Genomic DNA, 57671 nt, shown 5'->3' with positions numbered 1-57671 from the left:
CCGGCGGGGAGCACACTCCGTGACCTGCAGCCTAGCGCCCGCAGTCCGCGATGCGCGGGAGCATGGCGAGGGTGGGGGCGGCGAGGCGTCTGCGGGCGTCGCCGCCCTTGTTGTGGTGTGGGCTCACGTGCGGGGTGCGGGGGCGAGGCTGAGCAGGCCGGCGCCGTAGGACTTGGCTCGTCCGATGCCGGTCAGCACGGCGTGGGTGAGGATTTCGGGGTCAGTGATGGTGGCGGTGCCGTCGTAGCGCACGAGGTGGTGCCGTGCGCTGGCCCGGGAGCGTGTGGGGGCGAGCGGGGTGGCCAGGACGGTTTGCAGGTGCAGCCCGGCTTCGGTGGCACGGCGGGTCCACCATTGGTCGGCTTCCTGGCCGGTGAGCGGGATGCGTGAACCGCGCTGTTCTTTGCGCTCCAGCGGCAGGCGTTCGATTTTGACCGGGTTGACGACGATGCGGTAGCGGACCATTCGGTCCTTGGTCAGGGCGCCGAACATGGGGGTGAGGTCCTTGAGTTCGGTGTGGCCGTAGCCGTCGGGCAGGCGAGTGGGGTCGAGGGTGGCGGCCTGGACGAGGAGTGTGCTGGTGGTGTCGGTTTCGTCGAGGCGGTAGAGGAGCCCGGCTGTTTGGCGGGGGGTGTCGCCGAGGCCGTCGGGGACGAGGCGCATCAGGGTGCGGTGCATCTCGGTGGCGTCGTGCAGGTCGCGTTGGACGGCGCGGTTGTGCGGGTTGAGGCGGATCCGGGCGAGCGCCGCGCTCATGCAGACACCTCTTTCATGGCGTAGTCGATCAGTTGCTGGTTCAGGGTGTGGGGGCTGGCCGCGAGGTGGGCGGGCAGGTGTTCCACGGTGCGGTAGATGTGGCGGCGGTCGTGGCCGCGTCCGTGCGGGGAGAAGTTGCGGGGCATGTCGTACAGGGTGAGGGTGTCGGCGCCAGCGGTCTGGTGCGCTGGTGGGTGCTCCCACAGGAAAGTGACCGGGATGCTGTCCTCGCGGGGTGCGGGTCTGGTGGTGTCCGGGCTGAGCGGCACGTGGTGCATCAGGTCGTCGACCGGGTCGGCTGCCTGGGTGCGCAGGAGCAGTGGTTCGTCGGGGACGCAGGAGCGGCGGCCCAGGTAGGGGGACCAGTGCGGCTGGTGCAGCGCGTCGGCAATGCGGGTGAGGGTGTCGTGGGGGCCGGTGACGGCGATGCCGAAGACGGCGTCGGCCAGGTAGTGGCGGCGGGTGATGACGGCGGCGCCCTTGTTGCTGCCGCCGCTGGTGGCGGCTGTCTTTTCCTTGGGCTGGCCGCCGCCGACGGTGTGGTAGTCGACGAGCCGGGTGCCGGGCCGGTCGACGCGGACGGTGAATTCCAGGGCTCGGTAGTGCTCCAGGGCAGCGGTGTCGTGCCGGTGGATGCCTTCGGCGGCGGCGAACATGCCGGTGAGCGCGGAGCGGGTGGGGAAGGGGGCGGTGTCGCGGTCGGGGGTGAAGGCCGAGCGCTCTCCCCAGGACTGCAGGGGTCCGGCCAGCCGCAGCAGCAGGCCGCTCACGCCGTGCCTCCGGCGGTGGGCAGGGCCGCGTCCAGCGCCGCGTCGATCAGGTCGTAAAAGGAGTCGTGGGCCGCGCCCAGGGGGGTGAGGTCAACGGCGTCGTCGCTCACGGCGGCATGGCCGTGGAAGGGCCGGTTGCGGTTGCCGGTGAGGCGGTTGAGCTGGTGGGCGTGGGTGGCCAGAGCCTGGCGGGAGGCACGGGCGAAGCCGCCATCGCTGTCCTTGACCGGTGTTCGAAGGCGGCAGCCAGGGAGAGGGGGCGCTGGGCGCGTACGGCGAGGTAGGCGAGGTCGGGGACGGTGTGAGGGGCGGTGCTGTTCTTCTTCGCCTGGGGCAGGGAGAGCAGGAAGTGCTCGGCGAAGGAGCCCAGCACAGTACGGGCCGCCTTGTCATCGCCGTCGAGGTTGGCGAGCAGGTCGGTGATGTTGACGGTGGCGTAGCGGTAGAAGACGCCGGCGCTGAACTCGCTGGTGTCCAGGTGGCCACTGCCGGTGTCGGCGTCGCCGAGCCAGTCGTCGACGGCGGTGAAGTAGTCGCGTTGCGGCTCGGCGGCGTGAGTGGTGAAGGCGTGGGCGACCTGGGCGGCCCCGTCGACGTTGGCGCCGGGCAGTTCGGCGAGCATCCGCCCGAGCAGGCTGATGGACGCGGTGCGCCGCTTGAGGATCTCCTCGATGCGCTGCACCGGCAGGATCTGTCCGGGCTTCTTCTTGCCGAGATTCTGTTCCAGGCCCTCGCGGTGCTCGACGCAGACCGCGACCAGTTCTTCCAGGCCGCTTTCGGGCAGGAACAGCAGGACCGACGTGTGGCCCCCCTGCTCGGTGCCGATGCCCTTCTTGCCCGCGCTGGCGGCGACTTGGGTGCCGGCGAACTCGGCCAGATCGGCCGGCCAGCCCTGTTGTTCGAGGGCCTTGCGGACCTTGACCGGGACCAGCCGGGTGCGGGCGGCCTTCTCCCCCAGGTCCTGCTCAACCCCGTGGCGGATCACCCGCTTCCACGACTGGCTGGAGACCCGGATGCGGGAGGTGTGTCCGTAGCGGACGGTCTTGGGTGAGCCGAGATCGTCACGGTTGAGGTTGGCAGCCGGAACGGACTGGAGGGCGCTCAGGTCCAGGTACAGGGCGGTCATGCGGGGGTCTCCTCGTGCAGCTCGGGGGTGTCGGTCAAGGCGGCGGCAGTGCCGGGGGCGTCGGCGGCGTCGGTGTGGAGGGTGCGGAAGTAGCTCTCCAGCCAGCGGGTCGCGATGCGGTCGCGGTCGCGGTCCCACCACGTGAGGTCCTCCAGCAGCACCGCCCAGTCGAGGGCGATGCCGCCGGACAGCAGATGCCGGGTCATGGCGGGCAGCCGCATGTGCAGGGCATCACTGCTCTGGCGGCTGTACAGGTGCAGGTCGCCCTCGGCCGAATCGGCCTTGATGATCTGGGCGTTGACCGCGGCGGCCAGGCTGGCGCCGAGATTGGGCCGCCCGTACCACTCCTGTGGGGTGGCGGTGGCCTCGGCGCGTTCGGTGTCGGCGGTGCGGGCCGAGCGTGGGCGGGCTGCAATCAGTGCGGCGACCGCGTAGTGGGCTCGCTTGCTATCGCGGTGCATCCGTTCCGGCAGGCGTCGTACGAGGTGGCGGTGGAGGTAGTTGCAGCGCTCGACGGGCCGGCCCAGTCCGGTGCGCAGGTCGGACCGGGTCCGCTTGTTCTCGCACAGCGCCAGGACGTGGGCGACGAACGCTTCGGAAGGCCGCTGCGCGGCGGCCCGCGGTGGCGGCACCGCGGGTGTGGGTGTGGCAGTCACAACTCAGTCCCTGAAGAGGAGGGTGGGTGGGGGCGGTTACGCGGCCTTGCGTAGGAGGGCGCGTACGGCCGAGCGGGCGCGGGTGCGGGCGCGGGCCACCCGGATGTCGGCCCGGTTGGCCGGGCCGATGGCGTCGTCCAGAGCCGTCAGGGCCGCGTTCACCAGGGGTGGCAGCGGCGGGGTGTCGCACCGGTCGGGGACGGCCATCTGCCAGAACTCGCGCTCGGACGCGGGCCAGTAACGTCCCAGGGCCGCCTCGGCCCACGGGCCGGGCTTCTTCCGGTCGAGTTTGACGGTGGGGGCCGAAGCGGAGCCGGCGTCGGTGGCGAGTCTCCAGGCCAGGCGGGCGGCGTAGTCCAGGCGGGAGCCGACCTCTTCCGCGGCCTGGTGGCATCGGGCCAGATGGCGGGCCATGCGCGGATCGGCCTCCTCCTGCCATTGCAGGACGGGCGGGGTGGTGGCCTCGAACCAGGTCGTGTCCTTTTGCTGGCCGTCCTGATGGAATCCATAGGCCCGTACCGAGAGCCGGGAGCGCAGGTGCGGCGGCAGGTCGTTCAGGCCGGAGGGCCTGAGTACCTGGTGGCCGCTGTCCTTGAGCAGCAGGGCGTCCAGGTCCCGCCACAGGGCCCGGGCCCCGTCCGCCTCACGGACGTTGAGTTGCCCCTCCTTGCCGCGGTCGAGGATGGTGTACGGGTCGCGGGCGACGAGCCGGGGCGCGTGGGTGGACCAGGTGATGTAGGCGTCGCTCACCTGTGTGCGGTCCGCGGACGGCACCAGCAGCACCGCGTGCCGGAAGCGCCCGGTCAGCAGCCGTCCCGGCCAGGTCGGCTCCGCGGCCTCGGCAAGGGGGTCCGGCAGCTCGGCCGACTCCCAGGGGCATGCATCGTGCGCGTCTGACTCCAGGCCCTGATCCGGCACCGGCACCGCCAGGACCAGGCTGGTGAACAGATCCGCAGCCCACGCGTGGTAGGAGACCGCTTTGCGCAACGGGCCGGCGTCGCCGTTGCCGGGCTTGACGGTGGTGATGCGGCGGGGGGTGCACTGCCCGGACGGCCCGTAGTACAGCTGGGCGATCAGGTGCCAGGCCGCTTCGGCCGCTGGCACCGCGCGCGGCTCACCGTCCGTGAAGTGCCCGAACAGCACCGCCCCGTTGACCCCGGTGGGCCTGCCGAAGACGAGCTTGTTCACCCCCGAGGGGTTGGGATGCCCATTCGCGTCGACGCACTGCTGGGCCAGGCGCGCATCCTGCAGGAACGGCCGTATCGGATCGAACAGATCGAGGTGTCCCGCGGGCACCTCCTCGTCGAGATAGGCATCCACCGCCTGGGCGTCGAACCGGCCGTCGGCCATAACCTGGTCGCGCACCTCGAGCCACATACCGATGTCGTCCGCCGCGTCCTCGTCGTCCAGGCGTACGCCGTCGTGGTCGCGGGCGATGCGTGCGGTCATCGCCGCGAGGATGCGCAGCAGCCCGGACGCGGCCGGCGGTACGGGCAGCTCTAAGTCCGCGATCTCGTGGGCCCGGTGGAACAGTTCGCGCAGTCCGCACCGCGTGGATGAGCCGGTCGCCCATCGGACCGGAATCCACGCCTCGTCGCACAGGTCGAACCCGTCGGCCATGCTCCCCTCCCTCGTTGTTGTTCGCCCTCTCCTCAGGGCATGCCAAGGCCCCGTGCCTCACACGTGTTGTGATGAGCGAAGCCGTGAGCACAGTGAAGCAGGCAGCACTGACAACGCCGCCCACACATGCAATGTGTCGAACTCACATACAAGGAAAGGGAGTTGGGGCTGCTGGGCCTTCACGTCGCGGCTTGCGTCCAGCGGGTTGGCGAGGGGCGTAATCGGGACGTCATTGCCGCACGAGCCCCAAGTCGGGGTCCAGATACAGGGTTTTGCCGCCTACCGGCACCGGCTTCACCCGGCCGCCGGCGACCGGTTGCCGCAGGACGACGAGATCGCCGAGCAACGGGTGCTCCGCCCACCCGTCCGGGACCCGGTGGGCGTCCAGCTCGCCTTTGAACCAGTCGGCGTTGACCGGGATGGTGCGCGCCATCACTGCCCGCACCTCCGCCGCCGTCAGGTTGCCGTTCAGGCCCGGCAGCCGCCAACTGCCCTCCGCGTCCAGGGTGGTGACGTTCTCGGTGTGTGCGTAGAGGCACAGCAGACGTACTGCGTCGGCGCCGAGCCGGGTCGCCGCTTCCCAGTCCTCCTCCGCACCATGCAGATGGTGCAGCATGTGCAGTCCCCGCACGCTGCGCGGGCGGGGGATGACGAGGACGTCTCCGACACTGCGCTCGGCGATCTCCTTGCCCCGGTAGGCGGTGTAGGCCGCCGACTTCGCCGGCTCGTCCCAAGCGAAGCGGTCCGCGCGGTCGCCGTGCACCTCTTCCACCAGTCCCTGTACGTCCTGCGGAATCGCCAGTGGCTGCGTGCCCCGCCGGGCCAGCACCTCGGAGGTCGTATGCAGGAGGAATTCCGCATACACCTCGCCCCACTGGACCGGCACGCCGCGGCCCGCGGCCAGCGGATCCAGCACGATCAACTGGGGCTGCGCCGCCCAGGCAGGCCGCTCGCGGCCCTGCGGCCGGCCGTGTTTCGCCCACCAGGTCTCGTGCCGCCAGCAGCGGCCCGCCCGTTGCAGCAACAGGGCCAGCGGGGCCAGGTCACTGATGACCACATCCGCGTCGAGGTCGAGCGACTGCTCGACGACCTGGGTGGCGACCACGATCCGCCGGGATGGCCGCGGCCCGTGCCGCCCCAGCCCGGCAGTGACCGCGTGAGTGCGTCGTTCGCGATCATCTCCGGGGAACCGGGCGTGCAGCAACTGCACCCCGCCGTGCTCGTGTGAAGGCAGTAGCTCGGCCAGACTCAGGTAGGTCTGCTGGGCCTCCGCGACGGTGTTGCAGACCACCAGTGCGCAGCCGCCCGCCCCGTTGATCACCGGCTCCAGCAGCCGCCGGATGACCGCCAGCCGGCTCCGCTTTCCCCCGCCGTCTGCGTGCACTACCGGCTCGACCCGTACCGCGAGCTTCATGGGCCGCTCGGCGGCTTGCTCCTGTTGCCGCCCCGACGACATCCGGGTGCAGGCGCCGTCGGCCGCGTCCACGTACAGCCATCCCGGATACGGGGCGTTGAACGTGCGGTCCTTCAGCTGTGACCTGTTGTGTCCCGTCCCTCTCAGGTACTCCTTGATCAGCCGGTCGCTGACCGAGGCGGGCAGCGTGGCTGACAGCAGGATTACCGGCACCCCGTAAGCGCCCAGCCAGTTCAGCAGTCTGCCCAACAGCACTTGCATGTAGGGGTCGTAGGCGTGTGCCTCATCCAGGATGAACGTCTTGCCGGACAGCGCCAGCAGGCGCAGCGCATTGTGCCGCACCGGCAGCACGCCCAGCAGCGCCTGGTCCACCGTGCCGACCGCGAACTGGGCCAGCAGCGCGCGCTTGGCACCGCGCAGCCAGCGCCGCGGCCGCATGTCCGCCTCGCGCCGCAACGGCCCGTCCGCGCCGTCCTCCTCCTCGTCCCCCTCGCACGTCAGAACCCTCAGCCCGCCCGCCTCGTCCTCCGCGTAGGCGCTGTTCAGCCAGGCCATGCTGTGGGTCAGCGTGAGCCCGGCCTCCGGCCCCGCCTGCCGGGCCACCACGCCGGTCACCCGCCCGTACATCTGGTCACTGGTCGCCATGGTCGGCAACAGAAACGCGAACCCGCGCGTGCCGAACCGCCCGGACAGTACCCGTTCCGCCTCCAGCGCGGCCTCGCTCTTGCCATCCCCCGGCGCCGCCGTCACCAGCAAAATGCCGCCCCGCCGCCTCCCGGCCGGGTCATCCGGCGCGCTCAGGGCGGTGGCGAGTTCCTCCGCCACCGACCGCTGCAGCGGATTCGGCTCTCCCGTGATGCCGTACGCCTCGGCGAAGCCCTTCCGCTCCAACTCCATGGGCAGCAACCCCGCCTCGCGCACCAGACCCTCGGCGTCCGCACACGATCGATGAAAATGCGCCGCCAGGGACACACCCGACTCCCGCTGCCGACCGCGCAAATAGGTCTCCTGGCTGACCAGCCAGTCCGCCAGGATCACGACACCGGTCACCAGGACCGCCGCCGGCGCCTCCACCCGCTCGGGCGGCACCGGGCGACCCAGCACCTCGAACACGGCGCCGGCATGAGCGGCCCGCTGCCTCGCCCATGCCGGACCCCCCAGCAGATCCATGTTCGCCGGGTGCAGTCCCACGCACTCATGGAAGCGGCCATGGTGTCCCCCGATGATCTCCCCGACCCGCCGCAGGACCCCGTTCACCGAAGTGTCGCCCTCCCGGAGCCCGAGAGCAGCCAGGACCTCAGCGGCGGCGTGCATCCCGGCGACTTCGTGCCGGATGCGCTCGACCCCGATACGGCCCCGATTGTTGGAGAGAGCGTCACTCAGCTGTTCACGGGCCCGGGCATCGCACAGTTGAAAGCCCGACAGTTTTCCCACGTCGTGCAGCCCGGCGCACATAGCGGTCCACAGTCGCGCGCGGCCAGGGTCACCCGGCATCCCCAACCCGGCCGCAATACAACGCCGTTGGCCATCGGACAGGTAGCGGTCCCACAGGAACAGCGCCACGGCCGCGGCATCCAGCAGATGCCGCACCAACGGGTACGGGCCGAACGCCGGATCCAGACCCCGTGCCTTCCCCCACGCCGACTCATCCACCTCTACAGACGGACCGATCACCGTGACTCCTTCCCCCGCGCCAACCGCATCTCCGCCCTCTGACACAACCACACGCCACTGACACCCCCGCGGCAGACCAGAAGGTGGGTTCGTCCTTGGCCCTCGGCGCTGGGCCGACCGGCACCGTCGCGCGGCCCTGTCCCGGCCACACTCAAGGTGCCTGGTGAACGCCCGGCCGGGCATCAACCGCAAGAGCGCACGGGCCGACCGCAAGCCCATTCCAGCCGCCGTGTCTCATTCCAGCCTGCGCGACACCCGGAGGCTGCGCCGTCCATTGCGATTCTTCGCCGTCCCGGGAAACCGGGTGTCCCGGCAAGACGACCATGCAGTGACGGCAGTCGTCGGCGCCTCGGCGCGTCGGCTCCGAGCAACACTGGTCATTCACACGGAACCCGTGGCAGAGCGATCATCCGCCGAGCGGCGGGTATCCGACACCGGCGGCCGCTTGGATCACGACAGCCGACTCGCGCGCCATGCCCGCATCAGGCGCCGACGGTGCGCAGGCGCCCCGCAGCAGACGGCCATTCCCGCCACCACCGTTTCGGGCAAGTGGGCGCGGCAATATAGCGGCGGATCCCCGGTTTGCGAAACCGGGGATCCGCCGCATCCTTGTAGATCCACCGCCAATCCCCATCCGCCGGCCGAAGGGCACCACCACGACGACAGCCCACAACTTCAACCGCGCTTCCTGGCCACCCACGACCGGGACCACCGCCCTCTACGCCGCGGCGTAGCTGAGGCGAAACAGGTCCTGCGCCCGCTCCAGGTCCCGCTCCGTACGCAGCTGCACCTCCAGGTCACCCGTGCCGTGGTGACCAAGCCCCGTCACGTCCCGGGTGAACCCGGGCATGAGGTCGACCTCCTTCGGGTCAGCCTTGAGGTAGACGAGAAGCTTGGTCTGCTGCGGCGGGCAGACGCAGGCGAAGTTCCGCAGCCGCTGGTACGCCGCGTACTGCTTGCGCTGGACCCGGGTGACGCCGTCCCCGAGACCAAGCAGGACATCGTCGACCGCCTCGGCCAGCTCCGCCAGCGCACCGCTCTGCCGGCGGGCAGCCGACAGCCCGGCCGTGCGCCGGCGGACCCGCTTGGCCGCGGCCGAGTGCCCGGTGACGGATGCCACCGTCTCAAGGCCGATGTGGTCGTTGCCGAAGAACCGGTAGCGGACCAGGTCGATACTGCGCCGGTGCTCGCGTACGGCGTGCGCGTCGTAGCGGGTGAAGTCGCCAGCGACACAGATCAGCCGGGGTGCGCTCCAGAGGATCTGGGACGCGGCCGATGCCCCGAATCGGTCGCGGACCAGGTTCCGGAAGGCGTCCTTGTGTGCCATGAGCCACGCCATGTAGTACAAGCCCTGGTTGATCACGCCGGCATCCGTGCCGCGCTTGTATTCGACGACCACGGGTGCCAAATTCTCGTCGACTCCCAGTGAGTCGATCCGCCCGCCATCGACGCAGTCGATGACGTACTCGCTCGCCAGGAACCGCACCCCCAGCATCGTCTCCATGTGCGCCTCGATGAGGTCCTGCACGTCCGCCTCGACCTCGGCAAGACGCGGCGCGACCTCCGTCACTCCGCTACTCGTCGTGTGGAACAGCTTCAGGCCCGACACCTTCCCCTCCTCGGCTCAGAGATCATCAACGCCGGGGAGGTGCAGGTTTGTTTCCACAAGGGGCTTCGGAGGCGTGAAGCTAGCGTGAGACGCTACGTACGACCCGGCCGGAGAACGCACGCGTCCCCCAGTTGCCGAGACTCTACGGTTCCCCCATGTGTCCCCCGCGCCCCGAGGGACAGCGCGAGGAAGCTGCGTTTTCACAGGTCAGCCCCCGTAGCTCAGTGGATAGAGCAGGCGCCTTCTAATACTCCAGCTGTAGATCGCGATCTTGTTGGTCGGGTGCCTGGTCCCGTACCGGACTGATCCCCGCCTCGATTGGTCCGGTCCGATGCGCTTGCTGTCTCAGCTGGACTGGTCATTGGAGGGGCTGGTGGCGCTGTCCATGCCGTAGAAGTGGCCTTGGTCGCACAGGGCGTCGATCTCGGCGTTGTCTTCCTCGCTCAGTTGTGCATCCAGCGCGGCGCTGATGACGCGTCGGGCGCGGGCCAGTCGCCGAGCGACATCCCAGTCGGCGATGAATGTGCCCACGGTGTGCTCGTCGGCGGTTCCGGATGCCTGGCGGGATCCGAGTCGGTCGAGTGAAACGACGAACTCGTTCAGGTCCTGCAGTACTGCGACGACCTCGCTGAGGGGCATGCGGATCTCTCGGGAGGACATGTCCATCAGCCGATTCAACTCCAGAGCTGGTGCTCGGACCAGATCCTGACCTTGCTCGTCGGTGCTGGTCCGGGAACGGGTGCGGCCACCGCTGATCATCGGTGTGTGAAGACAGAAGATCAGGCGGTGGCCGCATGCCAAAGCATAGATCCTGCCCGCTGGCACAAAGCGTTCGAGGTCCTGATGGGCCGTATCGCGGGACGGTTCGTCCGGGTGGAACCCCGCCGCCGGGCACGGGCGTTCGTGCTCGGACTGTTGTCGGACCTGCCGCGCAAGAACTGCTGGACACTCGCCGAGCAGGCCGGCGACGCGAACCCGTACGGACTGCAACACCTGCTGTCGAGGGCCAAGTGGGATGCAGACGCGGTACGCGATGACATCCGCGGCTACGTCGTCGAGCACCTGCACCACGAGGACGCTGTGCTGGTCGTGGATGAGACCGGCGACCTGAAGAAGGGCACCGGCACGGTGGGGGTGCAGCGGCAATACACCGGCACTGCCGGGCGCATCGAGAACTCCCAGGTCGCCGTCTACCTTGCCTACTCGACTCCGCTCGGACACGCGGCGATAGACCGGGAGTTGTATGTCCCGCGTTCGTGGACCGAGGACACGGCCCGCTGCCGGGCCGCCGGGATACCCGACAACGTCGCCTTCGCCACCAAGCCCGCCCTCGCAGTCCGTATGATCACGCGCGCGCTGGACGTCGGTGTCCCTGCATCCTGGGTGGCCGGCGACGAGGTCTACGGAGCCAACCCGCACCTGCGCACCGCCCTGGAGAAACGGCAGGTCGGCTACGTACTCGCCGTCGCCCGTGACCACCAGATCACCACCCACGCGGGCACGTTCCGCGCCGACGCCCTGATCAAGAAGCTGCCGCGGAGAGCCTGGCAGAAACTCTCCGCCGGCGCCGGAGCCAAGGGGCACCGCTTCTACGACTGGGCCCTGGTCGACCTCGCTGACGACCGGCCTGGCCACCACCAGTTGCTCGTCCGCCGCAACCGGCGCACCGGCGAACTCGCCTTCTACCGCTGCTACTCAGCCGCACAAGCGCCGCTGTCCACCCTGGTGCGCGTCGCCGGCCGAAGATGGACCGTCGAGGAGACCTTCCAGTCCGGCAAGGGCCTGACCGGACTCGACCAACACCAGGTCAGACGTTGGACGTCCTGGCACCGCTGGGTCACCCTCGCGATGCTCGCCCACGCCTTCCTCACCGTCGTCCGCGCCGACGAACACGCCCGCCACCCGAAGCCGGACGGACTGATACCCCTCAGCTGCAACGAGATCCAGCGCCTGTTCATCGCGCTCGTCGTCCGGCCCGTCCACGGCACGGCCCACCGGCTCGACTGGTCCCACCGGCGACGCCGTCACCAGGCTCGATCCCAGGCCAGCCACTATCAGCGACAAGCCACCCAGACATGAAGATCGCGATCTACAGCTGGAGTACTAGCTGGCCGCGCGACAGCGCACACGCGCAAGGCTCGTGACGCACGTCCTGTGGGCGAGCACACTGCGACCAAGTCGCCTCGGAGGGAGCGGGCATGGGTGCGGACTGGTGGGCTCGGGGGATAGCCATAGGTGCTGCCCTTGCCGCTGCTTCCAACGTCGGCTACACAGCGGCTACTTATCGGAGAAACCGTCCACGCGTGGCGGTCGAGGCGACCTACGCCGAGCTAGGCACGGATATCAACCTCCATGTAAAGCTTCTCAACAAGGGGTCTGTGGCACTTCCCCTGGATCAAGTTGGGCTGATTTGGCTCGAAATATCGACGTTCCCGCCGCGTAAGACCTGGTATGGCAAACCGGTGACCAAGCATCCGATGCCTCGGACCGACATGCCCCTAGAGGTAGAGGAGCGGCATGTGAAACTGCTCCCCGCCTTCAGTGCTGTCGAGTGGAGTTTCGCCATTCCCCTAGATCACGAGACCTACGACTGGCTCCGGGAGCTCGACGAAAACGGAGAGCAGGCATACATGCGCGTTCGTGTTCCGCTGCCGCACCTTCCCTTCACCGAAGCGCTTGCTAGCAATGTGATGAAGGGCCCGGCCATGTGGCTACTGATCCGCCCTCATCCGGAAGTCGATATTGAAGACGAGGCTGAGCCTGAGCCAGCGTTCGAGCCGGAGCTATGGGATCAGGAAGCGGATGAGCGTGGGGAGAGCCCGCAGTAGCCTCCGCACGGCCGCTAAAGCCGTGAAAGGGCCTAAGGCTCTCCTACGAGTGCGGAGCGTGTGAGTGAGGGCTCAATCGCGCGGCTTTCACGGCTCCTTCGCAGGTCAGAACGACGGTCAAGCATGTCATGAGCATGCTCTCTGGAGCCGTGCGCATACCGGCTACGCACCAGACGCACGCACACCAGGACGACATTCTCGGACGACGAACACATTGTGGCCTCGTGGCTCCACGATCAGCCCTGCTACCGGAGGACCGGATGAAAGAGAATTCGTTGCCGCTGCAACAGCGTTGACGAACTCCACGAAGGTGCGGGTTTCCTGTTGCGTCTGCTGAGCTCTGTGGATTTTGCCTAACTTCCGAGCGAGGACCACCGCACCGACCGGGTAGTACAGCACGCTGGCGGCTGTACTCCACTTGCTGCGCAAGACGCGTATGTCACTGGAGCCGGCCACCATGTGGTCAACGGCTTCTCGGGCACAGCGATAGCTTTCGGTCAGCCAGTGCGCCGCATCCTCTCGCCTGTTCAGCAACAGACTTACTTGGCCAAGATACATCTGCACAACAGCCCGGCTCTGAGGTGAGTCTGCTAATCCGTACGCATCGAAAGAGCGCTCCCACGCCTGTTGGAGTATCGCCGCGTATCGAGGATCAGCAGGACCGGTACGTTGGGCCTCGCGCAGTAGCAGCTGAGCAGTTCGCAGCGGACCGTCAAGAAGGCGCGTGGCCTTTTCGTCGATGGACTTCAGCATGGTCGACTGTACTTCCTCGACATCGACCAAAGCCGTAATCAATTTCATAATTGCATCGCCAGGCAACCCGGCCGTACTAAGTCCCAGTACGACAGTGGCGCTGCCAATTGCTATCCACCTATTCAGATCACTTTCCGCGCTCGAATCGTTCGCGTCGCCGGAAGACAATTCACTGGCACGTTGCTGGTACCAGCGAACGAAGCCTACAAGTCGGGCATCAACCGCCTCCCCGCCTCGACTCAGTTGCTCGTCGACGCTGTCCCAGATACGACGATCAGCCGGATCATTCTGAGCCATAGCGAACACCCCCGATGACCGAGAAGCGTAGCCCTCTTCGCTAGATCTGTGTGCGGAATGGCAAGATTTAATCTGCCTCTAGCTGCGCTATACGGGAGACCTTAGAGGTCCCAGACATCTAAAGATGACGCTCCCTTCCAGAAGCGCCTCCCACGCCTCGTTCTTTTCTTTACGTCAAGGCCTCTGTGACAAGTAGCGTTCGGTTGGTTGGCTGTGGCTAAGCGAGAACAGTCCGGTCGACATCAACGAGATCAACGTCCGGGAGCCGCCCGGTCCGGAAGCTGTAGCCACCTCGACACGCCCACGCCGGATGATCCTCCCGGACCCTGACATGAGAGTTGCCGGTCGAGCCGAGGCCGGTGCGGCCGCAGCGGTCCAGGAGGAGGCCAACCGGAAGGGCTCCCTCCGACAAATGCGTGGCTAAGCTAGGCGTCCAGGGCAGACAGCGTCGGCGAACACGCAGGTCAGCGGGCTACATGATCGAGAGCGCCCACCTCTCTTCTAAACGCCTGCTCTATCCAGACGCCACGAGGAAGAACTCTGGCCACCTGAAGGCGACGGTGCCCCGTCATGCATCGGCAACGCGTACGGGATGGGAGGCTTCTCGACCCTGGCGAGCTGAACCATCCATGCCCTGGAAGGCCGCAGCGTCAGGCGCGGGCGGTACACAACCTGCAAACGGGCAGAGTGCGATGCATATGGGGTGCGCGGGCGAAGGAGCGGCTGAACCGCCCGAAGCCCGTGAAGTATCCGGCGAGCACTCGCCCAGCGGCCGTACATCGTGTCGCGGAACGGTCGCCTGTGCCCTACGTCTCAAGAAGGCCGTTTACCTCTGTGGCGGTGGCAACCCTAACGCCATCCCCCTCGGCCCGATCCACGAAGAACTGCGCCGCTTACGGAAGGGGTTTCGAGGAGAGCTCGGCCATCAGTGCCACCATGCCAGTGGTCGCCCAAGTCGGTCTCAATACTGGGCAGCCGGAAATGCTCAGCTCCAGCATAGGAGTGCCGCACTTCACGGACCTAACAACGGCTAACACAATGAGCCGAGTTGTCGGTGGGTGATGAGGCAGCAGGCGAGTTTGAGGAATGCTTCGTGCATGTCGGCTCTCCTTTCCCACCGGATCCGCAGACGTCGGAAGCCGTGCAGCCACGCGAAACTCCTCTCCACGACCCACCGGTAGGTGCCCAGTCCGGTGCCATGAAGGGTGCCGCGTCGGGCGATGGCGGGCACGATGCCGCGGGCGCGGACCTGGTCGCGGTAGATGTCGTGGTCGTAGCCCCGGTCGGCGAACAGCGAATCCGGCTTGCGGCGGGGTCGGCCGACCCGGCCGCGGACGGGCGGGATCGCGTCGAGCAGCGGTAAGAGTTGGGTGACGTCGTTGCGGTTGCCCCCGGTCAGCAGGACTGCGAGCGGGGTGCCGCGCCCGTCGGTGATCAGGTGGTGTTTCGAGCCGGCCCGACCGCGGTCGACCGGTGACGGGCCCGTGTGCTGCCCCCTTTTAACGCCCTGACGTGGGAGGAGTCGACCACGCACCGGGACCAGTCGAGCCGCGAGGCCGCGTTCAACTCGGCCAGCAGGACCTCGCGCAGCCGCTGCCACACGCCAGCCTCGTTCCAGTCCCGCAACCGACGCCAACACGTCATGCCCGACCCGAACCCCAACTCCTGCGGCAGGTACTCCCACTGGATCCCGGTGTGCAGCACGTACAAGATCCCGCACAGCACGTCTCGGTCCGGCAATGCCTTACGACCGGGATACCGGAACCTGCGCTCACGCTGCGGCAGCAACGGCTCCAGACGGTCCCACAACTCGTCCGACACGATCCACGGCGACGTCCCCACACCAGACTGAACGCTCAACTCCCGCCCCAGACACGGCAGCCAGGACCGATCCACCTCTTTGTGTTAGCCGCTATAAGCGGTTCGAGCCTCTTTATGAGCTCAATGACGACACGATTGCACAGATCTCTATAAGCAGAAAAATGATGCTCTCTCCATCTCCCTGTTAAAGGAGTCTCGCGCCAACTCGGCGCGAGACTCCCACGTGTTCAAGCATTCGGAGGGAATTCTTGGATGCGGCTGGCGCTCTCGCGAGCGATTGGAGTGCACCCATCCACCTGACAAAACATTCCCTCAGCCCAGACAGAAGAACAGCGCTATGAGCTCATAACACGATCTTGTTGAGGTGTCCTGGTTGGGCGTGACCGATGTGACGATTCGGCCGTTCGGGAGGGTGTGAGTGCTCGGCCGTGGATCGTGGATGACGACTTGTGGATGCTGATCGAGCCGCTGTTGCCCCCGTGGCCGGAGAAGTCGCCGGGGCCGCAGCCGGTGGCGGACCGGCTGTGTCTGCAGGGCATCCTGTACGTGCTCCACAACGACATAGCCTGGCAACTCCTGCCGCTGGAGCTGGGGTTCGGCTCCGGGCAGACCTGCTGGCGACGCCTGGAGCGGTGGCAGCAGGCCGGAGTCTTCGACCAGCTGCACCGCATCCTGATCGCCGAACTCAACGCGGCCGGCGAACTCGACTGGTCCCGCGCATGCGTGGACGGCTCCCACATCCGCGCGAAAAAGGGGGAACCGACACTGGTCCGTCGCCGGTCGACCGGCGGAAGACGGGCAGCAAACACCACCTGATCTGCGACGGACGTGGCACCCCGCTCAAGGTCATCACCACCGCGGCCAACGTCAACGACGTCACCCAGACCCTGGCCCTCGTCGACGGCATCCCGCCCGTGGCCGGACGGCCCGGCCGACCGCGGCGCCGCCCCGACTCGCTGCTCGGCGACAAGGGCTACGACTCCAACCCCAACCGGCGTGAAATGCGCAAACGCCGGATCCTGCCGGTCATCTCCCGCAAGGGCACCCCGAACATCAAGGGCCTCGGCAAACTCCGCTACGTCGTCGAGCAGACCTTCGCCCTGCTCCACCAGTTCAGGCGTCTCGCCGTCCGCTGGGAACGCCGAACCGAACTCCACGACGCCTTCGTCTCGTTGGCCTGCAGCCTCATCTGCTGGAGACGCCTCAAGAAGCACCGATCATGATCGCGTCACGGGGACTACAACTCACGCCATTCGCCCAGAGGCCCGGCCGCCCGCGTCTGCGTGAAGTCGTGCACCAGCTCCCACGCCCGATCGATATCCAGGACAAAGTCGCCGGTGAACACGGCGAGGTCGTCCATAATCGGGACTTCGACCTCGGCACCCGAGGGCACGGTGCCGTCCCCTACGAGCAGAGACATCCGCTCGGTGTCACTCATCAAGTGGACGACCGCGTGTTTGTCTCGGAAGGCCAGGATCAGCACGGGGAACTCCCTGTTCGGCGACCGAACCTCAAGGTACCCCTGGCCGCAGGAACGCAGGTCGTTGAAGCGATCTGACAGATCCTTCACCTCTGAACGACGCTCAACCGGATGGAACAGTCCCGATTCCAGCGACGTCGCCGCCCACACCACGCTCATCCAGCCCCTCTTCCCCACACAGGCCGCCCCCACGATTCAGGGCCACGCTCCCACGCTCCACCACGACAGGGCTACTGGCACTGGACCGCATGATCGTGTTACGAGCTCTATGCGGAAAGGTCCCAAACAGTCACGGTGAGCTTCATGGAATGCCCGCCAGGTGCAGCTGATGTGATCCGAACAAAGGCGGTGCGGCCCTCGGTGGTCTGAACGCAGAACCGTGCATGCTGCGGCGGGTTCTGCAGCATGGGATCGCCGTTGCGGCGCAGCGCCTCGGCGCACTCCGCCTCGGTCGGATCAGCGCCGTTTCCGGAGAGCAGCGCAATCGTCGCCGCCAACTGAGGCCCCCCGTGGAAATTTGTGGAGCCGGCCGTCCCGCCTCCGTCAGCGATGGCCGTCAGGTCGCCGCCTCGGAGATCGTCGCCAACCAGTGGCTTGCTGGAGTCAAGGTCGATGTCGACACCGTAGGAGCTGGTCTGGAACTGGACGGCGCCAGGCCCGAACAGTACGCGGGACTTGGGCTTCTTCGGACCAGGACTGTCGGCCTGATCTGACGAATCGGACGCGCCAGGAGAGGCCGACGGTGCCCCCGCCACGGCAGGCGGCTTCTCATCGGCAGCAGATCCGTGCCGGTTGCCGACGAACAGCGTTGCGGCGATACCGGCGAGCGGAACGATGATGCCCACGACCCACCAGGCCCAACGAGGTTGCACCGCCGGGCTCGCGCCTGGCCCCGTCCCCGTTCCTGGAGCGGTTGAACCACTGCCGCTGCTGTTCGTCACAACTCCCCCACTGCATCACTGAGATCACACGTCCGAGCACACTATGACGGACTCTGTCGCTGCGTGATCAGTTCCAGACCTGAGCCAGTCAAACTTACGAGTCGATCATCCCTGTCGACACACTGCCCCGTTCCGCAGCGCGGGCAGCGCCGGCTGCGAGCGCCGCCGAACCGTGCAGGTGCTCCTCCAGCGAATGCCGACTGCCCGACACGGCACTGCGGCTGTGCGCGTACAACTGGTCTGCGGCCACAGACACGCCCCCACGACGAAGCTCATTGCCTACTCGAACCTTGCGGATCGGAAACATATAGGCGGCCACTGACATCAGCTGGCGACGATCACGCAGAAGTCCTAGCCGACGCCAGGCACGGCCAGCGAGCCCCTACTGACCCCGCTTCTGGCCACGGCCGACGCGAACAGAAGGAGCTCTGACGTGAATTTCCTCCCGCCCGACTACCCAGCCTCCCCGCGCATCGACCACTCCAGGCCGGCCGATAACAGCAAAGCATCCGCCCGGATTCTGCACTATTCCTCACCATCCAGTCATCAACCGAGCCTCGGGACCGATCGACTCCGGGATGAGGCACGCCCGGTCTCAACACCGGCGGGCGCCAAGGCCCCGCCCACCTCAACGCGGCGATAAACCAAGCGCCTTTGAGCCATGGGTTTTGCGCCAGTCGCAGGCATTCGTGCCCGTACGCCGCCATAGCGGCCATGCCGAGTGGGAACGGTCATCCGGGAGAGCGACACGCCTGCCATCGACGGATCGGCTCTTGCCGCATCCAGGAATAGCGCAAAAGTTCGAATTCCGGGTGAATGTCAGTGCCGCGTCCTAGCTTGAAGTCACAACGCCAGACAGGGAATTGGGGGAAGACCTGGTGATCTTTGAAGAGCCATCCGCAGTCTACGAAAGCATCACGTCGCGGATGCGGGCCCTGGCTGTGATCCATCCGCTGCTGGTCCTGGACACCAGCAAGGCCAAGAAGGAGCGCGGGTGGGATCGGTACTTCATGGCCGAGTTGGCCTTGGCCGCGATCGATGTCGTGACACTGCGCACGGACATGCGGACGGCTGTGCGGCAGGAGGCGGTCGTGGAGCACGTAGCCGAGTTCGCCGCATTGCAGCTGCCGGGGCGGACGGGCGAGGAGTACCGGGCGGTCGCGCGCTGGGTGACCGAGAGGCTGATCAATACCGAGGAACGCGACCGCGCGTTTCGTCACGAGATCGGCTACGTGACGGACACGGGTTTCGAGACGCGCGAGGCGTCCTTCCAGATCCTCAAGGAAGTCCCCGATCAGGTGGGGCAGGCCGCTCTCATCGCCACGGACGCGGCAATCACGGTGCTGGTGCACGCGATCGATGTCGATATCGCCTCGGAACAGATCGCCGCCGAAGCCAAGTTGGAGGCTCTTCTCAAACGCGCCCGTATCAGCGAGGCGTGGCAGATTGCGCACAGCGCACGGATCCAGAGCATCCGGTACGCCAAGGACATCCATGGGCGCATCGAAGCAATGAAACGCAATGTACGGGCTGTGGACTGGGACGCGGAGGTCAAAGACACGGTCGACGAGGCGTTGGAACATGTTCGCAGCAGGTCCGCGGCTGAGACACAGCTCAAGGAACGCGTCAACCAGCTCCTGGAAGCCACCGACGACGAACGCAAACGCAGGCAGCTGGAGGACCTTGGGGCACTCATTCACGGGTGCTGGCAACGTCATTCCGTGCTGATCGACATGCTGATGAAGGTCGGCCCCGAGTTCCGGCGCCAGCAAGACCGCCAGGTGTTCGTGGCACCAGCGATCCACACCCGTGTGCACCTGCATGAGCAGCTTCTTCAACCGGCCCTGGAACTCTCACTCGACGCCTGCCTGGGGCCATTGGAGGCATTCACCCGCGCCGTCTTGGGCCCGGTGCGGCCTCGTGTGATGTATCTGCCCGACTTCTTCGAGGGGCTGGCCAAGGTCACCGAACACAACGGCGAGGAGCTGGTTCCGGTTCAGAGCGAGCACGACTGGTCCGAGATCGAGGACTCGTCCGCGTTCAGCGACGAGCAACACCGTGCCGTGGACACATTGTTGGAGGCCGTCACAGATCAGGGCGTCCGGCTCTCCACCCTGCTGGAGACGACACGTCATCCCGGCATGGCGACCGGCACGGATTTCCGCACCGATGAGCTGCTCGCCAGCCGCGTGCAGCAGCTGTTCCGACTGATTCCGGTGCGTCAACTCGCCGGTGGGGAAGCCGCCGTGGTGGCTGTGGACGACGGCACCGCTTTGGACGACGAACGCTTCGGCGGCAGCGACTTTCTCCTGATCCGCACCAGCGGGACCGCTATGACGGCACAACCGCAGACAAGCTCGCCCCCGCCCACTGTTCCCGCGCCTCGCCGCCCGGAAGGCCCGGGTGCCCGTCCACTTGATCAGGAGAGCGCATGAACCATCACGAGGATGCTGCCGAGGCCGCCAGGATGGTCGCCTTTGCCATGGCCCGCGGCAAGGCGCCCGCCCGCTCGGGCGACTACGCCCGGCTCGTCCAACGCTTCGATACCGAACCGGAGTTTGCCCAGCTCGTTCGGAAGGTCGCTCAGGGCTTCGACTTGACGGTGCTGGAAGTCCATCACATGCCGGGCCTGGTCCTGGGCACCACGCCCGAGACCGACTTCGCGGTGTCCGTCTCCGAACTCGTCCCGCAGACCTCCGATCGCCCGCTGTACCTGCTGGCCCAGCTCACCATCGCCGCCCTGGCCTTCCCCCGTCCCGAGGACCTCGACGATGACGAGTACATCGGCCGGATCTCGGTCAAGCAGGTCGATGAAGAGGTCCGGGCCGTGGCCGCCACCATCGAACGACGCCTGGCGCAGACCGACGGTGACGTTGATCCGCCCTCCGATCAGCCCGGACTGGAGGGCCTCTGGCGGGCCTACCTGCGCCGCAACGCCACGGGCAAGACACAGACGGACAAGACCCCCCGGGCTACAACCCGAGCCCTGGTGCGCAAGGCATTCACGCACCTGACCGAGCACGGCTTCGTACGCAAGGTCAGCGACGAGGACGCCGGCACCTACGTCACCAACGTCAAATACCGGCTGCAGATCCGCGACCAGGCCGCCGGCGACATGCTGCAGGAACTAGCAGCACTGGGCATCGCCGTCCTCCCCACCGGCGGCACGACGGCCCCCGACCGGCCAACCTCAGGCACCGACCTGCCACCGGCCGATGCCATGCCGGTGACCGACCTGTTCAGCTGACCGCTTTCTCCAAGGACGTCATTCATGTACGAGCTCAACCGCATTCTGCTGCGCAATTTCGGGCCCCGCGATGCCCGCTACGAGGACGTTCCCCTGGACTTCTCCGGCGCCGGCGCCGAGGTGGAGACGGCCTCGCTGATCCCCGACGCCGGTCACGTCAACCAGCGCCCCGCACCTGCCAGCCTGGTCATGCTGCAAAACGGCGGCGGCAAGGGCGTGCTGCTGACCGGTATCACCTGCACCACCATCCCGTACCGCCACAGCGATCTGGAGACGCTGCGCAACTTCGTCGTCTCTATGGCGCAGCCGTCCCACGTGATCCTCGAATGGGCCGACGCGCGCACCGGACGGCTGCTGGTCACCGCCCAGGTCCTGGCCCTCGATCACGACGGCAAGCTGCGCCGCTGCTTCTACAGCTTCCATCCGTCCGCAGCCCTGGATGCCGACCGGCTCCCCTTCCACCGCGACGGGCACTGGGTGCCGTTCGAGGACTACTGCACCGAACTGCGCGACTGGGAAAAGCGAGTCGAAGCCCTGGAGCTGCGCATCGTCGAGGGCCAGGAGAAGTGGGAGAAGCATCAGCGCGGCCTCGGGTTGCAACCCGATCTCTTCGACGTGCAGCGCAGGATGAACGCCAAGGAGAGCGACGCCGCCGCGGCCTTCACCACGAACAGCGCCGACGCCTTCGTCGAGTGGCTGCTGCGCAAAGCCACCGACGATGACCAATACACCGAACTCGGTACGGCCTTCCAGGGCTATGCCGCCGCGCACGACGCGCGCGCCCTATGGGAAAGGGAACGGGAGTTCGCGGTCGAGATGCGGCAGGCGTGCGAGGACGTCGCCGGACTTCATCACGCCCTGGAAGTGCATGCCGGTGCGGCTGACGCCGCTGAAAAGGATCTGGCCCGCCTCGCCGCCGCGCTCCAAAGTCGCCATACCCTGCTGACCGCAGCGGCAGCCGAAGACAACTCCACCGTCAAGAGCACGCACCGCACCTTCGAAGGCGCCAAGCTAGCCCGCGAACTCGCCCAGTCGCGCCTGCAGCACGTGCAGGCCCACTCACATGCCCTCGAACTGGACGAGATCGTCCGTCAACAGGGCGAAGCCCGGAAGGACAAGCAGGAGGCCGAGGACCAGAGCGCGGCATGGCAGACCGTGCCGATCGCGCTACGTCACACTCAGGCGCTGGACAATCACAACCGGGCCCAGCAGGCCCTCACCGAAGCCGAGCGCAACGCCGCACCCTATGTACAAGCCCTCGACGCCGCGGCAGCAGCGCTACGCGCGGGTTACACCCGCGCCGAGAAAGACGTCCGCGACACGATCCGCACCCGCGAGGATGCCACCGCCAAGACGAAGCGCCTGGTCGAGCAGTGGCGTACCCGCAGCAACGCGCTACTCACCGAGGCGGGCGCCGCTCAGGAGGAAACCCGCACTCTGCAGGCGGTGACCCGCGCCTTCGCAGCACGTCTGAGCGCTGCCCGGGACCAGGAGCTGGTCGCCCCGCAGGAGAGCGCCGCCGATGCCGCAGCGCGCACGCAGGGGCACGCGCGCCACAGCGAGCAGCTGGTGCGGGAGGCCAAGCAAGGCCGCGACAGTATCCGCACCGAGCGCGATCAGGCCCACAACCTCCTGGCAGCGAAGGAGAAGCTGGCGTGGTCCGCGCGTGCCGCCGCGACGGCCGCTGATGAAGAGATCAGCCGTCTGCGGACTCGAGCCGAGTCCGTTCGCGACCATCCGCTGTGCGCCGAGCTGCTGGAGTTGGACACTGGGAAGCTGTGCACTGGGGACGCGTTGCGCTGGCTCCACGACCATGCCGTTGGCCTGCATCAGCTCGCCGAGCGACGCGTCGGTGGCCTCGAAGCCACTCTGACGCGCAAGCGCATGGACCTGCAGTACGACCAGGACCTGCTCGCCCTCCTCGACACGAGTGAGGGGCTGCTGCCTGCGGCCGAGGAAGTCCGGGACCTGTGTGGGCAGTTGTCGGACCACGGGATCCACGCCGTGCCCGGGTGGCAGTGGATGCGCGACAACGTCCCGACCACGGAGCGCCAGCAGGTCATCAGCGCCCATCCGGACCTGGTCGGCGGTATCATCGTGGGCGGGCCCGACGGCCTAGAGGCCGCCAGGAGCCTTGTGGAGCGCCTGCGGCCATTGCCGTCCGCCGCCGTCACGGTGGGTACCGGGGAACGGATGCTGAGCTCCCGCGCGGCGTCCGATGACGGCCGGTTCGTGGTCGAGCCCTCTCCCGCTCTCCACGACGAGGGGGCCGCCGCGGTGGAGCGCGCCGCGGTCGACGCCCGCATCACCGCCGTCACCGGCGAGTTGGACGCGCTCGGCCAACGCCTCACCGCTGTACGGGATCTAGCCCGCCAGATCGCGAACTGGCGCGATGCCTGCGGTGAGCTGCCGGTGCCCAACCGGCTTGAGCAGCTGGGCGAACTGCAGGACGCAGCGGAAGCGGCTGAGGTCGAGCTGGAAGGCGCCCGTACGGCAGCCGGCGAGCAAGAGGCTGCGCTGGAAGGCGCCGACGGCGAATGTGATCGCCTCACCGAGGAGGCGCTGGCCGCGCAGCGCGCCGCTGACGGCCTGGCCCATCTGGCACAGGAAGAGTCTGCTGCCGACCAGGCGCAGACCCGGATCGCGGTGCTTGCCACCGAAAGTGCTGCTCGCACCGATGAACTCGAGTCCCTGGGGAGCCAGATCCGCAAGGCTGAGGACGAGATCTTGCGTCACGCCCGCGCGATCGAAGCGGCCGAGCAGGAAGCACACGGCTACGCCCGGGCGCGGGATGCGATCACCACCACCTCTCAAGCACAGCAAGCCCAGGGTGCGGTCGATGCCCCTCTGGCGCCCCTCCCCGTTCTCCAGCATCGTTATCACCAGGCGCAGGACGAGCTGAAGAGCGTCGAGGTCGGCGAGGACCAGCAGCAGCGGGCCGACGTCGCGCAGCAGGCCCTGCTCGATAGTCAGGAGGAGTGGAATAAGGTTCCCGACCGCGTACAGGACCTGGCCATGCAGTACAGCCACGATCCGCGGGCCGGCAACGACGTACAGCGCGATGCCATCCTGCGCGCCCTCGAAACCCGCTCCCGCACCTGCGACGAAACCCTTCAAAGGCTACGGGACCAGGCGAGTCGCCTCAAGGAACGTGCCACGCGCCTGGCCCCGGCCGCGCCGCTGAGCGAGGAGGACGCCGCCGCGTGGACACCGGCCGACCTCGCCGAGTCCCGCAGCCTGATGGCCTTGGCCACAGGCGAGCACAACACGGCTCAGGAAGCTGAACGCGTTGCAGCCGACGCGTTCAACGCTGCCCGCCGCGATCAGACCGACTCCAGTCGGGAGTTGGCGGCATTCGATCGTGTGCTGCCGCTGCTGGAGTCCGCTGTCCGCGACATGGTGATTCCTACAGACCAGGCTCCTTACGACGGCAGTGCGGAAGCTGCCGAGCGCACCGCACGCCGGGTAACAGCCGCGCACAGCAGCTCCCGTGAGAAAGCCCGCCAGACCGAGCGGAAGCTGGAAGGGGGCGTCAGCCGACTCAAAGAAGTACCTGGCGATGTCCGCTTCGAGCGGCTCGACATCCCGCTGCGGACCCAGATCTCCGCCCTGGACAGCCGCCACATCCCTGCCATGGCCGCCACCTGGACCGCCGCGCTCAGCTCGCGCATCGCAGCCCTGAACTCCGATCTGGAAGGCATGGCCAAGGCCCGCGAGGCTCTCGCCTCGCAGCTCGGCGGCCACGTCACCGACCTCCTGCAGCGTCTCGACCAGGCCAGCCGCTTTTCCGCCTTCCCCGACGGGGACACCGCCTGGTCCGGACAGAAGTTCCTCACCATTCGTTACAAGAAGCCGGAACTGGCGGCTCTCGCCGCCCAGATGCACGAAACCGTCGATGACCTGGCCGGCAATCTGCGTACCCGCAAGCTCAAGGGCACCGATGTCGTCATGCGCTGCCTCAAAGCCGCTGTCCCCCGCGGGTTCAGCGCCGAGGTCATGAAGCCCAACGCCGCCCAACGAGTGGACCGCGTTCCGGTCGAGGAGATGAGCCGGGTCTTCTCCGGGGGCCAGGAACTGACCGGGGCCATCCTCCTGTACTGCGCTCTCGCCGCTCTGCGCATCTCTCCGGGACCGCGCAGCCGCACACGCAACGGCGGACTGCTCCTGCTCGACAATCCCATCGGCCGAGCCAATGCCGGATACCTCGTCGACATCCAGATGGAGATGGCCGCCGCCCTCGGAATCCAGCTGATCTACACCACCGGACTGAGCGACGAGGATGTCACCTCACGCTTCCCCATGCGCATTCAGCTCCGCAACGACGCCGAGGCCCGAAGTGGCCTCTCCCTCATCCGACTTGAAGACCACGTACGCAACGCTCTCATCCCCGCGCCCCGCGTCACCCCCGACCAAGACGCCCCCGAACCCGCCGGCTTGCTCACCTCAGCCCGGCTGTACAGGAAACAGGACGACACCCGATGACCTCACCCCCGGACCAGGGCCGCGCGCTGCTCTCCCCTGCGGCGGCACAACTCAGCGCCGCGCTCCATGCTCGCGCCGAACGCGTCACCGTCGGCCGGGCCATCCTCGTCGAGGCATTCCGCGAGGCTCTGCCGGGCCCTGCCAGCGGCGAGCACTCACGCAGCGCCCTCGCCACCTTGCTGTACGAAATCGCCGAACACGGCATCATCCACCTCCCCACCGCTCGCACGAAATGGGATGCCGGCCGCCCAGCCCTTCCCGAGCAGGTCCGGATCCCCACCGCCGCACCCGTGAAATCCTCCACTCCACGCAGACATGTCTCATGGAGACCGGAACTCGACTGGGCCTACAGCACCCGGCTGACCGCATCACAGACCGAGGACCTCCTCGCCTGCAACCGATGGTTCCGAGACACCCACAACCACCCCGACCGACGCTCTCCGCTCCCCCTACGTGAGCGCTCGTACGAGATCTTCCGCCACGAAAAGCGCCTCGACACCCTCATCACCGGAGCGCTCTTCGCCCCGGGCAGGCTGACCCTCGAACAACTCGCCACCTACCGCGAACCGCCGCCACTGGCCTACCGTGGGCTCGGTGACGGCGACACCCTGCTCGTCGTGGAAAACAGCGACACCTACGCCACCCTGCACGACCTGCTCAAACCCGCCCCCGGCTGCATCGGATACATCGCCTTCGGCTCCGGAAGGGCCTTCGAAGCATCCGTCGAAAACATCACCGAACTCTCCGACATCCACCGCATCGTCTACTACGGCGACCTCGACGCCGAAGGCATCGCCATCCCGGCCAGAGCCTCGATCACCGGCATCCAGCACGGACTGCCACCCATCGAACCGGCGACTGGCCTGTATCGCCTGCTGCTCGCCCACGAACCCAACGCCGGCGACGTCATCGCCAACGACCGGGCCCACAGCCTGACGGCATGGCTCCCCGAGGAACTCCGGCAGGCAGCGCACGCCTTGTTAACCAAAGGGCAACGCATTGCTCAGGAGGCGACCAACCGGAACGAACTCAGCGTCGATCGAGACTGGCGATGGTGTGCCTCCCCCCTCGGCAATAGTTCGCCGTGAATTGAACGCAGAGAGGCCCCGGACGTTAGAAGCGTCCGGGGCCTTTCATGATTGCACAGGAGAGAGCGCCCGACAATCAGTCTGTCGGGCGCCTTCTCCTTGTGATTTCATACGTGTACCACGGATACCGAAGGTAGGAATTAGAGATGGCTCAGAAGACGATCGTCCTCCTCACCGACGACCTCACGGGCGGTGACGCTGATGAGACTTTGACGTTCGGGCTGGACGGCAGGACGTTCGAGATCGATCTGAACGACAAGAACGCGAAGAAGTTGCGTACTGCCCTGGCCCCCTACATCGAGAAGGGCCGTAAGACGGGCGGGCGTTCGAGCGTCGGCACTCGGGGGCGTGGTTCTGCGGCAAGGGGTTCCAGCGAAGACACGGCAGCGATCCGCTCGTGGGCCAAGGAGCACGGTTACGAGGTCAACGACAGGGGCCGTGTTCCCGCGAGCATCCGTGAGGCGTACGCGAAGGCCAACGGCTGAACCATGGGCAGTTGACGAGTCCTGAAACTTGCTGCTCCGCAACCGGGGAGGGCGCGGGGCACTAGAACAAGGGGGGTGCGAGATGGGGAATCTCGGCGCGTACCAGGTCATTACGACTGCGGCAAAGGAAGCGGGTGGCGTTGACAAACTCATCAGCGCTATCAAGAAGGCTGCATTCGCGAGGGGTGCCGCTGCGGGGGCTGTAGGCGGCGGGTTGGTGGTTGGTGGAGCTGTCGCCGTGGCTAGCCGTGTCCGAGGCGCGCAGAAGGCTCGTGAAGCGAGAGCCGAAGAGGCGGAACAGCAACTGAAGGCCCAAGTTCAGGAACCCACGGATATGAAGGATTCCTAAAACAATGAATTGCCACTCCCGGCCGATGCCGGGAGTGGCAATTCTTTACCTACTTCTCTCAACGCGAGGTAGACTCCTCTACCTCAGCTCTTGGGCTGTCAGGCCGTAACGGGCAGCTGGACAGCGGGGGCCAGCTCAGCAGGTGCCGGCTCGGCGGACGCCGCTTCAGCGGCAGCAACTTTCTCCGCCTGAAGCTTCTCGATCTCTGCAAGCGCGAGCTGGCCCGCTTCGGCCAGCGCCCACGTGGCCGCCGCCACGGCTGAGCCCAGACCCACAACGGCAGAGCCCCACCCGCCGGTTCGAAGGAAACGCCCGCCTTCTTGTCGTTCTCGACCCTGACGACGAAGGCGTCCGCACCATCCAAGCCCGTCCTCCGCGAAAACGACTTCTCCCGCTGCCGCCCCCGCCTACCACCCGGCTCCCGATACCGCACCGTCCACCCATGCCGACACCGCGGACGACAGCACCTACACGCTCACCACCCTGGATCACACCAAGCGGACCTTCAACAGCGGCGGTCAGCTCACCTCGATCACCCTGGGTACAACTGGTTGCGGCGTTGGCCAACGAACACCTTGAGGAGGGCATCAGATAGTCCGTCAGCCGGGCACGTTCACGCGTACCGGGCATCGTGCCACCCGTGCGCCGGCGCCAATGCTGCCTCGACGTCAGTCTTCGGCTGGACCCGACTGGTTCTCTTCAGGGAGACGAGATCACCGCCTACGCCTGGCAATCTCTTCAGACACTGTCCGACGTCCCCCTTCGGGAGCGCGCCCTGGCGTCACTTCAGTGACTGGCTCGCTGCACCAACAGACCACCCTCGCACCAGCCCCTGCCCAGCTGGGGACGGTTCGCATGTCTTCGCACAGCTGACACACGATCAGTGACCGAAAACCTGCTTCAGTTGACCAGATCTTCCCCGTACGGCCTTCGACTTGGCACGACTCGCACAAACGTTTGAAGACTCCTACGGGCAAGGACGCGAATCATCGTGCAAAGATCCAGACACTGGTGGTCCCGTGCGACTGTCGGTGCGGTACTGCTGACCCTTTCCGGTGTCATACCGGCATCCGCCGATCCGGCCACGACCAGGCCGAATCCTGCGATCGACGCACCGCCGTCGGCGACGCCGGCCGCGGGGCCCGAACTGCACGGCAACGCCCTCGCGGCTGCCGGGGTGGAGGGCGGCCCGCCTCGGGCAAGAACCCGGAGGCCGGCCCGACATGGAAAAAGGTCGGGGGAAAATGGCAAGTCGACCGTACGACGGTCACGCTACGCAACACGGTGACCGACCCGGACGGCGACAAGAGCGACCTGACGTTCGACGTGTGGAGAGTGAACGCAGACGGCTCGCCGAAGGAACACGTCGACACCGACAAGAACCAGTACGGCATGCCCGTCTCCGGCTATGTCGCGTCGGGTGAGAAAGCCTCCGTCACCATCGACTACGGCTACCTCCATCCCGGCTGGACGTACGCCTTCCGCACCTCCGCCTACGACGGCAGCCTGTACGAACAGACCTGGTCGCCGTGGGCCACCTTCACCATCCGGAACCACTCCGTCGACATCACGCTTCCCGAACCGGACAAGAATGCGCCCGATGTCGACCTGGGCAAGTACCAGGAACCCCTGGTCACGAACGACCACGTCAACTCTGGGCCGGGCAACCCGACACCGCTGACGAAAGATGCGTTGCCGGCGCCCCTCGGCAAGGGCTGCGAAGAGACAGAGAGCAGGATCTACTGCGCCACCGTCGGCAAGCCTGCCGACATGACCTCCGCTGAGCGCAAGCAGGTGGCCCAGGGACTACGCGCCGTCGGCACGTCCAGCCTCGTCTCCTGGTGCGACGGCGCCGCTGTCGGCAAGGACTACATCAAGCGCACCGAAGGCTGCGTGAAAAAGGCAAACGAAATCACCAACACGGTCTACAGCAAGCTGCCGAACGGTGAGATCTGGCCGGTCGGGCGCGCTATTTTCGCATCGAAGATCGAAATAAAGACGGACGTCGCGTCCAACGCTTTCACCCAGCAATGGACCCTGACGCCCCTGTCGTTCCGCGACGCAGCCGGCGAGCAGTCGGAATGGGGCCCGATCACCATGCGGCCCAAATTCACGTGCCCCCCCAGTGCACGACCGGCGCGCCGACATGGTCAACGCCGCCCACCTGGTCGACCACCGGCGCGGACTACCATGCCGCGACGGCCACGATCACACAGACGGTCGACAGCATGCAGCCGGGTGACATCATTCCCGTTCAGCTCATCTGGAAATGGGATTACACGGTCCCCAACCAGGTACCGGACGCATTCCCCGACGGTGACATCGGCAACTCTGTTCCTGACCTGGACATCCGCTGCGACGCGGTGGCCACGGCCACGCCGGGATGTGTTTTCTCCGTGTACAAGCCGACATGGGTCATGAACTTCAAGAAGTTCCCTGCCGCTGTGGCGCACGCATGGCTGACACAGTCCAAGCTGCCCAACCACCCCGGCAGCCAGAAAGCCGACAAACCACTCGTCTACCTGCCCGCCAACGGCGGCAGCACCGGCCGCACACCGACGAAGAACCGCGCGGTCATCTGCCCGTCGGGATGGGCCGCGAAGTCAGGCAACCCCGACGCCACGACGCTGCCTGGCAATACGCCCAGCGGAAGGGATCCTCTTTCCTGCGACGAGTTCGCCTACGCCGCCACCTACAACAGCGGCGGCATGCCTGCCCCAGACGGACTGAACCCCGTCTCCTCCGGCGACGCATGCGTGCAGACCTACTCCCAGCGCACCCAGACTGACGTGTGGCACTTCTACGACGACACGCGCCAGGCCGCACCGACGTGGAAGGAGGTCTGCGGGCGTTCCGCCATGTCGAACTGGATGAACACGCAGTCCATGCAACCGTTCCCGAGCAGCTTCAGTCAGCCGAACCGGCTGCTCGACAAGGACGAGTACTGGTCCTACGCCCCCGAATTCGCAGGGTGCGACGCCAGCGCGACGACCGTGACGTGCACCCCGAAGTGATCTGACCGAGGTACAGGGCGGTGTCCATCAGCTACGGTGGCGCCGCCCTGGCCCCTTCCCGACAGGAGACAAGACGATGTCCGACGGCATTACCTGGGTCGCCGAAGAAGACGAACTGCTGCCGGGCGGATATTGCGTGATCCTCGCCCGCAACCTCACCCCCGAGGACCTCGTACGACGCCTCGTTCCGGACACACAGCCGCGCCTGGTGGGCCCGCGTACCCAGGAGGCGTTCGAGGGCGAACTACGGGAGCTGTTGCGTACTACCGGCCGGCACTACCCCATGGCGGGTGTCCGGTACGGGTCGGTGGGCGATCTCGCTTTCGCCGTAGGCTGCGGACAGTGGGAACTCGCGCTGGGCCGGCATGACACACCGGTCATCTGGTACGGCAATGTCCACACGTACGAGCTGTACTACTTCGCCGAGCACCCGAACGTCCCGGAGCCGCATTTCCGCTACAGCCACAACGGCAGCGTGCAGCTGAGTTTCGATATCGACACCGACGAGGCCCCCTACCTCTTCGACGGCGACGGCGACGATGCCGCCCTGGTCGCCGACATGGAGAGGGCCGCCGAAGTCACTGCCGCCCTTGAACTACTCGAAGAACGCTTCGGACTCACCCTGCCGAAAGGGCTGGTCCTGACCGGTGAACTGCCAGCCGCAGTCATCAAGAGCCCCCAACAGATCGAGGAAACACGCTCGTGAGGATGGCATCACCTGGGTCACCCCCGTCCGGAATGGTGCGCATGGCCAAGGTGGCGGAGCAATGGGAACCGAGAGCCGGACCATTCCCGGGCCAACGGCTCTGACGAGCTACCGCTATCCGCCATGTGCGCAGGACAGCAATGCATGGCCGCTGTACCACCAGCAGACGAAGAAGAACCTGCTGGCAGAGTTCTGCCCTGCCTGCGCCAGTCACTCACAGTGCCTACGGAGGCGCTTGAGATCGACTGGCCTCCCCGTCGCCGCTGCCCCACAGCACAGCCAACTCTGGGGAGAATCTGGGGAGTATGGACCCTGCTGGGGAGCGCTTGGGAGATTCGAATGCATATCGCGGCACGAACGTGAAAGGCGCTGAAACAAGCATCGACGCAGGTCAGAGACACCGATGGCCGCATTGACGCAGGTCAGCGCCACCCGGTAGACAACTTCTCGTTGAACTCCTCGTCAGGGACACTGCGAGGCACCCGCTTGGGCACTCTCGGCCGATAGAGCCCCGTGCGTGCGTTGCGGGCCGGGTCCATCGGGTTGTGGTGGGCATGGGCCCGCCGGCCACGACGTGCTCGGTCCAGCGGAAACGGGTTGAGTACCGGTCCGGTACTGATGTCGCGATGGAAGTCGTAGAAACTCCGCAGCACTGTCTCACTGTGTGCTCGCACCGACGCCGCGTATGGCTTGCCACCTACAGCCCACCGGCCCGCCTCGCTCGGGCGTCGCCAGTGCGGGCGCCTCGGCTGGCCGGCGACTTGAAGCCAGCGAGAGAAGTCCCGTGCCTCGAGCCGGCTCGCTCGGTCCCACGGCACCTCGACAGCCCAGAGGAAACGGAACCAGCGCAGCAGGTCCATCCCGTAGGAACGGGCCGTCGCCGCCGAACGACCGGCTCCTTGCAGGTCCCGCAGGAATGCGCGCGCTCCTTCAACCGGCTCCCCAGCGGGGTCGATGAGCAGGTAGGGATCCCACGGATCATCCATGGCCACCAATTCCCCGACCAGAGGGACAGACAGGGCCGCCAGGTCTCGCGATGCCTCCATGGCCGACTCAACGACGCTCCTGCCACAAGGTCACTGACCTGCGGAAACTCCTCTACTAGTTCAGTCAACAGGTCGGCGTCCGTGCCGCGCTTGTACTCCACGATCACGGGCGCACCGTTCTCGTCGAGCCCCAGCGAGTCGATACGCCCGCCGTCGACGCAGTCGATCACGTACTCGCTCGCGAGGAACGTGACGCCCAGCATCGCCTCCATGTGTGCCTCGACGAGATCCTGCACATCCGCTTCGACGGCAGCAAGACGCGGCGTGACCTCAGTCACGCCGCTATGCGTCGCTTGGAACAGCTTCAGGCCCGACACCTTCCCCTCCTCGGCTAGGAGATCGACAACGCCAGGCGGGGGCAGATTTGTTTCCACAGGGGGCCACGTAGCCGTGAAGAAGCGTGTAGGTGAAGCCCGTACCCACCCACCCCGCGCACCGGGCAGATCACTGTCCGAAACCCAGCGCGGACGTTCTCATCCCATCCCAGCGCCATCCCAGCACGGTAGGGATGAGCAGGGGTGATGACAGGTGACGAGGGGTCAGCTATCCCAGCACCATCCCAGCACGGGAAAAAACAAAGGGCCCGACCCCGAAGAGTCGGACCCTCTCTGACCTGCATGTTTGCCAGATCAGCGACGTGGTGGCAAGTCACCCACTACACACTGAAGCGGAATTCACTCACACTCCCCACCAGCCCCGCACGACATATTCCTCGGCTGCCACGCGAGCCGTCCCGCCAGTGAGATACCCCCTCCGGCACGGTGGCTCGCAGAGGTCGAGCCGACGGTTGGCCACGCGACCAACGCGTGACCAACAGCGGCCAGGAGCAGGCAGAAACACCAACATGAGAGCCGATCCAGGAAGTAAACGAGGACCCGCGCTAGGACGACAAAGTGCCTGGCCAGAGGCACTTCATGCGTCAGTCGCGCCAGGGGTGGCAGCCCAGACCGTTGCTCCCCTTATAGGGCTCTGATCTGTGGCTGTGCACGGAATCCGTGACCAACGCGCCCAACGCGTGACCAACGGGCCAGCCACTTGATGATCACCAACTGCTTCGCCTCGGCGCAGCGGGCCGGGGCGGACGTCCACGACTTCGGCAGGTCTTTCGCGACGTGTGCGACAGGTCGTCCGATGGTCCAGGCTTCGCCGATACCCCTCGATCGCCCTGCGGGCCCCCAACACTCCAGTCCGGACCTGACGCGGGAGCGGGCAAGTCGCAGCGGTTCACTGCGGACGACCGCTACTACGTCAAGCACGGCAAACGTCCCCGGCGGTTGCAGGCCGAGAAACGACGCCTGGACGGCGATGCCGCCCAAGCGCGGAAGAAGAAGAAGAAGAAGAACTGACTGCGCGGCCATGTCGTGAAGCGGGCAGAATCAGCGGGTCAGCGATCCAGCACATCTTCGGTGCGCGCCCGGGTGCGTGGTAAATGCCGTGGTGTGAGCCGCAGTTGATGCAGGCGTACCGCAAGATAACGCAGAGCGCATAGGCTGCAGTGCGGCCTTGTCCCCGGTCAGATGGGGGCTGTTGCGGTTCGTCAGCTCTTCGGGGGGTCGGAGCCGAATACCCGTCGCTCGACATCGAGGGCCCACATAGCGCGGTCCCCCCGGATCTTCCAGAGCATGATGCCGAGCTCTTGACGGGTCTGCTGGGTCATCGGGTGGTCCGGTCCGAGCACCCGCTGCTGGTCGGCAAGCAGTTCGTCAAGCTCAGCCGCGGCGTCGGCCACGCTTCCCCACGAGCCTCGCGTCAATGCGAGTCTGCGTCGGATTGTCAAGGTGTCGGGGTGGTCTGGGCCGAGGTGTTCCCGTGCCGTTTGCAGGAGGCGGGAGAAATAGGTGACGTTCTCGTCGAATGCGTAGGGGCTCGTGACTCGAAGGAGTACCGGGTGAACGCCGGGACTCCACAGGGCGCCGCCTCCATACCGGGACACGCACTCGGCGTTTGCGCGCAGGACAGGGACCAGGGCGTCGTCGAACTCGGTGTGTGGCGGCCAGGCGGCTTCGAGGGCGTCGGCGGCGGTGCGGGCGAGTTGCTCCTGGTCGGTGGTGGTGAGGGTTTCGCGGGTGGTGCGCTGGACCAGCTGGTGGACGCGGACCGTTGCGTTCGGGTGCCCGGGGTCGTGATCAATGAGGCTGAGCCGGTGCAGCGTGCGCAGCGCCGCCAGGGCGTCCTCCTCATCGACTGCCCCCGGCGCGAGTGCGGAGGAACTGGAGGGCGCGGGTGCCGGCGACGCAGCAGTTGTGAGTGGCGGGGTGCGGTGGACGGTGAGGTGATGCAGGGCGGGGGCGCTGGTCAGGACCTGCTGGGGGATGCCGTTGGGGTCGAGCATCGCGGCCAGCTGCAGCATGGGCCGGGCCAGTCCCTGCGGGTGCAGCCGAGCGGCGCGTTCCAGGGACAGGGACCAGGCTGCGGCGACGGTGGCCGCCTGCCCGTCGGGCAGCGTGTCCCCGTCGTGGGTTTCACCCGGCTGTCCGTGGCCGGAGCGGGGCAGTAGCTGACTCAAGGTGCGGTCGGCCAGCCGGGTCCGGTAGGAAGCCAGGTCCAGGGCCCCGTCGGCGATGTAGGCGGCTGCCTGGGACAGCGCCAGCGGCAGGAACCCCAGCTCCTGGGCCAGACCCTGGATCTGCTCGGACGGTTGGGTGGGGTGGTCACGGTCGGCCAGTGCCTGGCGCAGTACGGCGGCGGCCTCGGTGGGTGTGAACACGCCGACATCCACGCGGCGGCGGCCGGGACCGGTCAGGGCGGCGTCACGGCGTCGGGTGGTGACCACGGTGCGCCCGTGTGGGCAGGCCGGCGGCCACATCCCTGTCACGTCCGCGGGGTCGGCAAGATCGTCGAGGACCACCAGCCACCGGCACACCGGCCGGGAGGCGGAGGGCTGCAGCCAAGCCACAAACCGCTGGGCGGCGTGTTCGTCGGGCTCGACAGCCAGCAGTTCCACGGCTGCGCGGGCGTAGCCGTCGACGATCGCCTGACGGGTGACGGCCGTAATCCACACCAGCACGTCCAGCCGCCCGGCCTCGAAAGCCGTGCGGGCATACTCGGCGGCGATCTGGGTCTTGCCCACCCCTCCCAGCCCGGACAGCACCTGGCCCACCACGGCCGTGCCCTCGGCTTCCAGCACCTGACGCAGCCGGGAGGATTCCGCCCGCTCCTGGAAGCCGAGCGCCCGCCCGGGCGGGCTGCCGACGATGTGCGGCCACCGGGCCGGCCGCCGCGGGGCCTCCTGCCGCACCGACCGGTCGATCCACAGGCCCGTGTTCGCGAAGCCGCCGCCGATGGTGATGGCGGCGCCTGTGTTCTTTGCGACCGCCCGCAGAGCGTCCTCGTCCCCGTCGACGGCCTCCGGCCCGCCAGCCGGGGCCACAGGCGCGCCGCGGTGCCGTTCCTTGCGCCTGAATCTCCAGCGCACCGTCAGTCCACTTCTTCGACGCCGCTGTTGGCGTGGCTGTCCGGACCGCGCGCGATCGCAGGTCCCGTGTGCTCGGCACGCAATGGGCCGCCCGCGCCCCGACGTCGGCGCACGCCGCTGTTCGCATCACCGGCGTCGTTGGCCTGTGCCCGCCCGGTGTCCTCCGCGACCGCACTCCCGCCAGTTTCGCCGTCCCGCTCCGGACTGTCGTTGCGAGAGGGCCACAACGGGACGGCCAGCGCGGCAACCGCCGTGGCCGTGATGATCGACGCGCTCACCGCGTCTGCCACCCCTGGTGAACCCAGCGTGAACGCCAGCGGCGACGCCACTGCCAACGCTGTCGTGCCACCGACGAGGACCATCTTGCGCCTTCGCAGCACCACCCTGCACCGCCCTTCCCAGCGTGATGACCCGACGACGCCGAGCGCAGGAATCCACGCCGTCCCACGCGGCGACAAGGACATCCCCACCACATGACCGCAACGACGAAGCCAGGGGTAGGTCAGCCAACTGCCGTCTTGCCCGCACCGGTTGGCAATTACGCCTCAGAGGGTGCGAAACAGGTCTAAGGGCTCGCAGAGAATCAACATGCTGATTTGATCTCCCTGGGGCTGCTGCTCGCGAGGAACGCCGTGACGTCAGCGGGCGTGCGGAACCTGGCTGTCGAGGGCGGAATCGTGTAGCCGTGCTCGGCTAGTAGGGGCTGAACTTGGTGGACGGCCCTGGTGAGCGTGCTGCCCTTGACGCCGAAGAGCTGGGCGAGCAGGTCCCGGGTGCCGAGTTTGCGCAGGTAGAGCACGGTGGCCAGGACTGTGTCGGAGGTGGTCAGCATGTCCTTGGCGCCTGCACCGCGAGCACGGATGCGTTCGCCTCCTCGCTGCTGGAGCCGTCCTTGCTCACGTAACTCGTCCAGATCAAGAGCCAGTTGGTTGATGAGTTCGTCCAGCGCCGGTTCGGGCATGCCGGTCAGTTCCGGGTCGCGCAGACCCCTTGTGCAGGGCTGCGGGGACGGGCCGTCGGCTGAGGCTTCGTGTGAGCGAGCGTCGTGACGATGGGCACAAGCACGGTTTGATCTGGATCAAGGACCTCGCACCAACCGGATGATCACGACTCGGCCCGATGATCAGTCCGCGGAAGGCCGCTCGTGCTCGGGTTGTTGGCCGGGCTGCTGGGCACGCATGCTCTGGCTCCCTGCGGTGCCCTCCACGCTCACGAACACCCTGAGACGCGGCACACGACGGCAGCGGCGGTGGCACCCATGACGACTGTCCCGGAGACGGCGACCGTGGGCGGAGACCGGCGTCCACCGCCTATGTCAGCCACATCCTCGACCCCTGCCGATTCCCGGCCCGCATGATCCGCTGCACTCGAGCCCTCGATCGTCGCCGAACTCGCCGAACTGGCCCCGCTCATCGACGAACTCGTCGCCGCAGGGGTGAACATGACCGAACCGGGCGCCACTCCCCCCTCGGCCGCCGCCACGACCGGGGACACGGACGCCGACGCGGAGGCCACAGCGACGGGCGGGCCGCTGGCCGGCATGACGGTCGTGGTCACCGGCGCGATGACCGGCGTGCTGGAGAAGCTCAGCCGCAACCAGATGAACGAGCTCATCGACCGCGCCGGCGGCCGCTCCTCCTCCAGCGTCTCCAAGAAGACCACCCTGGTCGTCGCCGGAGACGGCGCCAGATCCAAGCGGGCCAAGGCCGAGGACCTCGGTATCCGCCTGGCCACCCCGGACGAATTCGCCGCTCTGGTGGCCGAGTTCGTCGACTGAGCCCTGTGCCGGGTGTGCCACAGCTCACCACGGTACAGGCGACGGGCCGGGAACACCCCGGGATGGTTGACCGTTCATCTGTATGTGGCTGCGGAGGGGACAGTGTCCCCGGGCCTCACCTATAGCCCATGGGGACGATCGTCCGGCTGAAGCCCCATGGAGCCTTCCGCCGAGAGGCGACCGCCCTCCGCACGTCACCGCGTTACGGCCCCGGCTGGTCTCCCCCGTCCAGCCGGGGCTTTCGCGTGCCGACGGCTGACGATGCCCGGTCAAGAACACCCGGGTCGTTGGCCGCGGCCCTTCAACACCTGCTCGCCTCAGCCGAGGTGGAGGGTGGTCAGGGCGGTGGTCCAGTCGGTAACGATCGCCTTCTGTGCGGCTGCGAGCGTGATTTGGCCCTTGCAGACCGCGGTGTGCAGCTTCGTCTCCACCGGGTCCTTCTTGTTGTTCACCCCGGAACCCTTGTGGTCGGGGTCGGCGGGCTCCACCCACAAGTTCCGGTAGTCGTTGGGGTCGCCGCCAAGCTGCAAGCTGATCAAGTGTTATCCGGCGTCGCGACGGCACGTGGAAGCTTATGCCCTCGTCAGAACCTCAGCGGTATGCCGCTGAGGTGGCCCATGGACGTCATGTCGTGACATCCGCGCTGTTCGGTGAAGCGTCTTCCTCAGCGTGCCGCTTCCGGGCGCCTCGCCCACCCGGACGGCTCATCTCGCGCCATTCCGGGCGCAGTCCAGTCAGGTTCGTGGTGAGGAAGTACGCGGTTCCAGAGGCGAGCAGCACTGGCACAAGTCCGGCAGAGGCCACCGCCGTCCCAGCGATCAGTCCGCCGAGAGGGATGCCGGCCCAGGCCAGCGAGTCACCGAGGGCGTTGACGCGGCCCAGCATCCGACGTGGGACCCGCTCGAAGAGGATGGCTCCCAGGACCGGGTTGAGGAAGCCCGATCCGAATCCACTGATGGCGAAGACGGTCAGTACCGCCCCCAACGGCGCGTGGGAGGCGAGGATCAGGAATCTCGGTGCTCCGGCCAACAGGAACCCCGTGAAGAACACCGCTCTGCGCGGCAGCCTGTGGGCGGCCACCGCAGCGATCAGGCTTCCACCGACCGCGGTGGCTCCCATCATGCTGCCGGTCAGGCCGATCGCAGTCGGCCCGTTGCCGGATTCTCTGGCCCAGACCGGCATGAGCACGGTGGTGAACGCTGCGTCCAGCAGGTTGGTGATCCCCACCATGACGATGACGGTGAGCAGCAACGGCTCGCCGCGCAGGAACGTGAAGCCCTCGCCAAACCGCCGCCAGTAGCCTGGCTTCGTCTCGCCGCTCTGCGATGAGCCTTCCTCCACTGCCTGCCCCATGCCGCGAGGTAGCGCCAGTGCGATGATCACCGATCCGAGAGCAAAGCAGCCCCCGTTGACCACGAGCCCGGTCAGGGGACCGAGCAGTGCCACCAGCGAGCCGCCGGCCGCCGGGCCAACGGTGGAGGCTAGCCGCTCGGTCACGCCGGACAGACCGGTTGCCCGCTCCAGCGGCACCCGACCGCGCTCAGCGGCTTCCGGGACCATGACCTCCTTGGCCAGGTCGCCGGGGCCGCGGACGGCGCCGATCAGCGCGACCAGGGCCAGTAGGAGCGGGAAGGACAGCAGGTCCAGGGCGTGGAACAGGGGAACCGCAGCGGCGGCCGTTGCGCTGGCCAGATCCGTGGTCCAGGACACGGCCCGCGGCCCGATCCGGTCCACCAGTGGCCCGGTGAACGCCTTGACCACCACGTAGGGCGCCATCTCGCAGAAGGCCACCAGTCCGGTCTGGGTGGCGCTGCCCGTCGTGACGAGAACGAACCAGGGAAGTGCGACGGCCGATATCCGCGTACCGGTTAGCGACACGGCCATGGCCGCCAGCACCCCGCCCAGCGGGCGTAAGGACCGCTTGCTGGGTATGCCGTCGGCGTCCGGGACACCCTCCGTCATGACGTCTCCGATCCTGTTGCCTCCCGAGGAGCGGAAGGTGTGGCCGACCTGGCGGGCGCATCCAGCTCAGGCAGGAGATGAGTGACCACGCCGACCCGCTCGGCTCCCTCAGGGGCACTCGCCGCCGCCTCCGCCGTATCTCTCCGGTAACGGGCGATGACGTCCCTCAACTCCTGCCGCAAGGCGACGGCCTCTTCAGGTGTGAGCCGCAGGGCCCAGTCGCTCATGTCGAAGGTGTCCCGCCACGCACGCGGCATCGTCTGCAGCTCATTCAGAGTCTGCTGAGTGCGGAGGGTGTAGGTGGCGGCGACGGACTGCAGGTAGGCCAGTGTGGCCTCGGGCTCTCGATCAGCCAGGTCCCGATCGTTGAGCTCCGTCATCTGATGCACCGAACGCCACCAGCGCTCCCGTGCGTTGCCGCGCTCCGCGTCCTCCTCGACGAAACCGGCCGCGCCGAGCTGGCGCAGGTGATAGCTGGCCGTGCCGGAATTGACGCCCAGCCGCTCCGCAAGGCGGGTAGCTGTCGACGGGCCGTACTTCCGCAGCAACCCGACCAACTGCACACGGACCGGGTGCGCCAGTGCGCGAAGCCCCTTGGCATCCAGAACAACCGCGTCCGCTTCGATGTGCGGGCCATCCGGTCCCGCGCTCATGTCAGTCATGTCGAGCACTCTAGACCGCAAAGGGTTCTTCGCAAAGCTTTCTTCGCGAAGAACCCTTTGCGGTTTCGGCACGCTGCTGCAGACATCCAGATGGCATTCAGGGGTGGCGTCGAGCGCAGCAGGGGCTTTGGCACGCGCTATCGCCGACACGTCGGTCTCCTCGAGCTGCGTCATCCAGCTTCCGTCGCAGAGTGAGGAGTTCGCCGTGGGCGACTTCCAGTGCTTTGCGGAGTTCGGTCACCTCTTGGTGGTGTGTGCGGCGGGCGTCGGCGAGTTGTTGGCTCAGTCGACGGACCAGGGTGCTGGAGGCCGCTTCGACGTCGGTGGCGTTGGACTGTGCGGATGGTGCGGCCCTGCGGGTTCGGCGGAGTGCCTCGACCTGGGCCCGGAGGGCGGGGTGTCGGTAGATGAAGTCGGTGGAGACACCGGCTGCGGCGGCCAGGCCGGTCACGGTGATGGGCGTGTTGTCCTTGCGGGCTTGTCGGAGAGCCTTCTGCACGGCTTGCTCCGCTGCGGTGCTGCGCTGCCGGGCGGCGTCGGTGAGGGCTTGAACGCTGCGGTTGCGGCTCATGGGGCATGCTCCGGGGTGTCGCCTGGTAAGTGGTCCTGGCGCTGCTGGGGTGCGCCGGCTCCGCGGAGGGGGACGATCGTGCCGTCGTCGCATCGGACGGAGTCGATGGCGTGCAGGATGGCGGTGAGGGCGGTGAGTTCTTCGGTGCGGCCCTTGAGCCAGACGTTGTCGTCGGTCATGGCTTCGCCGAATCGCCCCTGGTGGGCGGTCTGGCGGCGCTGGACGAGGTCCCGGGTTTCGTCGCGCTGCCGCAGCAGGGCATCGGTGAAGGTGGCGTCGGTGACGAATTTCGTGCAGGACAGGCATGCGTTGCCCTTGTCGCAGGCCTGCCGGGGCGGGAGGGTGCAGTAGCCGTTGGGCAGAACGCGGTCGGTGCGTCGGTCGAGGGCCAGGGCCTCGAAAATCTCGGCCGGGTCGCGCTGGTACTCGCGCCCGTCGGCGGTCACCTTCTTGTAGCGCAGGAACTCCTGCTCGGCGACGGTCGAGAGGGTCTGGGCGTAGTGGAGGAACATCGTCGGGGTTTTGTGGCCCATGTAGCGCATCGCGACGTGCAGCGGGACGCCGGCGTTGAGCAGGTTGGTCGCACGGGTGTGGCGGAAGGTGTGGGTCCGGGAGATCCTGACGCGCTTGCCCTGCTCGTCGCGCAGGTCGATCCGCTGGGCGAACTCGGCGAACTTCAGGTGGACCGTGGACTCAGGGAAGTTCCGGTCGCCGTTGCGGTTGTGCCTCCTGGCGAGGAAGAGGTACTTCGGGGCCACGTCGGGCCTGCCGTGGTCGGTCATGAACGTCTTGGCGTAGTCCTGCTGCTGGCGGATGAGGTCGACGACCTCCTGGTCGACGAGGATGGTGTTGTCATCGGTGATGATCTTCGTCTGCTGGTAGCGCAGACGGGCGACGTGGCCGCCTGGGTCGGGGAACGGGATGGCGATGAGGGGATCGAAGTCGAGCATGATGACTTCGTTGATGCGACGGCCGGTCCTGATCAGCAGGCCCAGGATCCGCACGAGTTGTTCCTCGCCGAACCCGCCTTCGTCCTTCGGCAGCGCGAACAGCTCGCTGTGCTGAGCGATCGTGCTGATCACCGCGTCGGAGAGGATGATGTCCGCAGGCGGCGGTTTGACCCCGGTGGGTTTGTCGCCGAAGCGGAACAAGGCGGCGTGCTGCGGTCCCAGGCGCAGCCAGCGGGGCTCCTTCAGTTCGGTGGCCGCCGACTGGCGCTCTTCGAACAGGAAGCGGTAGAGGCCCTCCGGAGCGGTCATGGCCGCCCGTCGATGGGTGGGGGCCAGCGGCTGGCCCTTGGTGGGGCCCTGGGCGCACTTCTGCCGCCCGAGCCACTGCCGGAGATCCTGGACCCATTGGCCGAGCTGACGCTCGTCATCTGTCAGGTGCGGCCCGTCGCAGCCGACGCGATCGAGGTACCGCTGGAACCAGACCAGGTTGTGCTGGCGGGTGTGGACCGTGGTCCAGACGAACACCTCACGCTCCAGTTGCCGGGCGAGCCACCATTTGGCGGCCTCCCGCAGCCAGGGGGTGGTCAGGTGGCTGAAGTAGACGAGGTTTTGTCGTCGTGGTTCGTGCGGACGTAGGGGGATCCGGGTGTCCAATACCGGGTTCCAGACGTTGAGTTCCCACCAGTCGCCCCGGTGGTAGGCATGGACGAGGACGTCCAGGAAGCGGCCGAGCGAGGAACACAGCCGGTTCAGCTGATTCGGGGCCAGAGGGTCGCCCCTGCGTATCCGGATCTTGCGGATCTCGTGGATCCACTCGTCGCGGGAAAGATCGAGGAGACTTGTCAGGCCACCGTGGCGTTGGCCGGTAGCGACCAAAGCGATCTGCTGGGCGAGCTTCGCCGTGGCCTCGGCGTCGATGTTCATGCCCAGTTGCACCTGCCGCTCGATCGCCCAGGCGAACTCGGTGGCCATGGCCGGCGGAAGGCTCTGGAAGTCCATCGCCACGCTCTTGTCGCGCCTGCGGTAGCTCTCGCCGTTCTGCAGGATCGCCTCCAGCCAGTGCGCCGGCATCGTCGCCCGGGTGAAGTGCAAGGTCGCCCGCACCTCCGGCGGAAGTTCCGCCGCCAGCCCCTGGTTGATCTCCGCGCTGAACAGGGCCTGCCGGCCCAACGCCGGATCCGACTTGGCCGTGCGCCGGGCCGTGAAGAGCTCACTCTCGCTCATGCTGTTGCTCCCCATCGGGCCACCAGCGTCTTCCAGTCGGCGGCGGCCCGCATCGCGGCGTCCTCGGTGACATGGGCGTAGGTAGTCATCAGCGTGTGGATGTCCCGGTGCCCCAGGCGCCGCTGGACCACGTGTTCCGGCACCCCGGCCAGAAGCAGCGCGGTCGCGTGCGTGTGCCGGAACCAGTGGGGAGTCCATCCCGGCGGCAGCAGCGGATGCCGCCGCTTGAAGCACTCGATCCAGTCGTAGATCGTCTCCGGCCTCAGGGGCCTGCCGAACTCGCCTCGGTAGAGGTTCACGAAGACCGGCAGGTCGTCCTGGACGTCGACGCCGAGCTCGACGAGGAGGAACAGGTATTCGCCGTAGAGGTCATCGAGCTCGTCGCTGATGTACACGCGGCGGTGCTGCTGGTTCTTCGCCCGCAACCGGCGACGCCCGTCCTCCAGCGGCTGCACCTCCACGAACGCGGTCGTTCCCGTGCCGGGCTGCCAGTCGCGGTGCCGCAGCAGCAATGCCTCAGCCAGACGCAGACCCGTCTCCTCCAGCAGCGTCCAGAACAACCGAAGCCGCAGATCACCGCACCAGCCCGTGCCGCGTTCAAGCCGCCCCGCGTCATCCTTGATCACTTTGATCTGCTGGGGCGTGAGGAACGGAGGCGGACCCTTCGGCCCACGACGCCGACCGATCACCCGGCGATCCTGCCCGCCACCGAGATGCCCGAGAAACGACGCGTACCGGCTGCGGGCCTCCATGGACCCGCCCCTGACGTGCTCGTAGAACTGCCGAGCGGCTGGCACCCCCGTCACGATGGCGTGGTAGCGGTAGAAGCCCAGCACCGAACTCAAGCCCACATCGACCGTGCTGCTGGCCGCGGTCTCCTCCGGCCCCAGCGTGATCACGGTGGAGTCCCTGCCCCGGTCACGCAGCCATCGCTTGAACCGGGCGAGATCGTCCACCCTCACACGGCTCCAATCCAGACAGGCGTCCTCGAGCATCGACCACCAGGACGCAAGGCCCTGCGCGTAGAGGCGCACGGTGTTGGGGGAGTAGTGCTCCTGCCGCAGGTACTCCAAGTACGCCTCGACCGGCTCCACGACCCGCCATTGCCGGTCGAGAACGACGTAGGTCACCTCATCGCCGATCACGACGCGTTGCCGAACTGCCATAGCGGCGACCGTAGAAACCAACTTCCGCCCGGGGGACGGGATCGTCAGCGACGTCACCGTCACGAGCGAATTACCCCGGATAAACACCTCTGAGGGCCACGAAAGTGGCTATGGGCCGATCATTGACGTCGTCAGCGGCACCCAGAACCAACACCGGACAACAGATGATCGTACTCGGCAGACCTCATGGGGCCGGTGTAGCCGTAGGAGGCGGCGTTGAGCTTCTTCTCCTTGCCGGTCACGTACGCGGGCGGGCGCACCCCGGAGGTATATCCGCCCGTGCGGCAGATCGTCGACTTCAGGTTCGCCTGGGTGACCGCCGGGGAGATCGCGCCCGGTGTGCACTCCGGGTCCTCGAGCGGCTCCCCCTTGACGTACCTGTAGTGGCAGGAGCCGGCGGCAGGCTGCTGCTGCACCGTGTAATGCTTCTGCGGCCCCGCCCCCACTGCGATCGGGCCGGACGACCCACCGGCCGGCGCAGTCGTGCCCGATGCACCCGCTCCCGGGTTCCGGCCTTCAGACGACGTCGACGTGCCGAGCGAGCCGGACTTACAGCCCGCCAGCAGCAGGCAGGCGAGCACCACGGTGGCGGATGCGGCGCGGCGGGTGGAACGCATGATGACCCCTCACGGGCAGGCGACGGCTGAACAGATGCTGCCCTACCGGCCCGGGACGACACCGCGCGGGGTCCCGCGTACAGGCGCACGGCCGCGCGCCTCCGGCAGCCGATCAGGGAAACGCCGCGAGCCTCATCCCGGTGACGGCGGGATGAGGCTCGCGGATGTGACTATGCCGTGACGAACGGTTCTTGATCTCGCCTTCGGCAAGGCGCCCCGAGGGGTCAGGCCCGACGAGCGGGCCCGCGGCGGCGACGAAGCCCCAGTAATCCGCCAGTTCCCGTACCAGTCGCTGTACGGCACCATCACGTCCTCGTACGTCATCGCCTTCAGCCAGGCGCGGTATCCGGGTCGAAAGGTTTCCCTCTCGTCCCACCGCGGCCCTGACAACTGTCAGGGTCCGCCCCGTCCCCGGGGCCCCTACAGTTCTGAGCATCGGCCACACCGTTCAGGGGGAACTCGCCATGACCACTCACATCTTCGCCAGGGCCGCGCTCGTCGGCGCCGGAGTGCTCGCTCTGCTCGGCCCGCTCACCGCGGGGACCGCTGTTGCGTCCTCCGCAGGCGAGCAGGGTGCCGCCCGCGTCATGGCCGCGCCGTATGCAGTCGTGCCGTACGAGACCGTCAACGTCCGCTCGGGGCCGGCCCGTGCGTTCCCCACGGTTGGTACCGTGCCGGGGGTGAGGCGCGCGGCGCCTACTGCTGGGAGTTCGGTGAGCCTGTCAGCGACTACGGCTTCACCAACAGGGTCTGGGTGAAACTCGCCGAGGGCTACGTCAGCGCCGTCTACCTCAAGGGCAACGAGTACGGCGACCTGCCCGCCTCGGCGAGTTGCTGACCCATGCCACGACACCGATCAGCCGCACCACCGATGAGTAGGCCGCGGTAGTCGGTCCAGGCGAAACTGCGTCTGCCGCGACGCTGGCGGTCGACGTGTCGTCTCGGCCGGTAGATCAGTAGGTGTCTTTCTTCCTGGCGCTTGGGGTAGCTGCGGTCCGGCCGTCGACGCCACCGTGCGGTCGGCGAGACCAATGCGGCACTGGGGTTCTCACTTGAGACCAACACGACTCCGGCGCGCCCCCGCATGAGCCACAACTCCCGTACAGCCAGGCCCTTGTTTTGCGCATCTGAATCGGTGACCGCTTCAGAGGCACCAGATTCTGGTGATGAGGAGGAGAAAGTGCGTAAAGCCGTCATCGGCTTGTTCGTGGCACTGGCGGCTGTGCTCGCGGTAGCCCCGCTTGCCGGCGCCGACCAGCCCCAGACCGTCGCCTGCTGCGGCGGCACGGGGGGCTTCTAACTAGAAGGGACCTCGTCAGCGGAAGCGCTGGTGCAGGTTCCCTTTAACAAAGGAGATGTGATGCGTAAAGCCGTCATCGGCTTGTTCGTGGCACTGGCGGCTGTGCTCGCGGTAGCCCCGTTCGCTGGCGCCGACCAGCCCCAGACCGTCGCCTGCTGCGGAGGCGGGCCCGGCCACCCGTAGAGGGCACTCGCCGTTAGTTCGATGCTGTTCGAGGGTCCGTCAGTTCTCTGGCGGGTCCTCCGCGTCGTTCGGAACGGTGTCCAAATGGAGGCGCGCCTTCCGTGACAAGCTTCGGTTCCGGAGTCTAATTCCCGGAACGCCACTCGTGCGTCCGGTTGCCGTTTGGGTCTCTCCCTCTCGGTCGAGAAGAGGGGCCCTTCTCGTTCTCCGTCCAGGCCCCCGGAGCCATGCCCGGGGGCTTCCCCTTGCTGTCCGGGCCAGCTGCCCACCACTGCATGTCGAGCCCGACCGGATCCGGTTCGCGGCCGGGTCCTCCGGGGAGCTTCGTGATCCTTCGGTAGCTTGGCCGCTAGGCGTCTTGGACGAACTTGTAGGTGAGGAAGGCCAGGCCGTCACCGATGGTCCTGGTGTCGACCAAGCGCATCGTCTTCTTGCCGCTGGCCTCGCCGAAGAACCGTTCGCCGGTCCCGAGCACGACCGGGAAGACGACCAGCCGCACCTCGTCGACGAGGTCGTGCTCGATCAGCGTACGCCCGAGCCGATAGCTGGCAGGGACGATGATTTCTCCGTCCAGCTCCTGCTTCAGCTTCGAAACCTCGGTCACGACGTCGCCCTTCAGAACCGTCGTGTTGTTCCAGTCGGGTTCCTCGAGGGTCGAGGACACGACGTACTTGGGCATGCTGTTCAACCGGTCCGCCAGCTCGCCGCTTCGGGGCTGCCACCGCACCCCGAAGAACTCGTAGCTTTTGCGACCCAGCAGCCATGCCTGGGCGCGTAGCGCCTCCTCGAGCGCGACCTTGTTCCATTCTTCGAGATCCTTGCCCCCGAACTGGACGAACCAGCCGCCCAGCTCGAAGCCCTCCTGGCCATCCGGGTCCTGGACCACTCCATCGAGCGAGACGTTCTGCGGTCCGCTCATCACGATCTTTCCCATTCCGCTCCCTCCTTCGCGCCGGCGTTGTCGTCGGCCACGTAGGTAGAGGCGCCGCTGCGCTGGGAAACTGGGCGCCCGCCGACCGCCCAGTTCGCCCCTCGGCCGGCGCCTATACAGGAGGGAAGTGCGGCAGGATACGGGAAGAAGGTGACGGTGAGGATGGCGGCAGCCGATCTGATCGCAAGGGCGCGGGCCGGGGACGGGCAGGCGTTCCGGGAGCTGACCGAGCCCTACCTTCGAGAGCTGCAGGTGCACTGCTATCGCATGCTCGGATCCTTCGAGGACGCCGAGGACGCCCTCCAGAACACGCTGCTGACCGCCTGGCAGAGCCTCGGCGGGTTCGAGGGACGCGCCTCGCTGCGCACTTGGCTGTACCGGATCGCCACCAATCGGTGTCTCGACGCGCGCCGCGCGGCCAGTCGGCGCCCGGCCAAGGAGTGGGACGTGCCAGGGGTCGAACCGCCCGAGCCGACCCGGCTCGGCGAGGTCGTATGGCTGCAGCCGTTTCCCGGTGCCCTCCTGGAGGGTGCGGTCGAGGTGCCGCTCGGCCCGGAGGCCCGCTACGAGCAGACCGAATCCGTCTCGCTGGCCTTCATCACCGCCCTTCAGATCCTGCCGCCCCGCCAGCTCGCCGTCCTCGTCCTGCGCGATGTCCTGGGATTCCAGGCGAGCGAGGTGGCCGGGATGTTGGACTCGACCGTCGAATCGGTCAACAGCGCCCTCAAACGAGCGCGCGCCGGCCTGCAGCGCCACCGACAGTCGACCGCCGACCACCAGCCGCCCCCCGCCGTCGGCTCGCCTGCCGAGGACGCGATCGTGACGAAGTTCGTCCATGCGTGGGAGTCGGCCGATATGGGTGCGCTGGTGGCCCTCCTGACCGACGACGTCTTCATGTCGATGCCACCGATGCCCTTCGAATACCAGGGCCGGGACGTCGTGGCCCGCTTCTGCGCCAGCCTGTTCGGCGCCGGCCGCAGGTTCGACCTCGTCCCATCGCGAGCCAACGGCCAGCCGGCATTCGGGGCCTACCTGCGTAACCCCAACGGCATCAGCCACGGGGTCGGCCTCTACGTCCTCACTCTCACCGGCGATCGGATCTGCGCCATGACCCGATTCGACAACAGCGTGCTCCCATGGTTCGGGCTGCCCCGATCACTCCCGAGCCGATAGCCAGATCATCGACCCTCCACGAGGGAGGACCACTGCACGACCCCGATCCCGCGGTCCGGCACAAGGCCGCCAGGCGCTGGTGCGACTGGGAGGACAGCCACATCGCCGTCCGCTCCGACCACCAGCCGGACCCGCGGTATGCCGACGAGGCATTCCGCATGCGCTTCGCACGCCTGGTCACCCACTCCACGCTGACCGTGCGCTGCCGGGACAGGGCTCACTCCTGGCGGCCTATCAGCAGATGTTGCGGTAGGGGAGTTCCGGGAGGTACTCCTTCCACTCGGCGTGCGTCAGCCCGCCTCTGGTACGGCGACAGGTCCGTTCCGCGATTGAGGTCAGGGTGGTGGGATAGCTGTGCAGCGGCACATAGCGTCCCGACGTTCGAAGCGTTCTTCCGTCTGTATCGAAACCCACGGCGAGGAGGGGCTCGTTGGCAGTCGGCAGCGCCGAGCCCAGCCGTTGGCCGGAAGAGACGTCCCATAGTTGGAGCGTGCCGTCGCCCCCTCCTACGGCAAGGGTGTGACTGTCGGGAGAGAAAGCCAGGGCCCGGACGGATGCCCCGGAGTCCAGCTTCGCGTCGGTAAAGGTGCCGGCCATCGCTGCGAGGCGGTGGGTGGCCCGATTGTCCCAGAGAGTCACCCGCCCGGATTGGTCGCCGGCGGCCAGGTAGCGGCCGTCCGGGCTGAAGGCCAGCGCCGTCGTAAGGGATTGCGTCAGGCGGCGGCTGACGATGTGTTGCGAGCCAAGATCGACTAAATGTCCGTCCGAGGTGGCAAGGGACTTGCCACCAGGTTGGAAGGCCAACACATCGCCGCCGACTGGCAGTGTCCCTGTCCTCCTGCCGCGTGCGATGTCCCAGATTTCGGTGCGGTAAGCGTCCATCATCCGGGAGACCAGCAGAGTTCGGCCGTCCGGGCTGAGAGCGAGGGCATGGATGATGCCCCCGGCGTTGACAGGCAGGCCGAGATTCAGAGTGGCACGGACACGGTGGCTCCGGATGTCCCACACTGTGGCTTGCAGCATGGCGTGTGAGCCCTCGCCGACCCTGGCCGCGTATGCAAATGTCTTGGCGTCAGAGCTGAAGGCAATCAGATCTCCACAGCCTGGCGCGCTGTTTCCCGGGTCAGCAGGGTCTCTTGGGCAGGAGCTCACGCCGGTAAAATCGGCCGAGCCACGGCCGGTTCTGGCGTCCATCAGACGGAAGTGGCTCGCATGCCCGCTATGCAGCATCGTTGCAAGCATCCGGCCGTCCGAGCTGATCTGGGTCTCCTCTACCGGTTTGTCGACCCAACCGGAGGTAGTCTCATCGCGCGCTGACACCGCGCGCATCAGCCTTCCCGTGGCCGAATCATTCTCCCCTGTCTGCGTGAGGTAGCGAACAGTACGGCCATCCGGATCCAGGCCGAACTGCGTGATACCGACGAGGCCGGAAACAACGGACGGCAGCGGGTAGCGGAAAACCGGCCCGGATGCGCCGGCCGACAACCTCCACAACCGGACCTGGTGATCGCTGGCAGTCGCCACGAATCGACCGTCCTCGCTGAATGCCATGTCCGTGATCTCGGAAGAGTCCTCCGCGTCGTCGTCACCGAAGCGGCTGGGGACGGCATAGCTCTTGGCAGCGGAGCCTCCAGGCGCCAGGTTCCACAGACGAAGCCCTCCGTCGGGCATGACAGCCACGATCTGGTGGCTGTCCGGACTGAAGAGGGCAGTGACGCATCCGCCATCGCCGGGGGCCGTGGGGGCGCCGGGGATAGGGAGTGTGCGGTGCTGGGCCATATCCCATACCTGCAGCGGCTGGCCTGTCTCGCACACAGCGGCCAGGCGGTCGTCGGGACTGACGATAGCGCCCTGGACGCGCGGCCCCTGTCGCTCGAACAACAGCCGGTGCCGTCGCCAGTCCCACACTTGGACACGAGGCATGTCACCGGCGATGTCAGCGACGTCGAGTGTGCGCCCGCTGGGGCTGAACTCCGCGGATCCGCCGGTGTGGAGCTCTCCGGATCCGCTGCTGTGGAGGGGGATGGCGGCCCCGACGTACCGGCCTGCGGCAATGTCCCACACCTCCGCGCTGTCCGACACCATCAGCAGGTGCCGTCCATCGGAGCTGACGCCGCTCGCAGCCACGGTGCCATCATCTCCCGGGCCACGGAAGGTGCCCGTCTCACGGTGCGTCCTGACGTCCCAGCGCACGACTCGGGCGCTTTCAACGACAAAAAGGGTGCGGGTGTCCTCGCTAAGAAAGTACTGGCTGTCCTCAGTGCCCGAGGGGGCGAACGTGTCCTCTTCCTTTTGTGCCAGGGCTCCGATGAGGGCGGAACGGGTCTCGATCGTGTCGGCGATCCTCTCGGCTGCGACGCTGAGCCGCATGGCCGTGGCCGGGTCGGTGTAACGCAGGCTCTCCGCGAGGGCGGCGATCCTGCGGGCAGTGGCCTGGGTGTGCTGCACGGTGTTCGTCTGGTTCTGCTGCCAGGCGATCAGCCCGGCTGTCAGGGCCAGTGCGACCAGGACGGACAGGACGGCGGCCAGGATGCGCGGGCGGGCGCGTTCGCGGCGCCGCGCTTCGAGGCTGGTGGAGAGGAACGCTGCCTCCAGGGCTGTCAGTGTCTGTTCCCGATCGTGGACGGGGACCGCCTCTTCCATGGTGGCCAGAAGCGTGCCCCGGAACAGGGCTCCGGAGTCGCGGTCCAGCGCGTCCCAGGCGGCGGCCGCCTCTGTCAGCCGGCGATGGGCACGCAGCCGTTCGCGGTCGGTGTCGATCCAGCTCCTGAGACGAGGCCAGGCGCTGATGAGCGCCTCGTGAGCAAGGTCGACCTGTTCGTCGTCGAGGGTGAGCAGCCGGGCACGGACCAGTTGCTCGATGACCGTCGCGGTGTCGGTGGCCTCGCCGAAGTCGAACTCCTCGCGATGGGCGGGTCTGCGGGTGTCGGGAGCGCCGTCCCCCGGGGTGACCAGGCGCAGCAGGATCCGGCGGGCGAGTTCGGCCTGGGCCGGGGTGAGCCGGGCGTTGACGTCTTCGGCGGTGCGGGCGATGGCACCGTGCAGGCCACCGGCCGCCTCATATGCCTCCAGGGTGAGGGCGCGGCCCTTGCGGCGCCGCCAGGTTTCCAGCAGCGCGTGGGACATCAGGGGCAGGGCGCCGGGCTGCCCTTCGACCTCGTCGAGGATGTGGGCGGTCAGGCCGCGTTCCACGATCATTCCTGCGGCCTGGGCGGGTTTGGTGATGGCCTCGCGTAACTCGTCGCGGCTCATGGGACCGGCCAGCACGGTCGCGTCCTGTAACGCGGCGGTCAGGGCGGGGTGTTCGGCGCAGCGGCCGAGGAAGTCGGCCCTCACGGCGATGACGACGCGCAGACGACTCGCGGCATCGGTGGCGGCCAGGAGCCGGTCGATGAACTGGTTGCGTTCGGACGGGTCGGTGCAGAGCGTGTAGAGCTCCTCGAACTGGTCGACGATCAACCATGTCTCGCCATCGGCGTCCTTGGGTATCAGCTGCGGCTCGTGGACGCGCAGGGGATGCTCACCAGGCGTGAGGACGCGCACGGCGGCCGGCCGCGGACCGGAAGCCTCCGGGCTGCGCAGGCGCGGGATGAGACCCGCGCGCAGCAGAGAGGACTTGCCGCTGCCCGACGGGCCGAACACCGCGGTGAACCGGCGGGACCAGGTCAGCGCGACCACGCGGTCGGTGAGCCCGTGACGGCCGAAGAACAGATCGGCATCGCCCGGCTCGAAACGAGCCAGCCCCCGGTACGGGGGCACCGCGTTCTCGTCCTCGGTGCGCGGCTCTGCCGCGGCCTGGGCTGCCGACTCACGCCAACGAGCCTCCCACTCCTCCGGATCGCCGCCGCAGGCACGGACGTAGGCGAGGACGACCGGCAGGGTGGGCAGCCGCTCACCGCTGGCTGCCTGCGACAGGGTGCTCACCCCCTGCCCGGTGCGCTGCGCCATCACCCGGTAGGTCGGACTCCCGGCCTCCGCCCGGAGTTTGCGTAACTCGGCTGCGAAGCGCGCCACCGGCCCGGTGCTGGGATCGAGTGGACTCTCCGGACGCCCCGCCATCAACAACTCACCCCTCTGGCCGTCCGCTTCCCCCGTGGACGCGGCGTTGAGGCCGGACAACGTACGCAACCTTCCGGCAATGGGGCAACCCGAAGCTACCTCCTTTGGCCAACGCCCCAAGGCCATGCCCATGGCCTGCAGCGCGGCCATTGTTCAGGATGGCAAAACCGGCTGCCCATTCAATTCCCGGCCCGCTGAACTCGATGACGTGATGGCAACGAGCACTGGCCGCGCTCTCATCCGAGGCTCGTCCGGTGACTCTCGCACGGCATCGAGAAAGGAGACGAAGTGCGCGCACTCAAGTCCATCGGGGTGGCCGCTCTTGCGTTGGCGGCGGGCACGGCCTTGGTCGTCACGGGCCCCGCCGACGCGGCCGGCCGCCAGTGGGACGGCAAGGATCCCATCTACAGCGGTTGCGCGGGTACCGGACGCATCGTCCACAAGAAGACCGACAAGTACTACAGCTCGCGCTACCACCTGCACGTGTCGGTCACCGCGTCGCTGTGGTACAGCCGCGGCTGCCGCACCGTGTGGGCCATGGTCGACGCCAATGTCCCAACGGACAAATGGAATGGCGAGGGGTGCAACATCTGGCGCAACAGTGACATGAAGCACTACGGCTGCAAGCACCGAACCGGCACCGTCGAGATGCTCTCGCCGATGCTCAACGACAAGAACACCACCGGCTTCGCCACCGCCTGGTCCTACGTCGGCAACGATCCCCACGAAATGTTCGCCCGCACGGGCTCGTACTGACGCTGAGATCCGGAGGGGCCGACCGACGCCGGACCGTCCGGCAGCGCCACGGTCGCCGACGAACTGCGCCGCCGCGACTGCCGCGGCCGGGCAGAGGCTCGGCGGGGCAAGCCTGATTCTTGCGCGGGGGTCGGCGCAAATCCGACCGCCGGCTACCACCTCGCTCGCCGGCGAACCCGGGGCAGACAACCGCTCGTGGCCCAGAACGGATCTGGGCTTTCTGTAAGCGATGAGCCCCACAACTGCAGGGCTGGTCAGCCCCGTTGAACTACTCCGCCAGGGCACGTCCTGCCAGGCAGTCCAGATCAGAGAAGAAGGGAATCAGCTCATGCAGGTACACAAGCGGCTAGCAATCGCCGCGACGGCGATCACCATGGCTGGCGGCCTGGCTGCGGCCGTCCCCGCTCAGGCAGACCCGCCTGCCCCCGCAGCAGCAGCGCAGGGAGCCAAGGCGGCTGAGAACGCATTGCGTTTTCCCGGCACCTACCGGTGGCTTCCGGAGCACTTCAGCGGCCCGTGCATCACCGCCCACGGAGGCGTGCGCAAGGGAGCGAAGGTCGACCAGTACCGCTGCGTCGGGGCGCAGAACCAGAAGTGGTACGTCGAAGCGCTCGACATCTACAACGCGTACCGGATCCACCCGGCGCAGAACATGGGCCTCTGCGTGGACATCCCCGGCAACTACCGCAAGGGCACACAGCCCATTCTGTGGAACTGCAACGGCCGCACGAACCAGAGCTTCCTGTTCCACTGCGCCTCAGGGCAGCGCCACTGTCAGATCTGGCCGTATTCCGGCGACCACCACGACAAGTGCCTGGCTGTGAAGGGCGGAAAGACGGCCAACAACACCCCTCTGATCCTGTGGCGGTGCAACGGAGCCCGGGACCAGAAGTTCACTTTCCGCTGACCGGCGTTTTCTTGGCCTGGGGAACTGGCCGGCGCGAGGGGACCGGCCAGCGCCTCAGACCATGAACGACTGTCGGGCAAGGGACGCAAGGCGACTCACGTCTGGACATCGCGCAGGCGGTGAGCAACGAATCCGCCGGGCGGGCGGTCACAGGCCGACCCGCCCGGTATCGCCCAAAGGCCACACGCGCAAACAGCGGGCCCGACTACCCACACACAGATACGAAAGGATCGTGCCACGTGTATCCGAGCAAGCACCCTGACGCGGTACTGGAATTCGAGGAGTACGTCCGTATCCGGCAGGACGGTCTGCTGCGCAGCGCCCGGCGCTTGGTCGGCGACCCGCTCGACGCCCAGGACCTCCTGCAGATCGCGCTCTTACGCACGTACCGCCAGTGGGAGCACATCGCCGACAAACGGCTCGCCGACGCCTACCTGCGCCGCGTCATGATCAATACACGCACCGAGTGGTGGCGGGCACGGAAGCTGGAAGAAGTTCCGACCGCACACATACCCGAGTCGTCCGTCAAGGACTCCAGTGACCAACACGCCGACAGGGCCCTGCTGACGGAAGTCCTGCAGAGTCTGGCCCCCAAACAGCGCAGCGTCGTCGTGCTCCGGCACTGCGAACAGATGACCACGGACGAGACCGCTGCCACTCTCGGCATGGCGGCTGGCACGGTCAAGAGCACGCTGCACCGGGCACTCGCCCGGCTCCGTCAGGAGCTAGAGCGCAGCTACCCATAGAGGCAGGTAGTGGCGCACGGGGTGATTTGCACAGCTGGTCGTGGGAGGACATCCGCAAGCAGCTCCTCGGCACCACCGGGTCCTGGCTGCCAATCGCGGTGGACGGGGTGAAACTGATCAACCCGGCACGGACGCCCACGATCACGCGATACCGCTACAGGGGCGACACAATTCCCACCCCAGGACGATCGCCTGACGAACAACTCACGGCAGGAGCTGTGGGGAGCCCGGTACTCGGAGGCGGGTACACCGGGCCCGGCGAGGCGTCCCACTAGTACTCGCGGCAGCGGACAGCCAGGTCATCGCCCGTACCGATCAGCACGCCGCCCGCCTCCAGCACCGCGCCACCGTGCTGGACCAGCGGGCAGCCCACGTCCCCGGCCCGCTCGGCGAGCGGCTGCGCGGCAACGCCGACGCCCACCACCGCACCCGCGTCACCCTCCAGGAGGGAACCGCATGAGCCCCGCACCCGACGAACGCGACCGCATCCGCGCGGCCATCGACCCCATCCTGCAAGGAACGCCGCAGCACTCCAACGGTGCCTTGACGGTCGTCGCCCTGGCCCAAGAAGCCGGCGTACCCAGCAACGCCAGCCTTCACGGCCTTGGTGAACGGACCGACTTCACGGACAAGGCGGAACAGGAAGAAGCCGCCGACCACTACCTCGAGGAGCACTTCGCCTCGCTGCTCTCCGCCCCGTTCCAAGCTCCTGCGGCGAACTGGGCCGAGCTGATCGAGGCGACGACGGCAGCCCACGACACTCATGTCTCGGCCCAGGAGGCCGCAGAGGCATGGATCACCACGCACCAGCCCGCCATCGACGAGGCGAATGTCCGAGGCACGCTGGCGGAGTACGCACAACTGCTGCAGGCCGGGGTGTGGGCAGCGCGAATCACGACCTCATTCTTCGAAGTTGCCCAACGGCTGCACGCCATCAGCTCCTCCCCGATCGGCGACGGAGAGGACTTCTGGAGCCGGCAGCCGCCACGTGACCTGATGCCGTTCGTGCCCGAACAGGCTGCCGGGAACCTGATGGCGCTTCAATGGCAGCCCAATCCCGGTGGTGACAGCGGATCGTTCAGCATCCTGTGGCTGCGCGGGGTCGGCCGCTGGCTGCTCTACCACCTCCATGATCTCCTGACAGCCGACGGCCAGCCCCATGCACGTCACACGCGCTAGCCGGATGGGTCACGGTTGACCCCGCTAGAAGCGACGATGTCGCTGTGGTCGGTAGGGCGCGGATGCTCTGATTGTCCTGTCGATTCGACGAGCATCGAACTGCTTGCTTGCTGCCGTGCCGTATCTGAGGCTGGCGCGGTCAAGGTCAACGAGTCTGGCTCAGAGGGAGTCAATAACCGTTGTGTCCTGGCCGGGGTCCGCTGGTCGAGTGAGTCGGCGTACCTCGGCGGAGAGGTTCCTCGTGGCAGCACGCACACTTCTGACAGTCAAACCTGTTCGACGGCTCATGGTGGCGCTGGTTTCAGCGGCACTTGCCCTAGCAGCAACTATCAGCGCCGCTCACGCTGACGCCAAGAACGTGCATTCGAATCCCTATGCCGCGCAGGCCAGCGAGCTCGGCCTCTCCTCGGCGCAAGCTGCAGACCTGCAGAAGCGCGTCGACTCCTACCTGGCGAGTCAGGGCGGCACCCAGGTTGCCGCAAACAAGATCCTCCTCAACAGCGGGGGCGATTACATCCTGCTTGCGTTGCCCGGGGAAAAGAATGCTCATGAGACAGCAGTTTCCTTGGCCAAGTCCGCAGCCGCAGGCGCGAGTTGCGACTACCTCTACTTCTGCGCCTACACGAATACCAACTTCAACGGCGACATTCTCGCCTTCAAGACATGCTGGATCCATGACTGGCACTGGCCGTACATCCACGGATCCTGGATCAATCACCAGACCCCCGGCACCCGAGTCGAATTCAAGAGCAGTGACTGGGTAACTCGGTGGACCTCTCCTGGCGCCTACAGCAGTGATGACGACGCTGACTGGAGCTGGGTCTGGCACGTGAAAGCCTGCTGACGCTACCAGCTAGTCATCTCTCCTCGCCAAGGTGGAGAGCAGACGACAGCGCTGCCCTGCTGGTCAACTCCAGCAGGGCAGCGAGCGTTTGAGTTCCTGGTGCTGCAAACACCGTTGCAGTACTAGTACTCCAGCAGCGTTTCGCTATCTGGCCTGGTCAGAAAGCGTCGCTCGGAGTGTAGTTGGCTGATGGCGTGTCAGGGGCGGTCTTGGCGGACCGCCCCTCCAAGGAGTGGATCCAGAACTGGCCGCGGTGCGATCCGGGCAGCTTCCCGACGGGATCGACGACCTTGCGGACGCGACCTGAGACCGTGAACTCGACGACCTCTTTCTCCGCATCGGCCACCGTTTCGGCCGCGCCGACCTGCGACGCCGCATGCGGGACTACGTCCGCGCACTGCTCGGCCCGGTCGGCCGCAAGAACGGCTGGCAGCTGGCCGAATACGCCGGCCACCGCACCCCCGACGGTGGCTAGGGCGGCGCCATTTGGGTCCTGGCGCGCATTCCGTGAAGGCGATCATGCTGCTCGCGCATAGGACACGGTGTGTGAGCGCCGGGAGGCAGCGACGAGCAGGACGCGTTTTCTCAGCAGCGGGAGTCCGGCGCGGTTGAACATCTGCCGTTTCAGCATCTTGAGATCGCTGACGCGGCCTTCGACGACGCCGGAACTCCAGTCGGTGGTGAACCCGGCGGTGACCGCGTCCAGGTCGGTGGCCAGTCCTTTAGCAAAGCCGGCAAGACCAGGCAGCCCACTGTTTGTGACCCTTTCTATCCAGGTCGGCAGTTCGGCGGCCTGGCGTGTCTGGAGCATCTGGCCGAGGGTGCGGATGTGTTCGTGGGCGGTAGCCAGTTCGGGACATGCGGCGAGCGTGAGCTTGAGCTGGCGGGTCTCCTCATTGCTCAGCGTGTCCGGATGGCGGGTGAGCCAGCCAGTCACCTGGCGGACGGTCGGTGGTTGCGGCGGTGGCGCGTCAGGTGTCGACGGTCAAACAATTCGGCTCTGTCGGAGATCTTGTGATGCGGCCTGCCCCGGCGCATCTGCTTCTACGCAGTCGTTCGGTGGATCAGTAGCGGTGGCCGGGCCAGT

General features: G+C 67.1%; 44 protein-coding genes and 4 pseudogenes. 19 read left to right on the top strand and 29 right to left on the bottom strand.

The genetic code is table 11. From position 1 onward, the window contains the following. Positions 1–123: 123 nt before the first annotated feature. From cas6e to ACFY10_RS53035, 8 genes are all read right to left on the bottom strand, one after another. Positions 124–756: a type I-E CRISPR-associated protein Cas6/Cse3/CasE gene (cas6e, locus tag ACFY10_RS53070; protein ID WP_390672633.1), complete on the bottom strand. Its 633-nt coding sequence runs from the start codon at positions 754–756 to the stop codon at positions 124–126. Continuing rightward, the gene (gene cas5e, locus ACFY10_RS53065; RefSeq protein WP_390672632.1) at positions 753–1526 is read right to left on the bottom strand and encodes a type I-E CRISPR-associated protein Cas5/CasD; all 774 of its coding nucleotides are present in this window, start codon (positions 1524–1526) and stop codon (positions 753–755) included. Before cas5e ends, cas6e begins: the two co-directional genes overlap by 4 nt. A gap of 106 nt (positions 1527–1632) precedes the next feature. After that, the gene (cas7e, locus tag ACFY10_RS53060; protein WP_390672631.1) at positions 1633–2652 is read right to left on the bottom strand and encodes a type I-E CRISPR-associated protein Cas7/Cse4/CasC; all 1020 of its coding nucleotides are present in this window, start codon (positions 2650–2652) and stop codon (positions 1633–1635) included. Next, on the bottom strand, positions 2649–3308 hold the full coding sequence (gene casB / locus ACFY10_RS53055; RefSeq protein WP_390672630.1) for a type I-E CRISPR-associated protein Cse2/CasB: 660 nt from the start codon (positions 3306–3308) through the stop codon (positions 2649–2651). The genes cas7e and casB overlap by 4 nt, the downstream gene beginning before the upstream one ends. A 36-nt stretch (positions 3309–3344) precedes the next feature. After that, complete coding sequence (gene casA, locus ACFY10_RS53050; protein ID WP_390672629.1) at positions 3345–4928, bottom strand: type I-E CRISPR-associated protein Cse1/CasA; 1584 nt, start codon at positions 4926–4928, stop codon at positions 3345–3347. A 229-nt stretch (positions 4929–5157) separates the two neighbouring features. After that, positions 5158–8016, bottom strand: a complete 2859-nt coding sequence (gene cas3, locus ACFY10_RS53045; protein WP_390672628.1) for a CRISPR-associated helicase Cas3' — start codon at positions 8014–8016, stop codon at positions 5158–5160. 718 nt (positions 8017–8734) lie between these two features. Continuing rightward, a complete protein-coding gene (locus tag ACFY10_RS53040) occupies positions 8735–9625 on the bottom strand; it encodes a DUF5655 domain-containing protein (protein ID WP_390672627.1) in 891 nt (296 codons plus the stop codon). Positions 9626–9970: 345 nt separating this feature from the next. After that, complete coding sequence (locus tag ACFY10_RS53035; protein ID WP_390672626.1) at positions 9971–10384, bottom strand: hypothetical protein; 414 nt, start codon at positions 10382–10384, stop codon at positions 9971–9973. A gap of 84 nt (positions 10385–10468) precedes the next feature. Here ACFY10_RS53035 and ACFY10_RS53030 point away from each other — a divergent pair, with 84 nt between their 5' ends. Together ACFY10_RS53030 and ACFY10_RS53025 are read left to right on the top strand one after the other, a co-directional pair. Beyond that, positions 10469–11704: an IS701 family transposase gene (locus tag ACFY10_RS53030; protein WP_390672637.1), complete on the top strand. Its 1236-nt coding sequence runs from the start codon at positions 10469–10471 to the stop codon at positions 11702–11704. Positions 11705–11928: 224 nt separating this feature from the next. Then, positions 11929–12453 (top strand): hypothetical protein, encoded by a 525-nt coding sequence (locus ACFY10_RS53025; RefSeq protein WP_390672625.1) that lies wholly within the window; start codon positions 11929–11931, stop codon positions 12451–12453. A 162-nt stretch (positions 12454–12615) separates the two neighbouring features. Here ACFY10_RS53025 and ACFY10_RS53020 read toward each other — a convergent pair whose 3' ends face one another. Both ACFY10_RS53020 and ACFY10_RS53015 read right to left on the bottom strand, forming a co-directional pair. Continuing rightward, on the bottom strand, positions 12616–13503 hold the full coding sequence (locus ACFY10_RS53020; RefSeq protein WP_390672624.1) for a hypothetical protein: 888 nt from the start codon (positions 13501–13503) through the stop codon (positions 12616–12618). A 1030-nt stretch (positions 13504–14533) separates the two neighbouring features. Further along, positions 14534–15384 (bottom strand): IS5 family transposase gene (locus ACFY10_RS53015; RefSeq protein ID WP_390672636.1). Its coding sequence is split into 2 segments (ribosomal slippage): positions 14534–15019 and positions 15022–15384, totalling 849 coding nucleotides; the frame shifts between segments, so codons are not numbered across the junction. Between the two features lie 393 nt (positions 15385–15777). Here ACFY10_RS53015 and ACFY10_RS53010 point away from each other — a divergent pair. Next, a protein-coding gene (locus ACFY10_RS53010) for an IS5 family transposase (RefSeq protein WP_390672635.1) occupies positions 15778–16547 on the top strand; the annotation gives its coding sequence in 2 pieces (ribosomal slippage) (positions 15778–16056 and positions 16059–16547; 768 coding nt in all). Between the two features lie 14 nt (positions 16548–16561). Here the strand turns inward: ACFY10_RS53010 and ACFY10_RS53005 are convergent. Then, entirely contained in the window at positions 16562–16963 is a 402-nt protein-coding gene (locus ACFY10_RS53005; RefSeq protein ID WP_390672623.1) for a hypothetical protein, read from the bottom strand. Between the two features lie 107 nt (positions 16964–17070). After that, on the bottom strand, positions 17071–17649 hold the full coding sequence (locus ACFY10_RS53000; RefSeq protein ID WP_390672621.1) for a hypothetical protein: 579 nt from the start codon (positions 17647–17649) through the stop codon (positions 17071–17073). A 974-nt stretch (positions 17650–18623) separates the two neighbouring features. On the opposite strand from ACFY10_RS53000, the gene ACFY10_RS52995 reads away from it, so the two are divergent. From ACFY10_RS52995 to ACFY10_RS52960, 8 genes are all read left to right on the top strand, one after another. Next, positions 18624–20180, top strand: a complete 1557-nt coding sequence (locus ACFY10_RS52995) for a hypothetical protein (protein WP_390672620.1) — start codon at positions 18624–18626, stop codon at positions 20178–20180. Further along, positions 20177–20992 carry a hypothetical protein gene (locus ACFY10_RS52990; protein WP_390672619.1) on the top strand — a complete coding sequence of 272 codons (816 nt, stop codon included), beginning with the start codon at positions 20177–20179 and terminating at the stop codon, positions 20990–20992. Before ACFY10_RS52995 ends, ACFY10_RS52990 begins: the two co-directional genes overlap by 4 nt. 24 nt (positions 20993–21016) lie before the next feature. Further along, positions 21017–25474 carry a hypothetical protein gene (locus tag ACFY10_RS52985; RefSeq protein WP_390672617.1) on the top strand — a complete coding sequence of 1486 codons (4458 nt, stop codon included), beginning with the start codon at positions 21017–21019 and terminating at the stop codon, positions 25472–25474. Then, complete coding sequence (locus ACFY10_RS52980; RefSeq protein ID WP_390672616.1) at positions 25471–26562, top strand: Wadjet anti-phage system protein JetD domain-containing protein; 1092 nt, start codon at positions 25471–25473, stop codon at positions 26560–26562. Before ACFY10_RS52985 ends, ACFY10_RS52980 begins: the two co-directional genes overlap by 4 nt. Before the next feature lie 146 nt (positions 26563–26708). After that, positions 26709–27047, top strand: a complete 339-nt coding sequence (locus tag ACFY10_RS52975) for an Lsr2 family protein (RefSeq protein WP_390672615.1) — start codon at positions 26709–26711, stop codon at positions 27045–27047. 1633 nt (positions 27048–28680) lie between these two features. Continuing rightward, on the top strand, positions 28681–29817 hold the full coding sequence (locus tag ACFY10_RS52970) for a hypothetical protein (RefSeq protein ID WP_390672614.1): 1137 nt from the start codon (positions 28681–28683) through the stop codon (positions 29815–29817). Continuing rightward, a complete protein-coding gene (locus ACFY10_RS52965) occupies positions 29793–30410 on the top strand; it encodes a hypothetical protein (RefSeq protein ID WP_390672613.1) in 618 nt (205 codons plus the stop codon). The genes ACFY10_RS52970 and ACFY10_RS52965 overlap by 25 nt, the downstream gene beginning before the upstream one ends. 76 nt (positions 30411–30486) lie before the next feature. Continuing rightward, positions 30487–31116 carry a hypothetical protein gene (locus tag ACFY10_RS52960; RefSeq protein WP_390672612.1) on the top strand — a complete coding sequence of 210 codons (630 nt, stop codon included), beginning with the start codon at positions 30487–30489 and terminating at the stop codon, positions 31114–31116. 422 nt (positions 31117–31538) lie between these two features. Here ACFY10_RS52960 and ACFY10_RS52955 read toward each other — a convergent pair whose 3' ends face one another. The 5 genes and pseudogenes from ACFY10_RS52955 to ACFY10_RS52935 all read right to left on the bottom strand — a co-directional run. Continuing rightward, on the bottom strand, positions 31539–32102 hold the full coding sequence (locus ACFY10_RS52955; RefSeq protein ID WP_390672611.1) for a site-specific integrase: 564 nt from the start codon (positions 32100–32102) through the stop codon (positions 31539–31541). Between the two features lie 119 nt (positions 32103–32221). Further along, positions 32222–32524: pseudogene (locus tag ACFY10_RS52950) on the bottom strand (transporter); the annotation flags it as partial. A 1175-nt stretch (positions 32525–33699) separates the two neighbouring features. Further along, positions 33700–35577, bottom strand: coding sequence for an NB-ARC domain-containing protein (locus ACFY10_RS52945; protein WP_390672610.1), 1878 nt, complete (start codon positions 35575–35577; stop codon positions 33700–33702). A gap of 2 nt (positions 35578–35579) precedes the next feature. Continuing rightward, entirely contained in the window at positions 35580–35960 is a 381-nt protein-coding gene (locus tag ACFY10_RS52940; protein ID WP_390672609.1) for a hypothetical protein, read from the bottom strand. Positions 35961–36160: 200 nt separating this feature from the next. Then, positions 36161–36601: pseudogene (locus ACFY10_RS52935) on the bottom strand (transposase family protein); the annotation flags it as partial. A 348-nt stretch (positions 36602–36949) separates the two neighbouring features. Here ACFY10_RS52935 and ACFY10_RS52930 point away from each other — a divergent pair. Next, positions 36950–37354 (top strand): annotated as a pseudogene (locus ACFY10_RS52930) (BRCT domain-containing protein); the annotation flags it as partial. Positions 37355–37671: 317 nt separating this feature from the next. Here the strand turns inward: ACFY10_RS52930 and ACFY10_RS52925 are convergent. The 8 genes and pseudogenes from ACFY10_RS52925 to ACFY10_RS52890 form a co-directional block, all read right to left on the bottom strand. Next, positions 37672–37896: pseudogene (locus tag ACFY10_RS52925) on the bottom strand (hypothetical protein); the annotation flags it as partial. 82 nt (positions 37897–37978) lie between these two features. Continuing rightward, entirely contained in the window at positions 37979–39316 is a 1338-nt protein-coding gene (locus ACFY10_RS52920; RefSeq protein ID WP_390672608.1) for an MFS transporter, read from the bottom strand. Beyond that, positions 39313–39978 (bottom strand): ArsR/SmtB family transcription factor, encoded by a 666-nt coding sequence (locus ACFY10_RS52915; RefSeq protein WP_390672634.1) that lies wholly within the window; start codon positions 39976–39978, stop codon positions 39313–39315. Before ACFY10_RS52915 ends, ACFY10_RS52920 begins: the two co-directional genes overlap by 4 nt. A 97-nt stretch (positions 39979–40075) precedes the next feature. After that, positions 40076–40549, bottom strand: a complete 474-nt coding sequence (locus ACFY10_RS52910) for a DUF6262 family protein (RefSeq protein ID WP_390672607.1) — start codon at positions 40547–40549, stop codon at positions 40076–40078. Then, positions 40546–42723 (bottom strand): tyrosine-type recombinase/integrase, encoded by a 2178-nt coding sequence (locus tag ACFY10_RS52905; protein ID WP_390672606.1) that lies wholly within the window; start codon positions 42721–42723, stop codon positions 40546–40548. Before ACFY10_RS52905 ends, ACFY10_RS52910 begins: the two co-directional genes overlap by 4 nt. After that, complete coding sequence (locus ACFY10_RS52900; RefSeq protein WP_390672605.1) at positions 42720–43889, bottom strand: tyrosine-type recombinase/integrase; 1170 nt, start codon at positions 43887–43889, stop codon at positions 42720–42722. The genes ACFY10_RS52905 and ACFY10_RS52900 overlap by 4 nt, the downstream gene beginning before the upstream one ends. Positions 43890–44020: 131 nt before the next feature. Further along, positions 44021–44506, bottom strand: coding sequence for a hypothetical protein (locus ACFY10_RS52895; RefSeq protein WP_390672604.1), 486 nt, complete (start codon positions 44504–44506; stop codon positions 44021–44023). 472 nt (positions 44507–44978) lie between these two features. Then, positions 44979–45167 (bottom strand): hypothetical protein, encoded by a 189-nt coding sequence (locus tag ACFY10_RS52890; RefSeq protein WP_390672603.1) that lies wholly within the window; start codon positions 45165–45167, stop codon positions 44979–44981. 699 nt (positions 45168–45866) lie between these two features. Between ACFY10_RS52890 and ACFY10_RS52885 the strand changes: the two genes are divergently transcribed. Beyond that, a complete protein-coding gene (locus ACFY10_RS52885) occupies positions 45867–45989 on the top strand; it encodes a hypothetical protein (protein ID WP_390672602.1) in 123 nt (40 codons plus the stop codon). A 349-nt stretch (positions 45990–46338) separates the two neighbouring features. Here ACFY10_RS52885 and ACFY10_RS52880 read toward each other — a convergent pair whose 3' ends face one another. Then, entirely contained in the window at positions 46339–46923 is a 585-nt protein-coding gene (locus ACFY10_RS52880) for a dihydrofolate reductase family protein (RefSeq protein ID WP_390672601.1), read from the bottom strand. Between the two features lie 159 nt (positions 46924–47082). On the opposite strand from ACFY10_RS52880, the gene ACFY10_RS52875 reads away from it, so the two are divergent. Next, on the top strand, positions 47083–48093 hold the full coding sequence (locus ACFY10_RS52875) for a sigma-70 family RNA polymerase sigma factor (protein WP_390672600.1): 1011 nt from the start codon (positions 47083–47085) through the stop codon (positions 48091–48093). Between the two features lie 234 nt (positions 48094–48327). Here the strand turns inward: ACFY10_RS52875 and ACFY10_RS52870 are convergent, their stop codons facing one another. Continuing rightward, positions 48328–52212: a helix-turn-helix domain-containing protein gene (locus ACFY10_RS52870; RefSeq protein WP_390672599.1), complete on the bottom strand. Its 3885-nt coding sequence runs from the start codon at positions 52210–52212 to the stop codon at positions 48328–48330. Between the two features lie 228 nt (positions 52213–52440). On the opposite strand from ACFY10_RS52870, the gene ACFY10_RS52865 reads away from it, so the two are divergent. From ACFY10_RS52865 to ACFY10_RS52855, 3 genes are all read left to right on the top strand, one after another. Further along, positions 52441–52908: a DUF2690 domain-containing protein gene (locus tag ACFY10_RS52865; protein WP_390672598.1), complete on the top strand. Its 468-nt coding sequence runs from the start codon at positions 52441–52443 to the stop codon at positions 52906–52908. A gap of 328 nt (positions 52909–53236) precedes the next feature. Beyond that, positions 53237–53815 (top strand): RICIN domain-containing protein, encoded by a 579-nt coding sequence (locus ACFY10_RS52860; RefSeq protein WP_390672597.1) that lies wholly within the window; start codon positions 53237–53239, stop codon positions 53813–53815. 239 nt (positions 53816–54054) lie between these two features. Beyond that, entirely contained in the window at positions 54055–54561 is a 507-nt protein-coding gene (locus ACFY10_RS52855; RefSeq protein ID WP_390672596.1) for a SigE family RNA polymerase sigma factor, read from the top strand. A 271-nt stretch (positions 54562–54832) separates the two neighbouring features. Here ACFY10_RS52855 and ACFY10_RS52850 read toward each other — a convergent pair whose 3' ends face one another. After that, a complete protein-coding gene (locus ACFY10_RS52850) occupies positions 54833–54982 on the bottom strand; it encodes a hypothetical protein (protein WP_390672595.1) in 150 nt (49 codons plus the stop codon). A gap of 35 nt (positions 54983–55017) precedes the next feature. Between ACFY10_RS52850 and ACFY10_RS52845 the strand changes: the two genes are divergently transcribed. Next, positions 55018–55740 carry a hypothetical protein gene (locus tag ACFY10_RS52845; protein WP_390672594.1) on the top strand — a complete coding sequence of 241 codons (723 nt, stop codon included), beginning with the start codon at positions 55018–55020 and terminating at the stop codon, positions 55738–55740. Positions 55741–55981: 241 nt separating this feature from the next. Further along, positions 55982–56584 (top strand): hypothetical protein, encoded by a 603-nt coding sequence (locus ACFY10_RS52840; protein WP_390672593.1) that lies wholly within the window; start codon positions 55982–55984, stop codon positions 56582–56584. Positions 56585–57101: 517 nt separating this feature from the next. On the opposite strand, the gene ACFY10_RS52835 is transcribed toward ACFY10_RS52840, so the two are convergent. Then, a complete protein-coding gene (locus ACFY10_RS52835) occupies positions 57102–57521 on the bottom strand; it encodes a transposase (protein ID WP_390672592.1) in 420 nt (139 codons plus the stop codon). Positions 57522–57671: the final 150 nt, after the last annotated feature.

Origin of the sequence: Streptomyces sp. NPDC001401 (genome assembly GCF_042895385.1) — a bacterium.
Classification (GTDB): domain Bacteria; phylum Actinomycetota; class Actinomycetes; order Streptomycetales; family Streptomycetaceae; genus Streptomyces.
This window is presented reverse-complemented; position numbering and strand designations above follow the sequence as displayed.

Bases quoted from the DNA above. Each gene is read 5' to 3' on its own strand.
- ACFY10_RS52895 (WP_390672604.1), bottom strand. From the start codon at position 44,506: ATGCGTTCCACCCGCCGCGCCGCATCCGCCACCGTGGTGCTCGCCTGC.
- ACFY10_RS52955 (WP_390672611.1), bottom strand. From the start codon at position 32,102: ATGGATGATCCGTGGGATCCCTACCTGCTCATCGACCCCGCTGGGGAG.
- ACFY10_RS53030 (WP_390672637.1), top strand. From the start codon at position 10,469: ATGGGCCGTATCGCGGGACGGTTCGTCCGGGTGGAACCCCGCCGCCGG.
- ACFY10_RS52880 (WP_390672601.1), bottom strand. From the start codon at position 46,923: ATGGGAAAGATCGTGATGAGCGGACCGCAGAACGTCTCGCTCGATGGA.
- ACFY10_RS52905 (WP_390672606.1), bottom strand. From the start codon at position 42,723: ATGAGCGAGAGTGAGCTCTTCACGGCCCGGCGCACGGCCAAGTCGGAT.
- ACFY10_RS52980 (WP_390672616.1), top strand. From the start codon at position 25,471: ATGACCTCACCCCCGGACCAGGGCCGCGCGCTGCTCTCCCCTGCGGCG.
- ACFY10_RS52875 (WP_390672600.1), top strand. From the start codon at position 47,083: ATGGCGGCAGCCGATCTGATCGCAAGGGCGCGGGCCGGGGACGGGCAG.
- ACFY10_RS52985 (WP_390672617.1), top strand. From the start codon at position 21,017: ATGTACGAGCTCAACCGCATTCTGCTGCGCAATTTCGGGCCCCGCGAT.
- cas6e (WP_390672633.1), bottom strand. From the start codon at position 756: ATGAGCGCGGCGCTCGCCCGGATCCGCCTCAACCCGCACAACCGCGCC.
- cas7e (WP_390672631.1), bottom strand. From the start codon at position 2,652: ATGACCGCCCTGTACCTGGACCTGAGCGCCCTCCAGTCCGTTCCGGCT.
- ACFY10_RS53035 (WP_390672626.1), bottom strand. From the start codon at position 10,384: ATGATCAGCGGTGGCCGCACCCGTTCCCGGACCAGCACCGACGAGCAA.
- ACFY10_RS52910 (WP_390672607.1), bottom strand. From the start codon at position 40,549: ATGAGCCGCAACCGCAGCGTTCAAGCCCTCACCGACGCCGCCCGGCAG.
- ACFY10_RS52845 (WP_390672594.1), top strand. From the start codon at position 55,018: ATGAGCCCCGCACCCGACGAACGCGACCGCATCCGCGCGGCCATCGAC.
- ACFY10_RS53005 (WP_390672623.1), bottom strand. From the start codon at position 16,963: ATGAGCGTGGTGTGGGCGGCGACGTCGCTGGAATCGGGACTGTTCCAT.
- ACFY10_RS52915 (WP_390672634.1), bottom strand. From the start codon at position 39,978: ATGACTGACATGAGCGCGGGACCGGATGGCCCGCACATCGAAGCGGAC.
- ACFY10_RS52860 (WP_390672597.1), top strand. From the start codon at position 53,237: ATGCAGGTACACAAGCGGCTAGCAATCGCCGCGACGGCGATCACCATG.
- ACFY10_RS52990 (WP_390672619.1), top strand. From the start codon at position 20,177: ATGAACCATCACGAGGATGCTGCCGAGGCCGCCAGGATGGTCGCCTTT.
- ACFY10_RS52960 (WP_390672612.1), top strand. From the start codon at position 30,487: ATGTCCGACGGCATTACCTGGGTCGCCGAAGAAGACGAACTGCTGCCG.
- ACFY10_RS52900 (WP_390672605.1), bottom strand. From the start codon at position 43,889: ATGGCAGTTCGGCAACGCGTCGTGATCGGCGATGAGGTGACCTACGTC.
- ACFY10_RS53020 (WP_390672624.1), bottom strand. From the start codon at position 13,503: ATGGCTCAGAATGATCCGGCTGATCGTCGTATCTGGGACAGCGTCGAC.
- ACFY10_RS52975 (WP_390672615.1), top strand. From the start codon at position 26,709: ATGGCTCAGAAGACGATCGTCCTCCTCACCGACGACCTCACGGGCGGT.
- ACFY10_RS52885 (WP_390672602.1), top strand. From the start codon at position 45,867: ATGCGTAAAGCCGTCATCGGCTTGTTCGTGGCACTGGCGGCTGTGCTC.
- casA (WP_390672629.1), bottom strand. From the start codon at position 4,928: ATGGCCGACGGGTTCGACCTGTGCGACGAGGCGTGGATTCCGGTCCGA.
- ACFY10_RS52920 (WP_390672608.1), bottom strand. From the start codon at position 39,316: ATGACGGAGGGTGTCCCGGACGCCGACGGCATACCCAGCAAGCGGTCC.